Annotated in this window: 36 protein-coding genes, 21 tRNA genes and 6 pseudogenes; 26 read left to right on the plus strand and 37 right to left on the minus strand. The window is 71.1% G+C overall.

The features are described 5' to 3' along the window. The 5 genes and pseudogenes from R6Y94_RS43865 to R6Y94_RS43885 form a co-directional block, all read left to right on the plus strand. Nucleotides 1-244: pseudogene (locus R6Y94_RS43865) on the plus strand (leucine-rich repeat domain-containing protein); the annotation flags it as partial. 16 nt (nt 245-260) lie between these two features. Beyond that, nucleotides 261-1,823: an STM4014 family protein gene (locus tag R6Y94_RS43870; RefSeq protein ID WP_318403224.1), complete on the plus strand. Its 1,563-nt coding sequence runs from the start codon at nt 261-263 to the stop codon at nt 1,821-1,823. Next, entirely contained in the window at nt 1,820-2,656 is an 837-nt protein-coding gene (locus R6Y94_RS43875) for an STM4013/SEN3800 family hydrolase (protein WP_318394573.1), read from the plus strand. The genes R6Y94_RS43870 and R6Y94_RS43875 overlap by 4 nt, the downstream gene beginning before the upstream one ends. Next, complete coding sequence (locus R6Y94_RS43880) at nt 2,653-4,179, plus strand: STM4012 family radical SAM protein (RefSeq protein ID WP_318394574.1); 1,527 nt, start codon at nt 2,653-2,655, stop codon at nt 4,177-4,179. Before R6Y94_RS43875 ends, R6Y94_RS43880 begins: the two co-directional genes overlap by 4 nt. Continuing rightward, on the plus strand, nt 4,176-5,048 hold the full coding sequence (locus R6Y94_RS43885; RefSeq protein ID WP_318394575.1) for an STM4011 family radical SAM protein: 873 nt from the start codon (nt 4,176-4,178) through the stop codon (nt 5,046-5,048). Before R6Y94_RS43880 ends, R6Y94_RS43885 begins: the two co-directional genes overlap by 4 nt. Nucleotides 5,049-5,070: 22 nt before the next feature. Here R6Y94_RS43885 and R6Y94_RS43890 read toward each other — a convergent pair whose 3' ends face one another. The 3 genes from R6Y94_RS43890 to R6Y94_RS43900 form a co-directional block, all read right to left on the minus strand. After that, nucleotides 5,071-6,435, minus strand: coding sequence for a DUF6745 domain-containing protein (locus R6Y94_RS43890; RefSeq protein ID WP_318394576.1), 1,365 nt, complete (start codon nt 6,433-6,435; stop codon nt 5,071-5,073). Continuing rightward, nucleotides 6,435-6,755 carry a hypothetical protein gene (locus R6Y94_RS43895; RefSeq protein ID WP_318394577.1) on the minus strand — a complete coding sequence of 107 codons (321 nt, stop codon included), beginning with the start codon at nt 6,753-6,755 and terminating at the stop codon, nt 6,435-6,437. Before R6Y94_RS43895 ends, R6Y94_RS43890 begins: the two co-directional genes overlap by 1 nt. A 73-nt stretch (nt 6,756-6,828) precedes the next feature. Beyond that, a complete protein-coding gene (locus tag R6Y94_RS43900) occupies nt 6,829-7,128 on the minus strand; it encodes an antibiotic biosynthesis monooxygenase family protein (protein ID WP_318394578.1) in 300 nt (99 codons plus the stop codon). Nucleotides 7,129-7,235: 107 nt separating this feature from the next. Here R6Y94_RS43900 and pnuC point away from each other — a divergent pair, with 107 nt between their 5' ends. The 3 genes from pnuC (at nt 7,236) to R6Y94_RS43915 (ending at nt 10,421) form a co-directional block, all read left to right on the plus strand. After that, nucleotides 7,236-7,895, plus strand: coding sequence for a nicotinamide riboside transporter PnuC (gene pnuC / locus R6Y94_RS43905; RefSeq protein WP_318394579.1), 660 nt, complete (start codon nt 7,236-7,238; stop codon nt 7,893-7,895). Nucleotides 7,896-7,897: 2 nt separating this feature from the next. Then, the gene (locus R6Y94_RS43910; RefSeq protein ID WP_318394580.1) at nt 7,898-9,118 is read left to right on the plus strand and encodes an AAA family ATPase; all 1,221 of its coding nucleotides are present in this window, start codon (nt 7,898-7,900) and stop codon (nt 9,116-9,118) included. A gap of 304 nt (nt 9,119-9,422) precedes the next feature. Beyond that, nucleotides 9,423-10,421 (plus strand): TerC family protein, encoded by a 999-nt coding sequence (locus tag R6Y94_RS43915; RefSeq protein WP_318394581.1) that lies wholly within the window; start codon nt 9,423-9,425, stop codon nt 10,419-10,421. Nucleotides 10,422-10,514: 93 nt separating this feature from the next. Here R6Y94_RS43915 and R6Y94_RS43920 read toward each other — a convergent pair whose 3' ends face one another. The 4 genes from R6Y94_RS43920 to typA form a co-directional block, all read right to left on the minus strand. Beyond that, the gene (locus R6Y94_RS43920; RefSeq protein ID WP_318394582.1) at nt 10,515-11,453 is read right to left on the minus strand and encodes an NlpC/P60 family protein; all 939 of its coding nucleotides are present in this window, start codon (nt 11,451-11,453) and stop codon (nt 10,515-10,517) included. 123 nt (nt 11,454-11,576) lie between these two features. Beyond that, nucleotides 11,577-12,671, minus strand: coding sequence for a dipeptide epimerase (locus R6Y94_RS43925; RefSeq protein ID WP_318394583.1), 1,095 nt, complete (start codon nt 12,669-12,671; stop codon nt 11,577-11,579). A 24-nt stretch (nt 12,672-12,695) separates the two neighbouring features. Next, nucleotides 12,696-13,556 carry a serine hydrolase gene (locus R6Y94_RS43930; protein WP_318394584.1) on the minus strand — a complete coding sequence of 287 codons (861 nt, stop codon included), beginning with the start codon at nt 13,554-13,556 and terminating at the stop codon, nt 12,696-12,698. Nucleotides 13,557-13,577: 21 nt separating this feature from the next. Next, entirely contained in the window at nt 13,578-15,446 is a 1,869-nt protein-coding gene (typA, locus tag R6Y94_RS43935) for a translational GTPase TypA (protein ID WP_318394585.1), read from the minus strand. Between the two features lie 134 nt (nt 15,447-15,580). Here typA and R6Y94_RS43940 point away from each other — a divergent pair. The 3 genes and pseudogenes from R6Y94_RS43940 to R6Y94_RS43950 all read left to right on the plus strand — a co-directional run. Further along, nucleotides 15,581-16,990, plus strand: a pseudogene (locus tag R6Y94_RS43940) (DedA family protein); the annotation flags it as partial. Between the two features lie 184 nt (nt 16,991-17,174). Further along, nucleotides 17,175-18,041 (plus strand): lytic transglycosylase domain-containing protein, encoded by an 867-nt coding sequence (locus R6Y94_RS43945; RefSeq protein ID WP_318394586.1) that lies wholly within the window; start codon nt 17,175-17,177, stop codon nt 18,039-18,041. Between the two features lie 150 nt (nt 18,042-18,191). After that, nucleotides 18,192-19,064, plus strand: coding sequence for an N-acetylmuramoyl-L-alanine amidase (locus R6Y94_RS43950; RefSeq protein ID WP_318394587.1), 873 nt, complete (start codon nt 18,192-18,194; stop codon nt 19,062-19,064). A gap of 49 nt (nt 19,065-19,113) precedes the next feature. On the opposite strand, the gene R6Y94_RS43955 is transcribed toward R6Y94_RS43950, so the two are convergent. Continuing rightward, a complete protein-coding gene (locus tag R6Y94_RS43955; RefSeq protein WP_318394588.1) occupies nt 19,114-20,169 on the minus strand; it encodes an NAD(P)-dependent oxidoreductase in 1,056 nt (351 codons plus the stop codon). A gap of 178 nt (nt 20,170-20,347) precedes the next feature. Between R6Y94_RS43955 and R6Y94_RS43960 the strand changes: the two are divergent. From R6Y94_RS43960 to R6Y94_RS43970, 3 genes and pseudogenes are all read left to right on the plus strand, one after another. Then, nucleotides 20,348-20,737: pseudogene (locus R6Y94_RS43960) on the plus strand (MFS transporter); the annotation flags it as partial. A 50-nt stretch (nt 20,738-20,787) separates the two neighbouring features. Beyond that, nucleotides 20,788-21,123, plus strand: a pseudogene (locus tag R6Y94_RS43965) (MFS transporter); the annotation flags it as partial. Between the two features lie 139 nt (nt 21,124-21,262). Further along, nucleotides 21,263-21,616: a hypothetical protein gene (locus R6Y94_RS43970; RefSeq protein WP_318394625.1), complete on the plus strand. Its 354-nt coding sequence runs from the start codon at nt 21,263-21,265 to the stop codon at nt 21,614-21,616. Here the strand turns inward: R6Y94_RS43970 and R6Y94_RS43975 are convergent. Continuing rightward, complete coding sequence (locus R6Y94_RS43975) at nt 21,597-21,800, minus strand: cold-shock protein (protein WP_278063023.1); 204 nt, start codon at nt 21,798-21,800, stop codon at nt 21,597-21,599. The two genes, R6Y94_RS43970 and R6Y94_RS43975, sit on opposite strands and share 20 nt — an antisense overlap. A 219-nt stretch (nt 21,801-22,019) precedes the next feature. On the opposite strand from R6Y94_RS43975, the gene R6Y94_RS43980 reads away from it, so the two are divergent. Together R6Y94_RS43980 and R6Y94_RS43985 are read left to right on the plus strand one after the other, a co-directional pair. After that, nucleotides 22,020-22,628, plus strand: a complete 609-nt coding sequence (locus R6Y94_RS43980) for a DedA family protein (protein WP_318394589.1) — start codon at nt 22,020-22,022, stop codon at nt 22,626-22,628. A 293-nt stretch (nt 22,629-22,921) separates the two neighbouring features. After that, nucleotides 22,922-23,173 carry an SCO4848 family membrane protein gene (locus R6Y94_RS43985; protein ID WP_318403226.1) on the plus strand — a complete coding sequence of 84 codons (252 nt, stop codon included), beginning with the start codon at nt 22,922-22,924 and terminating at the stop codon, nt 23,171-23,173. Between the two features lie 275 nt (nt 23,174-23,448). Here the strand turns inward: R6Y94_RS43985 and R6Y94_RS43990 are convergent. From R6Y94_RS43990 to R6Y94_RS44110, 25 genes are all read right to left on the minus strand, one after another. Beyond that, nucleotides 23,449-23,521: transfer RNA gene (locus R6Y94_RS43990), tRNA-Cys, on the minus strand. A gap of 29 nt (nt 23,522-23,550) precedes the next feature. Next, nucleotides 23,551-23,633, minus strand: a tRNA-Tyr gene (locus tag R6Y94_RS43995). A 1-nt stretch (nt 23,634) separates the two neighbouring features. Continuing rightward, nucleotides 23,635-23,711 (minus strand) — tRNA-His (locus R6Y94_RS44000). A 20-nt stretch (nt 23,712-23,731) separates the two neighbouring features. After that, nucleotides 23,732-23,804 (minus strand) — tRNA-Val (locus R6Y94_RS44005). 28 nt (nt 23,805-23,832) lie between these two features. Further along, nucleotides 23,833-23,906, minus strand: a tRNA-Glu gene (locus R6Y94_RS44010). A gap of 7 nt (nt 23,907-23,913) precedes the next feature. Further along, nucleotides 23,914-23,986 (minus strand) — tRNA-Val (locus tag R6Y94_RS44015). A 2-nt stretch (nt 23,987-23,988) separates the two neighbouring features. After that, nucleotides 23,989-24,060 (minus strand) — tRNA-Met (locus R6Y94_RS44020). Between the two features lie 2 nt (nt 24,061-24,062). Then, nucleotides 24,063-24,135 (minus strand) — tRNA-Lys (locus R6Y94_RS44025). 14 nt (nt 24,136-24,149) lie between these two features. Beyond that, nucleotides 24,150-24,232 (minus strand) — tRNA-Ser (locus R6Y94_RS44030). 495 nt (nt 24,233-24,727) lie between these two features. Continuing rightward, nucleotides 24,728-25,471, minus strand: coding sequence for a hypothetical protein (locus tag R6Y94_RS44035; protein ID WP_318403228.1), 744 nt, complete (start codon nt 25,469-25,471; stop codon nt 24,728-24,730). 67 nt (nt 25,472-25,538) lie between these two features. Then, nucleotides 25,539-25,612: transfer RNA gene (locus tag R6Y94_RS44040), tRNA-Pro, on the minus strand. Nucleotides 25,613-25,618: 6 nt separating this feature from the next. Then, nucleotides 25,619-25,693 (minus strand) — tRNA-Arg (locus tag R6Y94_RS44045). Nucleotides 25,694-25,698: 5 nt separating this feature from the next. Continuing rightward, nucleotides 25,699-25,784: transfer RNA gene (locus R6Y94_RS44050), tRNA-Ser, on the minus strand. Nucleotides 25,785-25,806: 22 nt separating this feature from the next. Further along, nucleotides 25,807-25,879: transfer RNA gene (locus R6Y94_RS44055), tRNA-Leu, on the minus strand. 171 nt (nt 25,880-26,050) lie between these two features. Beyond that, nucleotides 26,051-26,126, minus strand: a tRNA-Leu gene (locus tag R6Y94_RS44060). A gap of 103 nt (nt 26,127-26,229) precedes the next feature. Next, on the minus strand, nt 26,230-26,697 hold the full coding sequence (locus R6Y94_RS44065) for a hypothetical protein (RefSeq protein ID WP_318403230.1): 468 nt from the start codon (nt 26,695-26,697) through the stop codon (nt 26,230-26,232). A gap of 84 nt (nt 26,698-26,781) precedes the next feature. Further along, a tRNA-Gln gene (locus tag R6Y94_RS44070) sits at nt 26,782-26,853 on the minus strand. A 35-nt stretch (nt 26,854-26,888) separates the two neighbouring features. Beyond that, complete coding sequence (locus R6Y94_RS44075; RefSeq protein ID WP_318403232.1) at nt 26,889-27,329, minus strand: HNH endonuclease; 441 nt, start codon at nt 27,327-27,329, stop codon at nt 26,889-26,891. Nucleotides 27,330-27,380: 51 nt separating this feature from the next. After that, nucleotides 27,381-27,454: transfer RNA gene (locus tag R6Y94_RS44080), tRNA-Gly, on the minus strand. A gap of 9 nt (nt 27,455-27,463) precedes the next feature. Further along, nucleotides 27,464-27,537, minus strand: a tRNA-Leu gene (locus R6Y94_RS44085). Between the two features lie 6 nt (nt 27,538-27,543). Then, nucleotides 27,544-27,627 (minus strand) — tRNA-Gln (locus R6Y94_RS44090). Nucleotides 27,628-27,640: 13 nt separating this feature from the next. Next, a tRNA-Ala gene (locus R6Y94_RS44095) sits at nt 27,641-27,711 on the minus strand. An 11-nt stretch (nt 27,712-27,722) separates the two neighbouring features. Beyond that, a tRNA-Glu gene (locus R6Y94_RS44100) sits at nt 27,723-27,795 on the minus strand. A 212-nt stretch (nt 27,796-28,007) separates the two neighbouring features. Then, nucleotides 28,008-28,080, minus strand: a tRNA-Trp gene (locus R6Y94_RS44105). Nucleotides 28,081-28,479: 399 nt separating this feature from the next. After that, entirely contained in the window at nt 28,480-29,283 is an 804-nt protein-coding gene (locus R6Y94_RS44110; RefSeq protein ID WP_318403234.1) for an alpha/beta fold hydrolase, read from the minus strand. Nucleotides 29,284-29,812: 529 nt separating this feature from the next. Between R6Y94_RS44110 and R6Y94_RS44115 the strand changes: the two genes are divergently transcribed. Next, nucleotides 29,813-30,244, plus strand: coding sequence for a phage holin family protein (locus R6Y94_RS44115; protein WP_318403235.1), 432 nt, complete (start codon nt 29,813-29,815; stop codon nt 30,242-30,244). Continuing rightward, nucleotides 30,241-30,798 (plus strand): DUF3618 domain-containing protein, encoded by a 558-nt coding sequence (locus R6Y94_RS44120; protein WP_318403237.1) that lies wholly within the window; start codon nt 30,241-30,243, stop codon nt 30,796-30,798. Before R6Y94_RS44115 ends, R6Y94_RS44120 begins: the two co-directional genes overlap by 4 nt. A 115-nt stretch (nt 30,799-30,913) precedes the next feature. On the opposite strand, the gene R6Y94_RS44125 is transcribed toward R6Y94_RS44120, so the two are convergent. Beyond that, nucleotides 30,914-31,567 carry an MBL fold metallo-hydrolase gene (locus tag R6Y94_RS44125; protein WP_318403239.1) on the minus strand — a complete coding sequence of 218 codons (654 nt, stop codon included), beginning with the start codon at nt 31,565-31,567 and terminating at the stop codon, nt 30,914-30,916. A gap of 48 nt (nt 31,568-31,615) precedes the next feature. Next, complete coding sequence (locus R6Y94_RS44130) at nt 31,616-32,371, minus strand: maleylpyruvate isomerase family mycothiol-dependent enzyme (protein ID WP_318403241.1); 756 nt, start codon at nt 32,369-32,371, stop codon at nt 31,616-31,618. Between the two features lie 221 nt (nt 32,372-32,592). Between R6Y94_RS44130 and rsgA the strand changes: the two genes are divergently transcribed. From rsgA to R6Y94_RS44165, 7 genes and pseudogenes are all read left to right on the plus strand, one after another. After that, nucleotides 32,593-33,663, plus strand: coding sequence for a ribosome small subunit-dependent GTPase A (rsgA, locus tag R6Y94_RS44135; protein ID WP_318403243.1), 1,071 nt, complete (start codon nt 32,593-32,595; stop codon nt 33,661-33,663). A gap of 142 nt (nt 33,664-33,805) precedes the next feature. After that, nucleotides 33,806-36,751 (plus strand): annotated as a pseudogene (uvrA, locus tag R6Y94_RS44140) (excinuclease ABC subunit UvrA); the annotation flags it as partial. Nucleotides 36,752-37,049: 298 nt separating this feature from the next. Beyond that, on the plus strand, nt 37,050-37,538 hold the full coding sequence (locus tag R6Y94_RS44145; RefSeq protein ID WP_318403244.1) for a Rieske (2Fe-2S) protein: 489 nt from the start codon (nt 37,050-37,052) through the stop codon (nt 37,536-37,538). Between the two features lie 77 nt (nt 37,539-37,615). After that, nucleotides 37,616-39,553 carry an excinuclease ABC subunit UvrC gene (gene uvrC, locus R6Y94_RS44150; RefSeq protein ID WP_318403246.1) on the plus strand — a complete coding sequence of 646 codons (1,938 nt, stop codon included), beginning with the start codon at nt 37,616-37,618 and terminating at the stop codon, nt 39,551-39,553. Between the two features lie 202 nt (nt 39,554-39,755). Then, nucleotides 39,756-40,016, plus strand: coding sequence for an SAV_915 family protein (locus tag R6Y94_RS44155; RefSeq protein ID WP_318403248.1), 261 nt, complete (start codon nt 39,756-39,758; stop codon nt 40,014-40,016). 280 nt (nt 40,017-40,296) lie between these two features. Next, a complete protein-coding gene (locus R6Y94_RS44160; protein ID WP_318403250.1) occupies nt 40,297-41,256 on the plus strand; it encodes a hypothetical protein in 960 nt (319 codons plus the stop codon). Continuing rightward, nucleotides 41,219-41,923, plus strand: a complete 705-nt coding sequence (locus R6Y94_RS44165) for a hypothetical protein (RefSeq protein ID WP_318403251.1) — start codon at nt 41,219-41,221, stop codon at nt 41,921-41,923. The genes R6Y94_RS44160 and R6Y94_RS44165 overlap by 38 nt, the downstream gene beginning before the upstream one ends. Before the next feature lie 220 nt (nt 41,924-42,143). On the opposite strand, the gene R6Y94_RS44170 is transcribed toward R6Y94_RS44165, so the two are convergent. Next, nucleotides 42,144-42,419 carry an e9imm peptide gene (locus R6Y94_RS44170; RefSeq protein WP_318403253.1) on the minus strand — a complete coding sequence of 92 codons (276 nt, stop codon included), beginning with the start codon at nt 42,417-42,419 and terminating at the stop codon, nt 42,144-42,146. Between the two features lie 374 nt (nt 42,420-42,793). On the opposite strand from R6Y94_RS44170, the pseudogene R6Y94_RS44175 reads away from it, so the two are divergent. Further along, a pseudogene (locus R6Y94_RS44175) lies at nt 42,794-43,086 on the plus strand (hypothetical protein); the annotation flags it as partial.

Consider the following 43,086-nt stretch of genomic DNA (forward strand, 5'->3'; position numbering starts at 1 on the left):
GCCGGTGGTGGCGCGGTTGCGGGAGTTGGATCTGTCGTTGGGGATTCTTTCCGACGAGGGTGCGGCGGCGTTGCTGGCGGGGCAGCCGTTGACGCATCTGCGTCGGCTCGACCTGCACCACCACTACATCGGCGCCGAACTGGCCGATCGGCTGGTCGCGGCGCTGCCCGGGGTGGAGGTCGAGCTCACCGAGGCGGCGTTGCCCGACGGGTACGGCGACCGGTACGTGGCCGTCGGGGAGTGACTGGCATGATCGACGGATGACTGGCAGGGTGCCGCTGGTGGTCGTCGGCAACCCGGAGAACCGCCGGGTGACGCTGTTCCGGGCCGCCGCTACCGAGGCGGGCGTACCGGTGGTGGTGCTGCCCTGGCGGCGGCTGGCGACCGGTCCGGTCTGGCTGCCCCGGGCGGCCGTGGTGCGGATCGACTCGCCCGGCGAGGATGCCGAGGTCGACCGGTTGCTGCGCGGTGCCGACCGGCCCGCCGAGCACGGCGAGATCGTCGGCCTCGCCGCCTGGTACGCCGGATTCCGCGCTGCCCTGGGCCGGCTCGGCGAGGCGGCCCGGTCCGCCGGAGCGACCCTGCTCAACGACCCGGACGACGTGCTCGCGATGTTCGACAAGCGGACCTGTCACGCCCGGCTGACCGCCGCCCGGGTGCCGGTGCCGCCAGCGCTGCGCACGGCACCATCCGCGCCGCCCACGGCGTCACCTGGGCTCACGGGGTCACCCGGGCCCACGGTGCCGTCCGCGTCGCCGTCACCGTCCACTTCGGTCGGATCGGCCGGGCAGGCCGGTTCGACCGGGGGTTACCCGGAGCTGCGCGCGGCGATGCGGGCCGCCGGCTGGTCCCGGGTCTTCGTCAAGCCGGCGCACGGCTCGTCCGCGTCCGGGGTGCTCGCCCTTCAGGTGGCGCCGGGCCGGATCCGGGCCACCACCTCGGTCGAGCTGACCGCCGGCGGCAAGCTCTACAACTCGTTGCGGGTCCGCGACTACACCGACGAGCGGCAGATCGCGGCGATCGTCGACCGGCTGGCCCCGGACGGCCTGCACGTCGAGCGCTGGTTTCCCAAGGCCGGGCTGGGCGATCGGACGATCGACCTGCGGGTGCTGGTGGTCGCCGGTCGCCCGGAGCACGTCGTGGTCCGGGCCAGCCCCGGCCCGCTGACCAACCTGCACCTCGGCAACGCCCGGGCAGACCTGTCCGCACTGCGGGCGGCGATGGGCGAGTCGGCATACGCCGCCGCGCTGCAGAACTGCGTCCGTGCCGCCGCCTGTTTCCCGGGCAGCCTGCACGTCGGGGTGGACCTGCTGATAGGTACGGGCTGGCAGCGGCACGCGGTGGCCGAGGTGAACGCCTTCGGCGACCTGCTGCCGGGGCTCTCCGACCCCGCCGGCCGGGACAGTTACGCGGCAGAACTGCACGCGCTGCGGACCGGCCGGTTCGACCGGTGGCGGGCCACCGCGCCGACCCTGCTGGAGTCGACCCTGCTGGAGTCGACCCTGCTGGAGTCGACCCTGCTGGAGTCGACCCTGCTGGAGTCGACCCTGCTGGAGTCGACCCTGCTGGAGTCGACCCTGCTGGAGTCGACCCTGCTGGAGTCGACCCTGCTGGAGTCGACCCTGCTGGGGCCGACCATGCTGGAGTCGACCGCCGAGCCGGAGCCGACCACAGGGACTGGAACGACGGCCGAGCCGGCATCGACGGCGCGGCTGGAGTCGGCGGCCGGGGCGGACGGGTGGGGGCCCCGGCGCGCGGGCGACGGCGGCATTGGGCAGCATGAGAACCCGGGACGTGACAGAAAGGTGGGGAGGGCGGCATGAAGGAGCTGATCGGCAGCCACGACCTGTTGTTCGTCACCCTGGACACACTCCGCCACGACGTGGCCGAGGAGCTGGCCGCGGCCGGGCGTACGCCGAACCTGGTCCGCGCGCTGCCCGGCGGGGTCTGGGAGCGGCGGCACAGTCCGGCCAGCTTCACCTACGCGGCGCACCAGGCGTTCTTTGCCGGCTTCCTGCCCACGCCGACCACACCCGGCCCGCACAGCCGGCTCTTCGCGGCGGCCTTTCCAGGCAGCGAGACCACCGGTGAGCAGACCTGGACCTTCGACGCCCCGGACGTGGTCCGGGGCCTCGCCGGGGCCGGCTACCACACCGTCTGCGTCGGCGGGGTCGGCTTCTTCAACGGCAAGTCGCCGCTGGGCGGCGTGCTGCCGGCCCTCTTCGCGGAGGCGCACTGGGAGCCCGAGTTCGGCGTCTCCGCACCGCGTTGTTTCGAGGCGCAGCTCGACCGGATCGCCACCGTGCTGCCCACGGTGCCGGAGGACCGGCCGCTCTTCCTCTTCGTCAACGTCGCCGCGATCCACCAGCCGAACCGGCACTACCTGCCCGGCGCCGATCGGGACAGCCGGGAGAGTCACGCCGCCGCGCTGGAGTACGTCGACCGGCACATCGGGCGGCTCTTCGCCCTCGCCACCTCCCGGGACCGGCCCTGCCTGGTGCTGCTCTGCTCCGATCACGGCACGGCGTACGGCGAGGAGGGGCACAGCGGTCACCGGCTCGGTCACGAGGTGGTGTGGACGGTCCCGTACGGGCAGTTCGTCCTCGAACCGGGTGACTGGGGCAAGCCCGGCGACTGGCCCGGGCCGGAACAGTGAACCCTTCTCGACCCGCACCGCGCGGCGGTCGCGCTCCGACGTCCACCTGCGGCCAGGACGGACCGCAGGGGGAGGTTGAAAAAGGTTCAGTCGGGGTCGCCAACTCGCTGGACGGGTCGCCGTACCAGGGTTACCTGTACGCGTACCCGCACAAGACGGCGTACCGGCCGCTGCGACCGCGCCCGGCGCTGCGTGAGGTCTGGGCGGGTGAGCGGCGGGACGCACTCTTCCTCTACCTGCATGTGCCGTTCTGCGAGATGCGCTGCGGCTTCTGCAACCTGTTCACCCGCTCGAACCCGCCCGCCGAGCAGGTGCGCGGCTATCTCGACCAGTTGGCCCGGCAGGCCGACCGGGTCCGGGAGGCGCTCGGCGACGGCGTCGGGTACGCCCGGGTGGCGGTCGGCGGCGGCACTCCGACCTATCTGGACGCGGCCGAGTTGACCGCGATGTTCGACCTGCTCGCCGGCTTCGGCGCCCGGCTCGGGTCGGTGCCGATGGCGGTGGAGACCTCCCCGGCCACCGCCACCGCCGACCGGATCGCAGTGCTGGCCGAGCGCGGCACCACCCGGGTCAGCATCGGGGTGCAGAGCTTCCTGGACAGCGAGGCGCGGGCGGCCGGGCGACCACAGCGCCGCGCCGAGGTCGAACGGGCCCTGGACACCATCCGGGCATACGACATCCCGGAGCTGAACCTCGACCTGATCTATGGGATCCCCGGTCAGACCTCGGCGACCTGGGCCGAGTCGATCTCGTCCGCACTGCGCTGGCGGCCGGAGGAGGTGTTCCTCTATCCGCTCTACGTCCGCCCGCTCACCGGCCTCGGCCGGATTCCCGCCACAGCGGACGGCGCCGACCCGGCCTGGGACGCGCAGCGGCTGGCGCTGTACCGGCAGGGCCGGGACGCGCTGCGGGCCGCCGGTTACCGGCAGCTCTCGCTGCGGCACTTCCGCCACGCCGACCTGACCGCCGACGACCCAGGCCGGGCCTCCGACGACCCAGTGCGGACCTTCGGCGGGTCCGAGTGGACCTCCGAGGGGCCCAGGCTGACCGCCGACGATCCGGGGCGGGCCGGGCCGGACTACTGCTGCCAGGACGACGGAATGGTGGGGCTGGGGTGCGGGGCCCGGTCATACACCACCGACCTGCACTACTCGTTCGACTACGCGGTCGGGGTCCGGCACGTCCGGGGCATCATCGAGGACTACCTGCGCCGGCCTGCCGTCGACTTCGACGTCGCCGAGGTCGGCTTCCGGCTCGACCCGGTCGAACAGCGGCGCCGCTGGCTGGTCAAGTCACTGCTCCGGGCGGAGGGGTTCGATCCGGCCGGCTATCTCGACCGGTTCGGCAGCCGGGTTGACGACGATTTTCCGCAGCTCGACCGGCTCGCCGAGCGTGGCTGGCTGACCTCGGTGCACGGCCGGACCGCGCTGACCGAGGCCGGGCTGGAACGCTCCGACGCGATCGGGCCGTGGCTGGTCTCCGGCCCGGTCCGCCGGGCGATGGCCGAGTACCCGCTCCGATGAACCTCTCGGTGCTCTACCGCGGCCCGCTGGCGAGCTGCAACTACGACTGCCCCTACTGTCCGTTCGCGAAGCGCCGCGACAGCCGGGCCGAACTCGCCGCCGACCGGGCCGCGCTGGGCCGGTTCGTCGACTGGGCGACCCGCAACCCTGACGACGACCGCCTGTCGGTGCTCTTCACGCCGTGGGGCGAGGGACTGTCCCGGTCCTGGTACCGGGAGGCGCTGGTGACGCTCTCCCGGCTGCCGCACCTGGACCGGGTGGCGATCCAGACCAACCTGGCCTGCCGGCTGGACTGGCTGGCCGCCGCCGACCGGCGTACGCTCGCGCTCTGGGCCACCTACCATCCCGGACAGGTACGCCGGGAGACCTTCCTCGACCGCTGCGCCCGGCTCAGCGAGCTGGGGGTGCGGTACTCGGTCGGCGTGGTCGGGCTGCCGGAGCAGCTCGCCGAGGCGGAGGCGGTCCGGGCGGCGCTCCCCGCCGACGTCTACCTCTGGGTGAACGCGGCCGAGGGCTACTCCTACACCGCCGCCGAGGAGGCGGCCTGGACCGGGCTCGACCCGCTCTTCGGCTACAGCGTGCGGCCGCATCCGTCGGCCGGTGTGCCCTGCCGGGCCGGCGAGACCGTGATCTCGGTGCGTGGCGACGGCTCGGTGCGGCGCTGCCACTTCGTGGAGACACCGTTGGGCAACCTCTACGACGGGTCGTACCGTGTCGCGTTGCGGCCCCGGCCGTGCCCGAACACCGCCTGCGACTGCCACATCGGCTATGTCCACCTGCGAACCCTGCCGCTGTACGAGGTCTTCGCTTCAGGAGTGCTGGAACGGATCCCGGCCCGCTGGGGCGTACCGTCCGTGGCGCTGGGCTGAACCCGGGGCGGCCGGGCCGCGGTCAGGTCTGCACCAGCGGCGCATACCGCTCCGGCTCCACCCCGAACGTCCAGGCGACACCCGCCCGCGCGGTACGCGTGTCCGGCGGCACCCGCAGCCAGTACGTGCGCCGGGTGCCGTCCGGCTCCGGGGTGGCATTGACCACCTCCACCATCACCAGTGGCTCGTCCTGCGGCAGGTTGAGCCGCCAGAGCACGCCGTACTCGTCGCGGTGCACCGCCGTCGTCCGGCTCTCCCGCAGGTAGCGGTCGTAGCCGAAGTGCTCCAGCATCACCCGGCGGACCTCGGCGTTGCGCTCCGCCCGGATCCGTTCCACGGTCAGCGTCGGCAGCTCGGCGGCGACGCCGGCCGGGATCGGCATCCCTCGCCAGGCGTGCAGCCCGAACCCGTCCGGATAGGCCAGTGCCGGACCGTCGTCGTGATGCAGCCGACCGAGGTTGTCCCGGTGCAGCCGGGTCGGCCGCTCGGTGAGGATGACCAGCCGCTCGTACGGCCACCACCAGCCGGCGGCGGCGGTGACCCCGGCGAGACCGGCCAGCCCCGGCTCGCCGTCGAAGGCGGCCAGCCAGGCCGCGTCGTGCTGGCCCGGCACCGCGTCGAGCAGCCCGGCCCGGGCCCGCCGGGTGAACGCGTCGTCGACCTGTGCCGTCAGGTCGGCGCCGAGCTGGTTGCGCAGCGGGGTGAAGATGCGATCGGTGAGCAGGTGCCAGGTGCGGCGCCCGCCGGCCGCCCAATGCGCGGCCCAGCCGGCCGGGCCGAGCCGCTCGACGGCGGCGGCCCGCGCCGTTGCCCACGGCGCGGTGCGCAGGGCGGGCCGGAGCGGCTGGCCGGGATCGGTCACCCCGGGCTCGCCGCCCTGGGTCCGCAGCGCCGCCAACACCTCGGCGACCGCCTCGGCCAGCCCACCGCCGCCCTGGTCGTAGCCGGCCGGGTCGCCGCCGGGCACCGGAGAGGTTGCCGACGCCGACCCGCCGGCCCCGAACCCCCCGGACCCGCCGGACCCAGACCCGCCGGACCCGCCGGACCCGGCGGCCCCGAACCCGCCGGGGCCGGCGGTGCCGGTATTCGGATCGGTCGACGGGGCCGCCCCGGTCAACAGGGCGGCGGCCAGCGCGCCGGCGCGCGGCGACGGGAGCCAGAACACCTGCCGGGGCGGTGCCAGTCCGGCCGCCGCATAGGCCCGTCGGACGGCGGCCTCGGCCACCGGGCGATCGGCCGGCCCGGTGGCCAGCCCGTGGGCGAGCCAGGTGTCGGCGACCCGCGCGAGCCGGGCCGCCTCCCCATCGGCCCGCTCGTCGGCGCCGGCCGCGATCGGCGTGGAGACGGTGGCAGCAGGTCGGTCCCGGCGCAGGGCGTCGGTGTCCATCAGTCCGCCACCGGTCGCCAGCTGCCGGGCAGGTATTCCCGCTGCCGCACCACCCGGTAGGTGCCGGCCGGCAGGGCGATCGGACCGTGCTCCTCGTGGCCGAGCCGGCCGTAGCCCTCGATCACCAGGAACGCCGGCTCGACCTGGTCGGGCAGGGCCCAGGCGGTGAGCCTGGATCCGGTCACCACGTGGGCGTGCCCGGTCGCCTCGCCGCGGGCCAGGACCAGCCGGCCCCGGCCGTCACGCCCGGCCGGGACGAGCCCGCCGGGCATCGTCGCCGGGTCGATCGCCTCGACCAGCACGTCGCCCTGTCGATACATCCGCCGCCTCCGAGGAACCGTTGTCTCCCCGGCACACTAGCGACGGCGTACGACAGTTTCGCCGAGTCGGCGGTCAGGCCGGCGGCGGTACGTCGGTGAAGTGCTCGACGACCGGCGGGGCGGCGAAATAGGGGCCGATCAGCGAGCGCCAGGTGCTGAACCGGTCGGTAGCCCGGAAGTTCTCCAGGTGTGCCTCGACCGAGTCCCACTCGACCAGCAGCACGAACCGGGACGGCGACTCGATCCCCCGGGTCATCCGGATGGACCGACATCCGGGGGTGCCGGCGAGTGTCGCGTGACCCTTGGCGTACGCCTCGGCGAACGCCTCCTCCTGACCGGCCAGCACGTCGATCAGCGCAACCTCCAGCACCATGATCGCAGCATGGCACGGACGGGCCCGGGCTGGTCGATCGGGGTATACCCGTTCCGCCCGACGGTACCTACGGTAGGAACTCCGGAGGATCTTGCGGGAGGTGCGCCATGCTCGACTGGCTGACCGGTACGGCGTTCACCGTGGCGGGTACCCCGACCAGCCGGGCCGAACTGCTCGGCTTCGCGACCGGGGTGCTCAACGTCTGGCTGCTGGCCCGGCAGAAGACGTGGAACTGGCCCGTCGGCATCGCCAACGTGCTGCTGCTGATGGTGCTCTTCTGGACCGCCGGCCTGTACGCCGACGCCGGGCTCCAGATCGTCTACGTCGGACTCGGCCTGTACGGCTGGTGGGCGTGGCTGTTCGGCGGTGCCGAGCGGAGCCGGCTGGTGGTCGGTCGGACCGATCGTCGGGAGTGGACAGTGCTGGTCGGTGCCGGCGCGGTTCTGACGCTGCTGCTCTGGCTGCTGCTGGACCGGGCGACCGACTCGACCGTGCCGCTGCCGGACGCGTTGACCACCGCGCTCTCCCTGATGGCGACGTACGGCCAGTGCCGCAAGCGGGTGGAGAGCTGGTGGATCTGGATCACCGCCGATCTCGTCTACATCCCGCTCTACGCCTACAAGGGGCTCTACCTCACCGCCGGGCTGTACGTGGTCTTCCTCGGGCTCTGCGTACTCGGGTTGCGGAACTGGCGGGCCGACCTGCGCCGGCTCTCGGCCGCGGCGGCCCGGCCGGTGGCGCCCGGCCCGGCCCCCGCCACCCCGTGACCGTGCGGGACACCGACAACCCCTCCGCCGCACCGTGGCCCGGCCGGACGGCCCGGGCGACCGCGCGGAACACCGGCAGCTTTCCGGCAGCCGCCCGGCCCGGGCGAGCGGCCCAGGCGGCGGATCCGGTGGAGGCCGCGGACCCGGTGCCGGAGGCGGCGGGCCGACCGGAGTTCGGGCACGGGCTGGTGGTGGGGAAGTTCTATCCGCCGCACGCCGGGCACCACGCGCTGATCGCCGAGGCGGCCCGCCGCTGCGCCGCCGTCACCGTGGTGGTGGCGCCGTCCCGGCGGGAGTCGATCCCGCTGGAGCTGCGGCTGGACTGGTTGCGTGAGGTGCACGCCGCCGACCGGCACGTCCGGTTCGTCGGCCGGTACGACGACCATCCGGTCGACTACGCCGACCCGGCCGCCTGGGACGCGCACTGCGCGGTGTTCCGGGCGGCGGTCGGACCGGCCCGGGTCGACGCGGTCTTCTCCTCGGAGGCGTACGGCGCGGAGCTGGCCCGCCGGTTCGACGCGGTGGACGTACCCGTCGATCCGGCCCGGGCCGCCGTACCGGTCTCCGGCACGGCGGTCCGGGCGGATCCGGTGGCGCACTGGGCGATGCTCAGCGCGCCGGTCCGGGCCTGGTTCGTCCGCCGGATCGTGGTGGTGGGCGCCGAGTCCACCGGGACCACCACGGTCGCCGAGGCGCTGGCCGAGCACTACGGCACCTGCTGGGTACCGGAGTACGGCCGGGAACTCACCGCCGCCAAGTTGGCCCGGTTGCGGGGCACCGAACCCGACGCGACGATCTTCGACGTGGTCTGGGACCGGGCCGACTTCGAGACGGTGGTCCGGGAGCAGCAGGCCGCCGAGGACGCCGCCGCCCGGCGCAGCGGGCCGCTGCTGTTCTGCGACACCGACGCCCGGGCCACCGCGGTCTGGGAGGAGCGGTACCTCGGCTCGACCTCACCCCGGGTCCGGGCCGCCGCCCGTCGACCCGATCTCTATCTGCTGACCGACCACCACGGGGTGCCGTTCACCGACGACGGCCTGCGGGACGGTGCGCACCTGCGCGGCTGGATGACCGAGCGGTTTCGGGTGGTGTTGGCCGAATCCGGGGTACCCGTGATCGAACTCACCGGTCCGCTTCCGGACCGGTTGGGCGCGGCGATCCTGGCCTGCGACGCGATGCTGGCGGCGGGTTGGTCCCTCGCCGACCCGTTGTTACCTCGGTAGTGCACCTAGGTTCCTAGGATGATTTACCGGTGGTGAGTCAGGCGCCCCCACAGGGGGAGATGCGCGACGGGCGGGGAATGGTGAACAATGGCGCTGTAGGAGGGGAGTATTCCTTCGCGACGGTGTCGTCAACACGGTCGTCGGCCGGTAGACCGGTACGAGGACCCGGCACCGTAGGTTGTCGCCGCGGCGTCTCCGCGTGGCGATGGCGGAAGAGACCTCCGACAGTCACCACCGTCTACACCGCCTGACGCGCGTCATCCGCGTGCTGACGGCGGTGCCGCGTGCCTGCCGGAGGAGTGCCTTGAACGTGTCCACCTGGGTGTGGGTCGTCTCGCTAGTTGTGCTGACGGCGATCCTGCTACTTGATCTCGTGATCATCGGTCGACGACCGCACGAGCCGAGTCTGAGGGAGTCTGGCCTCTGGGTCAGCTTCTACGTCGGCCTCGCGATCGTCTTCGGGGTCGGCCTGTTCCTGACCACCGACGCCACCGTGGCCGGGGAGTTCTTCACCGGCTGGCTCACCGAGTACAGCCTCTCGGTGGACAACCTCTTCGTGTTCGTGATCATTATGTCCAGATTCGGCGTGCCCCGGCAGTACCAGCAGAAGGTACTGCTGATCGGCATCGTGCTGGCGCTGGTGATGCGCGGCGGCTTCATCGCGGCCGGCGCGGCGCTGATCAACCAGTTCTCCTGGGTCTTCTACATCTTCGGCGCCTTCCTCATCTACACGGCGATCAACTTCTTCCGCCAGGGTGAGCCGACCGAGGACGACTTCAAGGAGAACATCCTGATCCGATGGAGCCGGCGGGCCCTGCCGGTATCCCGGGACTTCTCCGGCGCCCGGATCACCATCCAGGAGAACGGCCGCCGGCTCTTCACCCCGATGCTGATCGTGCTGATCGCGATCGGCACCACCGACCTGGTCTTCGCGCTCGACTCCATCCCGGCGATCTTCGGGATCACCCAGGAGCCCTACCTCGTCTTCACCGCCAACGTCTTCGCGCTGATGGGGCTGCGGCAGCTCTACTTCCTGCTCGGCGGGCTGCTCGACCGGCTGGTCTACCTCAACATCGGGCTCGCCGTGGTGCTCGGCTTCATCGGCGTCAAGCTGGTGCTGGAGGCGCTGGCCGGCAACAACCTGCCGTTCCTCAACGGTGGCGCGCCGGTCGCTTGGGCGCCGCACATCCCGATCTGGCTCTCCCTCACCATCATCCTGGGCACGCTGGCGATCGCCACCGTGGCCAGCCTGATCAAGTCCAGCCGGGACCGCCGGTCAGCCGAGAAGGTGCCGGTCGCCTGAAATAAGCGCCGGAGCGGCGGGTCAGGGAGCGAATCTTCTCCACCTCCCCTTACCGTCCGGGGTGGCCCGGACGAAGGGCGGGGCTGAGGTGTCTCAGCCAGGAAAGGGTTCGGTGACCCGGTGCGCGCCGACCAGGGTCGCGGCCCGGTCGGCGGGCATCGGTTCCTCCAGGACCCGCCGCTTGGTGTAGCAGGCGTGCAGCATCCGCCGGTCGCCGTCCGGCCCGGGGGGCGCGGTGACGATACCGATGTGGTGGACCGGCCGGCCCGGCCGGGCGAAGAAGTAGAGGTCGCCGGGTCGTTCCGCGCCGAGCGGCACCGGGACCGTCGCCGCCGCCTGGTCGTCGGCGTCCCTGGGCAGGCGTATGCCGAAGCGCCGCCAGGCCAGGTGCACCAGGCCGGAGCAGTCGATGCCGTACGCCGAGACGCCGCCCCAGAGATAGACCACGTCCCGCAGCCGGCTGGCCACCGCGAGTACCTCGGTCGGGCTGGGCGGCCGGGTCGGTGCCGGGGCGAGATGGCTGTCGGGTGCCCAGAGCGGCAGCCTGTGGTCGGGGACCCGGACCGGGCGCCAGCCGGCGTGGGTCGGACCCGCGCCGGTCAGCCGGGTGCCCAGGATGACGCCGGGCAGCACCACCGCGCCGGACGGGGCGTCGTGCAACCGGGTGACCGTCGCCGCGACGACCAGATCCGGCGGGGCCGGTACCGGATCGGCGGGCTCGACGAGCTGTTCGCGCGGGAGCCAGCCCGGATAGCCCCGGGGGTCGAGTCTGGCCGCCGGCTGTTCCACCGCGACGACCCGGACCCAGCCGTCCGGGCGGACCTCCTCGACCAGCACCCGCTCGCCGAGCAGGAGCTGACTGAGCACGCAGTCGCCGTCCCGCTGGTCGACGGTCATCCCGGAGATCCAGCCGGCGATGTCGGTCCGGCGGGACAGGGCCGGTGCGTCCACCGGGCGGACGGCCTCGGGACCGGCCCACAGGGTGGCGACGCCGACCCGGACAACGGCTTCGCGCCCCGAGCGCAGCACCATGTCAGTACCACCCGTCCTCGCCCGCTCTCGCCCGAAACCCTATGAAAATTAGCGCCGCACTGCAACATGCGACTGAATGTTGCCTTCATGGGCTGCAGCGCGGCCGGGACCGGCGGGGCGGCGTCAGGGCGTCGGCGGCGGCGTCCGGTGCAGGCCGGCGATGCCGAGACCGGGAGCGTCGGGCAACACGACGGTGGCGTTCTCGTACCGGATGCCGCCCTGCACCGGCGACCAGGCCAGCCACCAGGCGGCGTCCAGGTCCGACACGGCGCTGGTGCCGTACGCGGCCACCAGGCTGGCAGCCGCGCCGAGCCCGATCTGACTCTCCATCATCGAGCCGACCAGGGTGCCGAGGCCGTGCTCGGCGGCCAGCTCCAGCAGCGTCCGGGCCGGGCCCAGCCCACCGCACTTGGCCAGTTTCACGTTCACCATGTCCGCGGCCCGCCGCTGGATCACCTCGACCAGGTCGCGCAGTCCGTAGACCGACTCGTCGGCCAGGATCGGCACGTCCACCCGCTCGGCCACCCAGGCCAGCCCGGCGATGTCCCGGGCGTGCACCGGCTGCTCCACCAGTTCCACGTCGAGGCCGGCGTCCTCGACACCGCGGATCACCCGGACCGCCTCCCGGGGCGTCCAGCCCTGGTTGGCGTCGAGCCGGATCCGGGCCTGCGGGCCGGCGGCGGCGCGTACCGCCCGGATCCGGGCCAGGTCACCGGCCGCGTCCGTGCCGACCTTCACCTTGAGTACGTCGAAACCGTCGGCGACCCGCTGCTTCGCCGCCCCGGCCAACTCGACCGCGTCCCCGGCCGACAGTGTGACGTCGGTGGCGACCCGCCGGGACGTCCCGCCGAGCAGCCGCACCAGCGGTACGCCGAGCCGCCGGGCCGCCAGGTCGTGCAGTGCCACGTCCACCGCAGCCTTCGCCGCCTCGTTGCCGACCACCGCGCGCCGTACCTCCGCGCACCGGGCCACCAGGTCGTCCGGGTCACGTCGGACCAGCAGCGGGGCGAACACCTCCTCGACACAGGCCTGTGCGCCGCCGATCGACGCCCCGGTCACCCGCCACACCTGGGGTGCCTCGCCGAATCCGGACCGCCCGTCGGCGTCGACCACCTCCACCACCAGGGTCTCTACTGTGGAGGTACGGCGCAGTGCGGTCACGAACGGGGTGTGCAGCGGAGCGGAGAGCCGGTGGGTGCGAACCGAGGCGATCGACATGCAGGCACCATATCGACCGTCGGGTCAGCCGACGGTCCCCAGACGGTGCCGGGCGGCCCAGAGCAGCGCCGAGACCCGGGCGATGAGCCGACGGGCCCACTCGTCCCGGTCGTCGCCGGAGTGGTCGGCGTCGCCGTCCGGCGGCACGCTGGTGCAGACCACCACGGCGTACGGGGGCGCGTCGTCCGGGAAGACCACGCCGGCACCGTGCCGGACGCCGCGTACCCAGCCGTTCTTGTGTGCGATCCGGGTGCCCGGCGGCAGCCCGGCGGCCAGGTCCTCGCCGCGCTCCTGCGCGAACAGCACGTCCAACATCGCGGCACAGGTGCCGGGGGAGGCCAGTCGGGATCGGGCGATCGCGCCGAGCAGCCCGGCCAGGTCGGCGGCGGTGACCTGGTTGTCGAGTCCGGCGTCCCGGGCGGCGAAGTCCTCGATGCCCCGCTGGGTACGGCTGTGCCGGGCACCACTGTCGGCCCACACCTGGGCGACGGCGGGCAGCCCGACGTGCCCGAGCACCAGGTTGGTGGCGAGGTTGCTGGACCGGACGATCATCCGTTCGGCGAGCCAGCCCAGCGGTGCGGTGCCGCCGAGCCGGGCCCAGACCGCCTCGTCGTTGTCGTAGTCGGCCGCGCAGCAGAACCGGCCCGCGCCCGGCCGGGCCGAGTCGAACTCGTTGAGCACCGGCACCGGCGCGGCCAGCTCCAGCTCACCGGCCTCGGCGGCCCGGTGCAGGGCGGCCAGCACCGCCACCTTCATGGTGCTGGCCGCGTAGTGCGGGGTGTCCGGCAGCCGGGTGTACGCGGGCCGGCGGCCGAGCCGACCCACGTAGACCGAGACTGTTCCGGGTACCGCCGCCAGTTCGACCTCGAGTGCGTCCCAGGGCATCTGCGCAGCGTACGACCGGACTCAGCCGGCGTGCTTGCGCCGGGCGGTGGCCCGGGCCCGGGACGGTGCGTCCAGCATGACCTTGCGCAGCCGGATCGCCACCGGGGTGACCTCGACGCACTCGTCCTCGCGGCAGAACTCCAGGGCCTGTTCCAGGGAGAGCTTGCGCGGCGGGATCAGCTTCTCGGTCTCCTCGCTGGTCGAGGAGCGCATGTTGGTGAGCTTCTTCTCCTTGGTGATGTTGACGTCCATGTCGTCGGAGCGGGAGTTCTCGCCGACCAGCATGCCCTCGTAGACCTCGGTGGACGGCTCGACGAAGAGGGTGCCGCGCTCCTGGAGGTTGAGCATCGCGAACGCGGTCGCCACCCCGGACCGGTCGGCGACCAGCGATCCGGTGTTCCTGGTCCGCAGCTCGCCGAACCACGGCTCGTACGACTCGAAGACGTGGTGCAGGATGCCGGTACCCCGGGTGTCGGTGAGGAACTCGGTCCGGAAGCCGATCAGTCCCCGGGCCGGCACCAGCCACTCCATCCGGATCCAGCCGGTGCCGTGGTTGACGAGCTGCTCCATCCGGCCCTTGCGGGTGGCCAGCAACTGGGTGATGGCGCCGAGGTATTCCTCCGGGGCGTCGATGGTGAGCCGCTCGACCGGCTCACACGTCTTGCCGTCGATCTCCCGGGTCACCACCTGCGGCTTGCCGACGGTCAGCTCGTACGACTCGCGGCGCATCTGCTCGACCAGGATGGCCAGCGCCAGCTCGCCCCGGCCCTGCACCTCCCAGGCGTCCGGCCGGTCGGTGGGGAGCACCCGGAGCGAGACGTTGCCGATCAGCTCCCGGTCCAGCCGGTCCTTGACCATCCGGGCGGTGACCTTGGCGCCCTTGACCCGGCCGACCAGCGGCGAGGTGTTGGTGCCGATGGTCATCGAGATCGCCGGCTCGTCGACGGTGATCAGCGGCAGCGGCCGGGGGTCCTCCAGGTCGGCCAGGGTCTCGCCGATCATGATCTCCGGGATGCCGGCGACCGCGATGATGTCGCCCGGCCCGGCCGAGGTGGCCGACTTGCGCTCCAGGCCCTCGGTGATCAGCAGTTCGGAGACCCGGACCCGCTCCACGGTGCCGTCGGTGCGGCACCAGGCCACCGTCTCGCCCTTGGTGACGGTGCCCTGGCGGACCCGGCACAGCGCCAGCCGGCCGAGGAACGGCGAGGCGTCCAGGTTGGTCACGTGCGCCTGCAACGGCGCGGCCTCGTCGTAGGCCGGCGGCGGGATGGTGTCGAGCAGGCTGCGGAAGAGCGGCTCCAGCGAGCTGCTGTCGGCCGGCACGGTGCCGCCGGGGGGTTGGGTCAGCGAGGCGATGCCGTCCCGGGCGCAGGCGTAGATGATCGGGAAGTCGATCTGCTCGGCGTCCGCGTCCAGGTCCAGGAAGAGTTCGTACGTGTCGTCGACCACCTCCTTGATCCGGGCGTCCGGCCGGTCCACCTTGTTGATCACGAGGATGATCGGCAGCCGGGCCTGCAGCGCCTTGCGGAGCACGAACCGGGTCTGCGGCAGCGGGCCCTCGCTGGCGTCCACCAGCAGCAGTACCCCGTCGACCATGGTCAGCCCGCGTTCCACCTCGCCGCCGAAGTCCGCGTGCCCAGGGGTGTCGATGATGTTGATGGTGACCGGGTCGGAACCGTCCGCCGGCAGGTAGCGCACGGCGGTGTTCTTGGCCAGGATGGTGATGCCCTTCTCCCGCTCCAGGTCCATGGAGTCCATCACCCGGTCAGCCGGCTCGGCCCGGGCGGAGAACGCTCCGGACTGCCGCAGCATGGCGTCGACCAGGGTGGTCTTGCCGTGGTCGACGTGGGCGATGATTGCGACGTTACGAAGGTCCCCGCGGGTCTGCATGCCCTCCATCCTCTCGCCTGCGCGATCCGGGCCGGCGTCCGGGTTCCCCCTGAGGTAACCCCGCTCTCGGCGGGAATCGCTGTGCCATCACACCACACGGCTGGCATGCTGGCCGGGGTGTTCGGGGGGTCGCCGTGCAGGATGTGTTGACGGTGGTGCGGGAGTTGCCACCGGTGCTGGTCTACCTGGTCGCCGCGCTGCTGGTGGCCACCGAGACGGCGGTGATCGTCGGCCTGGTGATGCCGGCGGAGGCGACCCTGCTGCTGGTCGGCTTCCTCGCCTACACCGGGATGCTGCGGCTCGGGCCGGCGCTGGTGGTGATGATTGTCGCAGCGGTGCTCGGCGACGCGCTGGCCTTCCGCAGCGGCCGGCGGCACGGCACCCGGCTGCGGGCCGGCCGCTGGGGGAGCCGCGTCGGGGCGCAGCGCTGGGCGAAGGCCGACGCGATGCTGGCCCGGCTGGGCGGGCGCGGGGTCTTCGCGGCCCGCTGGGTGGCCTTCGCCCGGACCCTGGTGCCCCGGCTGGCCGGCAGCGCCGGGATGCCGTACCGGCGGTTCGCGCCGTGGAACCTGGCCGGGGTGGTGACCTGGGTCGGCGGTTCGGTGCTGGCCGGCTATCTGGCCGGGGAGTCGTACGAGACGGTCTCCCACTACCTCGGCAAGGCGACCGGTGCCGTACTGCTGCTGATCGTCTTCATCGTGGCCATCGTGCTGGTCGGCCGCTGGCTCGGCCGGAACCCCGACCCGGTGCGGTCGCTGCTGACCCGGGCCGTCGCCCGGCCGCCGTTGCGCTGGCTCGCCCGGCGGTACGGGGTGCTGTTCTTCGTGCTGTCGATGCACATCGGGCCGGGCTGGACGCTGCTGGCCAATCTGGTCGCCGGGTTGGCGCTGCTCTTCGTGACCGGGCTCACCCTGGCCTGGCTGCTCGACCTGGTGGTCACGCACAGCGGGCTGTCGGTGGTCGACAGCGCGATAGCGGAGTGGTTCGCCTCCCGGCGTACCGAGGGGGTGGCCGAGTTGGCGCACGGCGCGATCGGTGCGCTGCGCGGTCCGGTGCTGATCCTGGTGGTGGCGCTGGTCGCCGCGGTGGTCGGCTGGCGTACCCGACCGTGGCGGGTCGACCTGCTCAGCGTGCTCGGCACGGTCGGCGCCTTCGTACCGCTGCTGGTGCTGGTCCTGGTGACCGACGTCACCGGGCCGACCAGCGGCACACCGGTACGGCTGCTGCCGGCCCAGAACGCCGTGGTCGCGGCCAGCCTCTGCACGCTGGCCTGGCTGCTGGCCCGGCAGAGCCGCTGGCCGATGGCGGTGGCGGCCTGGACGGTGGCGGCGGTCGGGGTGGTGATGATCGGCGCGGCCCGGCTCTACGTCGGCTGGAGTTCGGCCAGCGAGACGGTCACCTCCATGCTGCTCGGGGTGCTCTGGACCGCGGTCTTCATGGTCGCCTGGGCGACCCGGGACCGCGCGGTACGCGCGGCCGGGGCTTCGGCCGCGCCGTCCACGGCGAACCCGCCACGGCCTTCGGCAGCCGAGGCCCGGCAGCCGTCGGAAAGCGAGGCCGTGCCGCCCGCAGGTGAGGCCCGACCGCCCGCAGGTGAGGAGCGGCCGTCGGCGGAGCGGGCCGGCACCCCGGCCGTCGAGGAGACGGCCCCGGCCAGCCGGAGGGTCGAGGCACCCTGAGCTGTCGGCGTGCCTGTTATGGTGCGCCGGGAGATCTGGGGGGACTCGAATGACTGAGTGGCTACGCAGGACCGGGCTGGTGTCGGGGGCGGTGGTCCTGGCGCTCGCCAGCGTGGTCGCCTGCGCCAACGGCGAGCCGGGGGGCGAGGGTGGCACGACCACGGTCGCGGCGGAGACCGACCCCTCCGCCCCCTCCGTCGCCGCCGACCCGGTCGCGGCCGGCGAGCCGACGACCGAGCCGCCGGCCGTGGCGGGGCTCGGCGCCCGGCCGACCCCGTCGGCGACCCCGAGCCGCACCGCCAGCAAGAAGCCGGGTCCGCGCAAGGTCCCCAAGCCGCCGACCGAGACGAAGCTGCCCCCGCCGCCGCCCAAGCCCGAGACCGGCTGCACCAAGCCGCGCTACGAGGGCACCCAGGCCAGCCGGGCCCAGGTCAAGCAGGCGCTGACCGAGGCGGCCGGCCGGACCTACTGGCCGAGTTCGGCGCCGAGCATCCGGGTGCCGGTCGACCTGGTCAAGGCCACCGCCTGGCAGGAGAGCGGCTGGCAGTCGAACATCATCGCCTGCGACGGCGGGGTCGGGCTGATGCAGGTCATGCCGGACACTGCGGCCTTCGTCAACCAGCGCTTCGACCAGTCGTACGACATCGACGCCTACCGGGACAACGCCACGCTCGGGGCGAACTACCTGGCCTGGCTGATCAAGTACATCGGTGACGCCTTCTTCGAGAGCGACTACGGGGTGTCCGCCGAGGACTGCGGCACCGAACTCAACTCCTGTCTGCTGAACGCGGTGATCTCGGCGTACAACTTCGGGCCGGGGGCGGTGGTGACCGACGACGGGCTGAAGATCCCCAACCCGCAGTACGTGCGTAACGTCCGCGCGCTGATGACGGAGTGTGAGTGCCTGGCCTTCTGAGGCCGGTGGCCGGCTAGTCGTCCTATCCCGACCTCGGGTCGGTTGACCATTGCTTTTGCTCATATTGGCAGCTTGGACGACTGGACTCGGGCCATCGTCGCAGATACGGTCAGTAGTGAACCCCTACCTCCGAGTAAGGAGGGCTGATCGATGCGACTGCTCTGGCTCGCCGACGTGCTCCGGTCCGCCGGTCTCACCGTGCACGAGGTCGGCGGTTGGCGGAGTCGCGGGTCCACATCCTTCGATCCACACGGGATCATGTGCCACGAGACCCGCGGTTCGCTGCGCTCCACCGACGCCGGCGAGATCTACGTCCTGCTCAACGGTTCCGCGACGGCGCCACCGCCGATAGCCCAGCTCTACCTTTCGCGCACCGGGCACTGGCACGTGATCGCCTCCGGCCGGTGCAACCACGTCCGGGTCGGCTGGGCCGGGCCGTTCAAGGGGGTCGGCAACTCCGGCCTGATCGGCATCGAGGCGCAGCACGCCCTCGGCGAGCCGTGGACCGACCGGCAGTACGACTCCTACGTGCGCGGCGTACGGGCGCTGCGCGACCGTACCGGCTGGGGGATCGCCGGCCACAAGGAGCACCAACCGGCCGGCTACGGACACCCGAGTGTCAAGACGGACCCGAGTTTCAACATGAACCAGTTCCGGCGCGACGTCGCCGCATCGTCCGGAGGGGAGAACATCATGCCGGCACTGTCCGATCAGGAGCAGGAACAACTGCTCAAGTTCGCCAAGGACAACAACTACCTTCTGTGGCAGGGCGCGCAGAAGCCTGACGGAAGCGGCCGTACCGATATCCGGCAGCACTTCTACACCATCGAGGGGATGCTGACCGAGGTCAAGGCCAACCAGATGAACATGCTCGGCAAGGACTGGGTCAACGAGCAGCAGATCATCGACGGCGTGCTCAACGGGCTGGGCTCGAAGGACCTCGACGACGCGGCGGCCGCGCTGCGGGCGGCGTTCGGCGACCGGATCGGGGAGCTGGCCGCCAAACTCACTGCTGCGACCTGAGCACCCGGCGGCTCGGCGGCCGGGTCAGCCGGTCGTGTGGCCTGGTCAGTCAGCCGGTCGTGCGGCGGCGCAGCCAGGCGTCCTCGGCGAGGTAGTCGAAGTAGTCGGTGCGGTAGTTCTGCGCGAGATCGGGGAAGACGGTCCGCCAGTCCCGGCCGTGCGCGGCGTCCACCAGCCACCGTACGGTCTCCGGCAGCGAGTCGAGATAGTTGGTCACCGGGCGGTAGCCGAGCTGGCGTTCCGCCAGGCTCATGTCCAGCACCACCGGGCACGGCGTGGACCACGGTGTCTCGCCGACCGGTGGTGCCGGCGAGGGGCCGTCGATCAGCACGTCCTCCGCACCGTGGTCCAGCACCGCGTGCACGGCGGCGCCGATCTCGCGTACGGTCGGTGGCTCCGGGTCGCCGGCGTTGAGCACCCGGGCCCCGGGCTCGGCGGCGGAGAGCCGGATCAGCTCGGCGAGGTTGGCCGTGGAGACCGGATGGAACCGGCTCTGTCCGGCGTACGCCAGCACCCGTACCGGCCGGTGGTCCAGGGCGCGTTTGACGAAGTGCCACTCGCGCGGGTGCACGGTGTGCGGCCCGTGGATCGCACCGGCCCGCAATAGCGTGGTCGGCAGGACCGCCCCGGCGGCGAGCAGTTCGCGTTCCAGGGCCGCCTTGCCGGCCGCGTACGTCTCCGCGTCCGGCGCCGCGTCCGGGTCGAGCGGTACGACGGTCTGCTGGGTCTCGGCGATCGGCACCGGGAACCGGACCCCTTCGGCGCCGAACCCCCGGCCGGCGTCGTCCAGGTAGACCCCGGCGGTGGAGACGATCACGGCCGAACCGATCCGGTCGGCGAGCCGGAGCAGTTGGCGGGCGTGCCGGGCGTCGTACGCGACGGTGTCGACCAGTACGTCGCAGCCGTCGCCGACCGCGACCGCCAGCCCGGCGTCGTCCTCGCGGTCCAGCGGCACCAGCTCGACGTTCCAGTGCGGCGGCCAGGGTGCCCCGGCCCGCAGGCCCCGGGCGGCGGCCCGGACGTGCCAGCCGTCGGCGACCAGGGCGCGGACCGCGGCCCGGCCGACCTGGCCGGTGGCGCCGACGACCAGAGCGAGCTTCTCCATAGCGTCACGCTAGATCTCCGCGCGGAGGCTGGCGAGCCCTTCGGCTCTCAGCCGAACCCGCCGCCCGTCGATGCCGACCGAACAACGTCGCCACTGGTGGGACGTGCCCGCGCCGAGGCGTCGGCGTCGGACGGCGCGGGTCTCCCCGCCGCGAGGCCGGCGAGCGGGAGGAGACGAAATGAGCCTGCTCCGGCAACGGGACTTCCGGCTGCTCTGGATCGGCCAGGCCAGCAGCACCTTCGGCACCAGCGTGGCGCTGCCGCTGGTGGCGGTTGCCACCCTCGACGCCAGCACCTTCCAGGTGGCGCTGCTGACCGCCGCCGCATGGCTGCCCTGGCTGCTGGTCGGTCTGCCGGCCGGCGCCCTGGTGGATCGGCTGCGCTGCCGGCCGGTGATGGTGACCTGCGACCTGGTCGCCGCGCTGCTCTTCGCCAGCGTGCCGGTCGCCGGCTGGCTCGGCGTACTCACCATCGGGCACCTGCTGGCCGTTGCGCTGGGCGGCGGCACCGTGAGCGTCTTCTTCAAGACCGCGTACCAGGTCTACCTGCCCACCCTGCTGGACCGGGCCGACCTGGCCGAGGGAAACGCGAAGCTCCAGGGCACCGAGGCGGTGGCCAGGTGGCCGGCCCGGGCGCGGCCGGCCTGCTGGCCAGCCTGGTCGGCGCCGCGACAGCGCTGTTGGCGGACGTGCTCGGCTTCCTCGGCTCGGCCGCCTGCCTGCTGTCGATCCGTCGCCAGGAGCCACGCCGCACCGCCGATCCGGCGGCGGGTCTCGGCCGGCAGATCGCCGAGGGGGTACGGTTCACCGCCCGCGATCCCTGCCTGCGGGTGCTCACCGTCTGGGGCGCGGTCAGCAACCTCGGCCTGGTCGGCTACCAGGCGATCCTGGTCGTCTTCCTGGTCCGCGAGGTCGGGGTCGGTCCGGGTACGGTCGGCGGCCTGGTCGCCGTGATGAGCCTCGGCGCTGCCATCGCCACCAGGCTGTCCCGGCACCTCGGCAGCGCCCGCGCGCTGCTGCTCTGCGCCCTCGGCGCCGAACCGTTCGGGTTGCTGATCCCCGCTGACCGCTCCCGGCGCCCGGCTCGGCCTGCTGGTGCTGGCCGGCACGGTGATCGGCGCCGGAGTGGTCGCCGGCAACGTGATCAAGGCAGGCTTCCGCCAGGCGTACGTGCCGCACCGGCTGCTCGGCCGGGTCCGCGTGACCATGCAGGTGGTCAACCTCGGCACCATGCCGCTGGGTGCCGTGCTCGGCGGCGCGCTCGGTATGGCGCTCGGCCTCCGCCCGGCGATGTGGGTGATCACCGCCGGGCTGGCGCTGAGCGGGCTGATCCTGCTGATCGGCCCGCTGCGGAAGCGCCGCGACCTACCCGAACCGCGGCACGACACGGAGCCGGCGGCACCGGCCCGCCCGGCGGGTAGCGAACTGGTCAGCGCGGCTGCACGTTAGCCGCCTGCGGGCCCTTCTCGCCCTGGGTGACGTCGAACTCGACCTTCTGCCCCTCGTTGAGCTCGCGGTAGCCGGACGAGGCGATCGCGGAGTAGTGGACGAACACGTCCGGCCCTCCGCCGTCCTGCTCGATGAAGCCGAAGCCCTTTTCCGAGTTGAACCACTTGACGGTTCCGGTTGCCATGGGTGTCTCCTTAGCGGCGCGCCCGGTGCGTGGCGTGCCCTGTACGTCACCGACAGTAGCCTCCCTGCGTACTTGGTGCGGGCGGAAGTCGGGAGTCGTACAAACCTCGGCGTAGGCCGGACGGCGGAGTCACCCCTAGATCGAGTCAGGGTTGCCCGCCTCGGTTACCAGGGCTCGACCCGGATGTCCGGATGCCGTTCCGTCCGTAACGTTCCTGACGTGGCGGACTGGCTGGTTCAGGTGGGGGAACTGCCGTCGGGAGTCTTTCTGGCGGTGCTCGGCGGTGTCATGATGCTGGACGCGATTCCACTGCTCGGCGTACTCGTGCCCGGCGACGTCGCGGTACTGGCCGCGGTGGGGGTCGGTCGGCCGGCCAGTGTGGGGGCGTTCCTGGCGGTGATCGGCGGCTGCCTCGGCGGCTGGTCGCTCACCTTCTTCGCCGGTCGGCGGTTCGGCGCCCGGCTACGGCGCAGCCGTACCGGGGCGTGGATCGGGGAGGCGCGCTGGTCGGCGGCCGAGCGGATTCTCAGCAGTGGCGGGGGCCGGATGGTGATGGTGGCACCCTTCCTGCCGGTACTGAACGCGCTGCTGCCGCTCGCCGCGGGCGGGCTGCGGATGTCGTACCGGCGGTTCCTGAGCTTCGCGGCGGTCGGCGCGGTGCTCTGGGCCGGGCTCTACATGGTGCTCGGCATCCTGGCCCGGTCGGTTGGCGGGCTGCTGCCGGGCGAGTCGTTCGCACTGGTGGGCACGGTGGGCTTCGGGATGATCTTCGGCGGCCTCGTCCTGCTGGGCGTACGCCGCCGACTCGCCTCGACGGTCCAGGGCTGACAGTGCGGTGGCGGGGGGGTCGGGGGGTGACCGGGTGGCGCCGGCGGGCTGGGGCGGCCGGCCGGCACCACCCGGTGGACGCGGATCGCGGTCACGGGGTGCCGGGACGGGCCGGGGCAACGGCCGGTCGGGGGCGTGGTCGCGCAGCCGGGTCGGACCGGCGGTCGGCCGGGGGTGAGCGGCCGCCGGGGCCGGCTGTCGACTCCGGGTGACACCCTCGGCCGGCGGTGACAGCGGCCCGGCGATGTCGCCGGCCAGGGCCGGCCGGGTACCGGCTGGCATACTGGGCTGCCATGGTGTTGTCGCGGCGCTGGGCCGGTTTCCTGATCCTGGTCGGCGTGTGGACCTGGGTGATCTGGCCCCGGTTCGCCGTCGCGATCTGGAACGACGCCCGGGCCTGGTCGAGCGGGGAGATCGGGCAGGGCGGCCCGACGAGCTTCCTCTGGGTGCACGCGCTGCTGATCGGGGCGTCCCTGGCGATCGGTACCGCGGTCGGCGTGCTCGGCGTCCGCGCCTGGTGGGCCGGGCGGACTCCTCGATCCTGAGCCGGTCTCGGCCCTGATCTGGTCCTGCCGTTGGGCGTGCTGGGGCGCCGGCCGGCGTTCCCCCGTCATCACCACCGCCGGCCGGCGAGTCATGGGCCCCGGTGTCGAACCGGGCACACCACCATCCTGAGTGAACTTTTCAACCTGAACCGGGCGGGTCTGCGCCCCGACTTCCACTTGGTCGCCCTGACGGACCGCAAGGAGAGGTTGAAAAGGTTCACCGGCGGCCGAGCAGCCAACGTCCGCGCCCATGGTGTCCACAGTGGATGGCATTGAGGCCTCGCCGGGAGTCGAACCCGCATCACCCGCTTTGCAGGCGGGGTGCCCCACCGGGGACGAAACGAGGCCGGGCCGTGCCCCCATCGACGGGCACGGTGTGCGGGTGGGAGGACTCGAACCTCCTCAGCGCGAAGCACCTGTTCTACAGACAGGCCCGACTCTCCAGCGTCGGCGCACCCGCGTGGGGTGACTGGCGGGACTCGAACCCAGCGACCTCCGGATCCACAGTCCGGCGCTCTTCCGGCTGAGCTACAGTCACCATCGCGGCCTCACGGCCAGTACCCGGACCTGGGATCGAACCAGGGACCTCCTCGGTGTGAACGAGGCGCTGCCACCACTGAGCTATCCGGGCATCGCTCCAGCAGAGCGGGGGAGTGAGGTAGCGCCGACGGGATTCGAACCCGCGAAATCCAGGGTGAAAGCCTGGCGACTCTCGCCGCTCGTCCACGGCGCCGTGTGCGTGTTCCGAACTGGACTCGAACCAGCGACCCTCGCGATGTCGACGCGACGCTCTTCCGACTGAGCTACCGGAACGGGGGCGGGACCGGGAGTCGAACCCGGGGCCTGCGGCTTATGAGACCGCCGCGCTACCACTGCGCCATCCCGCGAGTACGCCGCCAGGGACTTGAACCCTGAACCCACGCATTAAGAGTGCGTTGCTCTGACCATTCAGCTAGCGGCGCGTGACATGTGTTCGAGGAAGGCGGAGGAGTCGAACCCCTGCCGTTGCCGACACCCCGGTTTTCAAGACCGGTCGCCCGCCGCCGGGCGGCGCCTTCCGAGTGAACCTTTTTCAACCTCCCCTTGCGGTCCGTCGTGGCCGCAGGTGGAAGTCGGGGCGCACGCGTCGTGCGGTTCAGGTTGAAAAAAGTTCAGAGTTTGGCGGACCCCCGGGGTATGCCCGACCCCGGGGGCCCTGAAGTTCCACCCGTTCGCACGCCAGCGGCGTTTAAGCTCCACGATCAGTCTGCAGTCGACGTGCTTTGCCATTAAGCGACCGCCGCAGGGAGAGCGGCAGACTGGACTCGAACCAGCATCCCGTCGAGGTTGTCGTGGTCGGTAGATCTGGCGATCGGTGGGGGTGCTGAGCCTGGAGCGATAGTCTCAGCCTGCTCGGTGCCGGTCTGCCTCTACCGGTTGGGCTACCTCGGCCCGAAGTGCCGAGGGGAGGACTCGAACCTCCACTGGAACCGTCACCGTTGATGAGTCTGACAGGTCAGCCTCAGTCTCGGCGCATCTCGCGCCACCCCCCGCTCCACGGGGGTGTCTGGGAGACTACCCGAACAGGTAGCCGAACACCTCGTCGCCGACGGTGCGGTCCTCGACGGTGGTGCTGTTGGCCTCCTCGCGGGCCACCTTCACCGCCTCCAGCAGCTTGTCGACCCGGCCGCGCAGCACCTTGACCCGCTCGGCCGGCAGGGCGCCGGAGAGCTTCACGGTGGTCCAGGTGCCCACCGGTACGTCCTCGGTGTAGACCTCGACCTGCGCCGGGTGCTTCTCGGTCGCCTCGGCCTTGACGTGGTTGCGGTGCACCTTGCGCATCTTCTGGGTCTGGCTCGGCGTACTCGCGTAGCAGCCGCGGTCGGGGTCGAACTCCCACCGCTCCGCCGCGTCCAGGGTGGCCAGCCCGTCGACGAAGGTGCGCAGGTCGACGAGCTGCTTCTCCAGGAAGAGCAGATAGGTGACCGGTGCCTGGCGGACCAGCGTCCGCCCGTCGACCACCACGTCGGCCTTGGCGGTGGCGTTGCCGGTGTCCTGGAGGAACTGGAGGTCGAAGAGGCGACCCATGGTGGTGGCGACCTCGTCGAGGACCTCCTGGACGGTGTACTGCACCCGGGTCGACTCCGGCGGCAACTGCTCGCGGATGTCGTCGGCGAACGGCTGGTAGGTCCGGGAGATGCCGGAGAGCGGCGGCGCCTTCTGGGTACGCCGGTGCGCGTCGGTGAGCTCCCGCTTGGCCTGCGGCTTGAAGCCCTGCACCAGCGCGTTGACCTTGTGCAGTTCGGTGGGATTGGGCACCATGATCCTTTCGGTCTCGTCGGGCAGACGATAGTCCTCGTCGCCACGTACGGCGACCCGGTCGAAGTCGGGACGGCCGGACTTGAACCGGCGACCTCCGCACCCCCAGTGCGGTGCGCTACCAAGCTGCGCCACGTCCCGATGCCGTACCCCTGGGAGGATTCGAACCTCCGCTCGACACGGCTTCGTAGGCCGCCGCTCTATCCACTGAGCTACAAGGGCAGGAGCGGAAGGAGAGGGATTCGAACCCTCGCCGGGTGTGAGCCGGTCCGCCTTAGCAGGGCGGCGCCATGGACCTCTCGGCCATCCTTCCGAACCGCGCCTACGGCGCGTAGTACCCGGAGCAGGAGTCGAACCTGCAACACACCGGTTCTGAGCCGGCGGCCTCTTCCGTTGGGCTACCCGGGCATGGGTGAACCTTTTTCGACCCCCCTTTGCGGTCCGTCGAACCGCAAGGTCGGACGTGGTGTGTGAGCGCCACGCGGTTCAGGTCGAGAAAGGTTCGGTGGAGTGACGCGGGATCGAACCGCGCACGCGAAGCTTGCAAGGCAACGCTGTGCACCAGCACCCACCCCGAAGTGCCCTCGGCGCGACTCGAACGCGCACGATGACCAGGCTCTCGACCTGGCGCCTCTACCAATTGGGCCACGAGGGCATCGCGCTCCCGGAGGAGTATCTACTGGAAATCCGGTATCGCGACGGAAACATCAGGTGTTGTCTGCCGGTAGCGATAGCTTATCGTCCACTTCGCACCGTACTCATCCCATCCCATCCCATCCCGCCCGCAGGGCTGTGCGAAAGCGGTGACAGATAACACATACCAGATCGCATTTCTTCATCTCCGCAACCAGTCTCCCGGTGCCAACCAGAGACCGCACGCCATCAGCGATATCGAATTCCTTCACCTCGTCGTCGCGGTGATCGAATTCCAGGGCGAAATACGGATATCTGCCGCCGCAGTCGGTGCAAGGCTCGTCTTTGAGCGACCTCAATAGAGCGACTAGCTTGCGTCGTCGTCGATCATTGCGGTCAAGATACACCTGCTTGTTCTTCTCGTACCATCTCCTCTGTGCCGCGCGTTGTAGTTCAAGGTTCCGCCCTTTTCCCAGACCCTTGTTCCAGCCTTGCCCCCGAAAGTGACCGGCGTCCAACTCCAACCTGGCTGCGGCACGCTTGATTGAGCGGTAGCTGCCGCCCCCACCGGCTAGGCCCAGGATCTTCGTCACCTGCTCCCAGGATGTGGCGGCAGCGACTGCGGCCCGTAGATCCTCATCGCTCCACTTGCGAGGCTTACCAGCCATTTCAATTCGCTCCCAGGTTAGGACTCGAACCTAAATAATGCGCTCCAGAGACGCATGTCCTACCTATTAGACGACCTGGGACTGACAGCCGGCGGGGGAGAGTCCGCCGGCCGCCGTCAGCGCCGGGTCAGCGCGGCCCAACTCGGGACCGTCGCCGCCGACCGCAGCACCATGCCCGCCTCGGCGGGGGTGCGGTCTGCCTTGCGCTGATTGCAGCCGTCGCAGGACGCGACGGTGTTGGTCCAGGTGTTCCGGCCACCGCGGGAGCGGGGCAGGATGTGGTCGACGGTGCTCGCGGGACCGCCGCAGTAGCCGCACCGGCGCCCGTCCCGGGTGAGTACACCCGACCGGGACCAGGCCGGTCCCGAGCTGAAGCGCCATCTGGTGACGACGTACTTCACCAGGCGGACCACCGTCGGCACCGGGTAGACCCCGATCAGCCGGTCCGGTACCGCCTCGTGCACCTCGGCGACGCGCCGGACCAGCATCCGTACGGCGTGCCTGAGACTGACCCGGTGGAGCGGGCCGAGGTCGGCGTTGATGACCAGGACGTCCACCGGATACCTCCTTCTCTTGTCGATGTCACGGAATTCTCGTCGGATATTCGGAGCGGCTACCGGGATTTGAACCCGGGACCTCCACCATGGCAAGGTGGCGCGCTGCCAATCTGCGCTACAGCCGCGTGGGAAAATGCTCCGGGTGCGATTCGAACGCACACTGTGCGCGTTTTGGGCGCGCTGCCTCCTGCCGTTGGGCTACCGGAGCGGACGGCCGGGGAAGCTGGACTCGAACCAGCACGAGCGTTACCGTCTCCCGGTTCAAAGCCGGGCATGTTGCCAGTTACACCATTCCCCGTCGGGTGCTGTCGAGCGGCCACGGAGCATCGAACTCCGGTCCTCTGGGTGCAAGCCGGGTGCTCTGCCGTTGAGCTATGGCCGCGACGTCGTACGTAGACCGTGCCGGAATCGAACCGGCCTTCTCCAGAGTGAGAGTCTGGCGAGATAACCACTACTCCAACGGTCCGGGCGGGGCGGTGCCGCCCCGGATCCAGCGTCCGGGACCCGAGAATCGAACTCGGTGTCTCCTGTACCCAAAACAGGCGGGTCAGCCGTCTCCCTCGCCCCGGATCGGCCCGGCCGGCGCGGTGGTACGGCGCCGGCCGGGCATCATCTATGCCATCCACTGTGGAGTTTTCAACGTGGTACCGGTCCCGCCGGCCGAGGTCGGGGGAAAAGCAGGGGTGACAGGACTCGAACCTGCAACCTTCGGATTTGGAGGCCGCTGCGCTGCCAGTTGCGCCACACCCCTGTGTGGTGAAAGCCCGGGTGGGCAAAAGAAACGCCGCCCGGTCCCGGGTCTGGGAGGGCGGCGTAGACGCGAGTGGAGTCGCGTTACGTCCGCCAGCCGCCCAGTTCGGCACATTCGCCGGCGCTTAGGTGGACGGGGCGCCCGAGCATGGCGAAACCCGCCGGAACGTACGGCTTCTGCCGCCACGCTCGCGATGAGGCCTGCCACAACATCGGATGCTCCTGTCGTTTCGGTGTCGCTTTGTTGATCGCTGTGGTAACTACGGTAGGGGTCGCTCCCGCGCGGAGCAACATCTTTTTCGGCTTTCCGCGCACCGTCCCGGTCGTCGGGCGGGAATGGCTGCTCAGTGGCGTTGCCGGCACCGGTGGACAGCGGTGCCGGCAACGGTACCCACCGGACTCAGCGGACCCGTTCGACCAGGCGGCTCACCGCGGCCGCCACCGCGTCGGGTGCCTGGGCCTGCGGGTAGTGACCCACTCCGGGTACCACCACCACCTCGGCTTCGAGCTGTTCGCCGATCCAGTGCGCCTCGGCCGCCGGGTCCTTCCAGTCCACGTCGGCGGCGCCCATCACCACGACGGCGGGGGCCGACACTTCGGGCAGCCGTTGCCGGGCCGGCTCGTGCGAGCTGCGGCTGGTCTGCACGAAGGCCCGCCAGTGCCCGGGCCGGCGCAGGTTGTCGCGTACCCGGGCGAGGTGCTGCTGGTAGCCGTCGGGCTTGGTGCCGGGCAGCCACTTCGGGTAGTAGCCGAGGAAGGCCGCCGGGCCCCAGGGCCGGAGGAGCATGATCCGGAACAGCAGGTTCATCACGGCCGCCCCGGCGGGGTTCCGGACGAACGGGCTGAGCAGGGCGAGGCCGCGTACCTTCGCCGGGGCGTCGGCGGCGGCGATCACGGCGGCTCCGCCGCCCATGGAGTTGCCGACCAGGTATCCGGATCCGCCGAGTTCGTCGAGGAGGCCGAGCAGGTCGCTGGCGAGCGCGACGTCGTCGTACCGGGAGAAGCTGGTGTCGCTGTCGCCGTGCCCCCGGATGTCCATGACGGCCACCCGGTAGCCCGCCTCGACCAGCTTCGGCGCGAGCAGCCGGTACGACTGGCGCAGCTCGCCCATCCCCGGTGTGCAGATCACCAGCGGGCCGTCGCCGTCCCAGAGGTCGTACGCGATACGCCCCTCCGGGCGGCGAAGGTAGTGGGTGTTAGCCATAGCCTTAAAGCTACACCAGTTAGCCAGCCTCACCAAGGACGACCTTCCGTGGCGTGCGGGACTCGCCAGCCCCGCGCGCTGTGGTGGGCGCTGCCGCCTCTTCGCCGCGAGACCCGCCGGTGCGCCTGCGGCGTCGGCTCGACCACCATCCCCCTTCGGCACGCCCACGATCGAACTGTTCGCACGCCGTATCTGGAGATCGGCACGGAGCGGATGCTCGACCCGATCCGGGACCGGTGAGGCGTACAGCCAGGTCAGGGCGGGCGGAAGCGTCAGTTTCGTTCCTGTCCGGCAATGGCCGGTGGCACGATGAGAGCAGTTGGTCTCTGGCGAGTCGACTGAACCTTCGGGACGAACTTCAGCCGGGGCTTCGGCCTGTGCGGACGGAGGTCCGACGGCCCTCAACACGCCCGTGCCGTCATCCCGGCAGCGGGGAGGGTGACGCTGCCGCAAGGCCCAACTCCGGCGGCTTGCAAGGGTCGCCTCGGCCGCGCGGGTCCGGTCCGACAGCCGTACGGGAGGAGAAGCCATGGGGGATGCCTCGGCCAGCACAAGTACGAGCGGCGACGGAGCCACCACACCGGAGTTGGTGCAGCGGGCCGCCGAGCAGATATCCGGACTGCTCCGCGAGGAACTCGCACTAGCTCAGCTGGAGATGTCAGAGAAGGGGAAGCGTGCGGGGATCGGCGCCGGGCTGTTCGGTGGCGGCGGTGCTGTGGCCCTCTACGCCGGTGGTGCCCTGATCGCCGCAGCGGTGGTGGCGTTGAGCTACATCATCCCGGCAGCACTGGCCGCACTCGTCGTCGGTGTCATTCTGGCGGGTCTCGCGGGATTGCTCGCGCGATCGGGCCAGAAGCAGGTCCGCCGGGCGGCGCCTCCGATGCCGAAATCGACGGCGGGAAGCCTGCGCGCCGATGCCGAAACGGTGCGGAACGCGGCCAAGGATCGGGGACGGTCATGACGATGGGGGACGGCACCGGGGACGTGGACCGGACCCGTGAGGAGATCGACAGGCGGCGTGCCGAACTCGGCGAAACGGTTCAGGCGTTGGCGGCCAAGACGGACATACGGGCCCGTGGCCGCCAACAGGCCGGACAGGCCACGGACCGGCTCCGGGAACGATCGACACAGGCCACCGGGACAGTACGCGAGAAGGCGGCGCACCTGCCGGGAGTGGTGAGCCAGAAGGTGGGACAGGCGCAGCGGAGGGTGGGCCAGATGGCTGCGGATGCCGGCCAGCAGGGCGCACGCGGTGCTCAGGTGGTGGGCGCCTCGGTCAACCGGGCGGGCGGAATCGTCCGGCACAACCCGGTGCCGTTCGCCCTCGGTGCCGTCGCGATGATCGCTGGCGTGGTGATCGGGCGGAAGCGCATGGAGGTGGCCCGAGCCAGGCGTCGGAGCGGCCAGTGGAACGCCGACCGGCTGCTGCGGATGGCTCAGCCGATGGCTCCGTGGCGGTCGGCGGCGATCAGGTCCGTGAAACGCTTCTCCGGGTCCCGGCGCATCTCCCGCTGAGCACGCCAGCAGCACGGTAACCGTCGGCGTGGCTTCCGACGACCAACGAGTAGGGCCAGGCCAGTGGTCGACACGCGCGCAGACGAGACGGGCGATGCCTGGAAGGCGATCCTGGCTACCAGCCCCGGGCGCGCCACTCCGGTAGCGAAGGCCGTTCGGCGCCGAGCGTGCTGTCCCGGCCGTGACCCGGATAGAACCAGGTCTCGTCCGGCAGCCGGTCGAAGATCTTCTGCTCCACGTCGTTGATCAGCGAGCCGAACCGCACCGGGTCCCGGTCGGTGTTGCCGACCCCGCCCGGAAACAGCGAGTCCCCGGTGAACAGGTGCGTCCCGTCGACCTCGTCCCGATAGAGCAGCGCGACGGAGCCGGGGGTGTGCCCGACGATGTGGATCACCGCTAGCTCGCGGTCTCCGACCCGGATCCGGTCGCCGTCCGCGAGCGTTTCAGAGGGGATCGGCAGCCCGTCCGCGTCGTCGGCATGCACCAGCGACCGGGCCTCGGTGCTGGCCACCACCTCTTCCAGCGCGACCCAGTGGTCCATGTGCCGGTGCGTGGTGATCACGGCGGCCAGCCCGCCGTCGCCGATCAGCTCCAGCAGCCGGGGCGCTTCGTTGGCCGCGTCGATCAGCACCTGCTCGCCGGTCGAGGCGCAGCGCAGCAGGTACGCGTTGTTGTCCATCGGGCCGACCGAGAGCTTGCTGACGGTCAGGCCGGTCAGCTCGCGTACGTCGGGTGGGCCGTCGGCGACGACGTCTCCGGTGTAGCTCATGTTCGGGTGCCTCCGAGTTGGTCGGCGGAGCAGAGTCGGGTCGGCGGATCAGATCCAGGACGGGGGTGCCGGCAGCGGTCCGGCGGGGGTGACGACGAGGCCGGTACCGGCGCTCCGGCCGGTCAGCCAACCCGCCAGTTCGTGCGCCGGGCCGGCGACGGTGCGCAGTTCCGGGCCGCTGTCCGGGGCCGGGATGCCGACCGGCCGGCCCCGGCCGGTGTCGACGGTCAGCCGTTGCCTGGTCTCCGCCGGCAGCAGCACCAGGGCGAGCGGGTCGTCCCGCTCGGCCAGGTCGTGCACCACCTCGTGCAGCAGCCGCTGGCCGAACGCGTCCGGCCAGTCGGCGGTCCGGTAGCCGGCGGCGAGGTCGACGTGGTGCACCTCCACCTCGCGCAGCCGCCCCCAGGTCAGGGTGGCGGCGGGCCGCAGCCCTCGGGCGGAGCGGACCTGTGTGGCCCAGGAATCCGCGGGCAACGCCCGGGCGGCCTCGGCGAACCGCTCCGCGCTGGCCCGCAGGTCGGCGAGTTGGACGGCGGCCGGCCGGGCCGCGCCGGCCGCGATGTCCGCGTTCCGGGCCGCCGGGTTCGGGTACTGCGGAATGTCCGCGCCGGTACGCGCCGAGGTCAGCAGGTTGACGAAGCTGTCGGCGTTCCGGGCGAGGTGGCTGAGCACGTGCCCCCGGGTCCAGCCCGGGAGCAGGGACGGCTCGGCGATCGCCGCGTCGTCGAGCCCGTCGACGGTCCGCAACAGCCGGTCCGTCGCCCGGTCCACCTCGGGCAGCAGCGCGAGTGGGTCGAGTGTCACGAGTCACGACGATAGCGCCCGACGACCGGAGGGGCCCGGACGCCTCCGCCGGGAGCGGCGGGCCGGAATTGGCTTTCGGTCCGGTCGGACCAGCACCTACCGTCGACACCACACCCGCAAGGCGTGAGGAGGTGGGATGCATGCCGGTCGCTGTGCGCGGGGCCACCGTTTCCACTTCTGGATTCGACTGCTGAATTCCACTCCTGACGACAAGGGTTGACATGACCTTCGATCTCGCGTCCCTCGGCTGGGACGCGTCGCTGGCCGCGGCCTATCCGGAACGCGGCGACGAACTACGGCCCGGGCGGGTGGTCCGGGTCGACCGGGGAGTCTGCACCGTGCTCGGCACGAACGGTCCGGTCCGGGCCAGTCTCGGCGGCGGGCTGCTGATAGCGGCCGCCCGGGACGCGGTCAACCTGCCGTGTGCGGGTGACTGGGTGCTGGTCCGGGACTGGCCGGATCGGCGACTGACCGTGCAGGCGGTGCTGCCCCGGCGTACCGCGATCGTGCGGCGGACCGCCGACAAGGACTCGACCGGCCAGGTGTTGGCGGCCAACGCCGACGCGGCGGCGGTGATCGAGCCGCTGCACCCGTCGCCGGACGTGGCCCGGATCGAGCGGCTGCTCGCGCTGGCCTGGGAGTCCGGCGCCACCCCGCTGCTGGTGCTCACCAAATGTGACCTGGTCGCCGATCCGGTGGCGGTGGCCGAGCAACTCGGCGAGGCGGCGCCGGGCGTCGAGGTGCTGCCGGTGAGCGCTCAGCGCGGTACCGGGCTGGCCCGGCTGCGCCCGTGGGTCGCCGCCGGCCGGACCCTGGCGCTGCTCGGGCCGTCCGGTGTTGGCAAGTCGACGCTGGTGAACGCCCTGGCCGGCGCGACGGTGATGACCACCCAGGGGGTACGCGGAGTGGACGGCAAGGGCCGGCACACCACCACGCACCGGCAACTGATCCCGATTCCGGGCGGGGGAGCGGTGCTGGACACCCCGGGGGTGCGGGCGGTGGGTCTGCTCGACGCGGCGGTCGGGCTGGACCAGGCCTTCGCCGACGTGGCCGCACTCGTCGCCGCCTGCCGGTTCGCCGACTGCGGGCACCGGGGCGAGCCGGGCTGCGCGATCCAGGGCGCGCTGGAGACCGGCGAACTGAGCCCGCGGCGCTGGGCGAGCTGGCAGAAGCTCCAGCGCGAGGTGGCGTACGAGACACGCCGTCGGGACGCGCGGTTGGCGGCCGAGGAGCGGTACAAATGGAAGCGGATTCGCAAGGAGCAGCGGAGTCGGGGCGGCCCGGGGCGGTGAGCTGCCGGGATCGGGGGCGTTGAGCTGCGGGAATCTGCCGGCGGGGAAAACTGTCATACGCCGGGGCTAGAGTTGCCGAGGCGCTTCTCTGCGCCGCCAAATCGGACAGAACATATCTTTTCTCCCCGGGAGTGCGCGGACAGTGGCCGACCGACTGATCATCCGTGGCGCGCGTGAACACAACCTGCGCGACGTCAACCTCGACCTGCCACGCGACGCCCTGATCGTCTTCACCGGGCTCTCCGGTTCCGGCAAGTCCAGCCTGGCCTTCGACACGATCTTCGCCGAGGGCCAGCGACGGTACGTGGAGTCGCTGTCGTCGTACGCCCGGCAGTTCCTCGGCCAGATGGACAAGCCGGACGTCGACTTCATCGAGGGCCTCAGCCCGGCCGTCTCGATCGACCAGAAGTCCACCTCGCGCAACCCGCGCTCCACCGTCGGCACCATCACCGAGGTCTACGACTACCTCCGGCTGCTCTTCGCCCGGGTCGGCGAGCCGCACTGCCCGATCTGCGGCGAGAAGATCTCCAAGCAGAGCCCGCAGCAGATCGTCGACCGGGTGCTGGCGATGGACGAGGGCATCCGGTTCATGGTGCTGGCCCCGGTGGTGCGCGGCCGCAAGGGCGAATACGTCGACCTCTTCGCCGAACTCCAGGCCAAGGGTTACGCCCGGGCCCGGGTCGACGGGGTGGTCTATCCGCTGACCGAGCCGCCGAAGCTGAAGAAGCAGGAGAAGCACACCATCGAGGTGGTGGTGGACCGGCTCACCGTCAAGGCGAGCGCCAAGCAGCGGCTCACCGACTCGGTCGAGGCCACGCTCGGGCTCTCCGGCGGGCTGGTGCTGCTCGACTTCGTCGACCTGCCGGAGGACGACCCGGCCCGCGAGCGGCGCTACTCCGAGCATCTGGCCTGCCCCAACGACCACCCGCTGGCGATCGAGGACCTCGAACCCCGGGTCTTCTCCTTCAACGCCCCGTACGGCGCCTGCCCCGAGTGCACCGGGCTGGGCACCAAGAAGGAGGTCGACGCCGAGCTGATCATCCCGGACGGGGAGCGGACCCTGCGGGAGGGCGCCGTCCAGCCGTGGTCCGGCGGGCACACCCAGGAATACTTCCTCCGCCTGTTGGAGGCGTTGGGCGAGGCCGAGCACTTCGACCTGGACACCCCGTGGCGGGCGCTGCCGTCCCGGGCGCAGAAGACCATCCTGCACGGCTCCGGCGACCAGGTGCACGTCCGCTACCGCAACAAGTACGGCCGCGAGCGCTCCTACTACACCGGCTTCGAGGGCGTGGTGCAGTGGATCGAGCGGCGGCACAACGACACCGAGTCGGACTGGTCCCGCGACAAGTACGAGGGGTACATGCGGGACGTGCCCTGCCCGGTCTGCCGGGGCAGCCGGCTCAAGCCGGAGGTACTGGCGGTCACCCTGGGCGGGCGGAACATCGCCGAGGTCTGCGCGCTGTCGGTGGGCGAGTGCGCGGAACTGCTCGCCGGGATGACTCTCACCGACCGGCAGAAGATGATCGCCGAGCGGGTGCTCAAGGAGATCAACGCCCGGCTCCGCTTCCTGGTCGACGTCGGCCTGGACTACCTGTCGCTGGACCGCCCGGCCGGCACCCTCTCCGGCGGCGAGGCGCAGCGGATCCGACTCGCCACCCAGATCGGCTCCGGTCTGGTCGGGGTGCTCTACGTGCTGGACGAGCCGTCGATCGGGCTGCACCAGCGGGACAACCACCGGCTGATCGAGACGCTGGTCCGGCTCAAGGGGCTGGGCAACACGCTGATCGTGGTGGAGCACGACGAGGACACCATCCGGACGGCGGACTGGATCGTCGACATCGGGCCGGGGGCCGGCGAGCACGGCGGCAAGATCGTGCACAGCGGTTCGGTGCCGGAGCTGCTGGCCAACGCCGAGTCGGTGACCGGGGCCTACCTGTCCGGCCGCAGGTCGATCCCGACTCCGCAGGGGCGCCGGCCGCAGATGCCGGGCCGGGAGCTGGTGGTGCAGGGAGCCCGCGAGCACAACCTGCGGAACCTGACCGTCTCGTTCCCGCTCGGCCAGTTCATCGCGGTCACCGGGGTCAGCGGTTCGGGCAAGTCGACGCTGGTCAACGACATCCTCTACGCCGTACTCGCCAACCAGATCAACGGGGCCCGGCTGGTGCCTGGCCGGCACACCCGGATCACCGGCCTGGAGCACGTCGACAAGGTGGTCGGGGTGGACCAGTCGCCGATCGGGCGTACCCCGAGGTCCAACCCGGCGACCTACACCGGGGTCTGGGACCACGTCCGCAAGCTCTTCGCCGAGACCACCGAGGCGAAGGTCCGGGGCTACGGGCCGGGCCGGTTCTCCTTCAACGTCAAGGGCGGCCGGTGCGAGGCGTGCAGCGGCGATGGCACGATCAAGATCGAGATGAACTTCCTGCCCGACGTCTACGTGCCGTGCGAGGTCTGCAAGGGTGCCCGCTACAACCGGGAGACCCTGGAGGTGCACTACAAGGGGCGGACGGTCTCCGACATCCTGGAGATGCCGATCGAGGAGGCGGCCGAGTTCTTCTCGGCGATCCCGGCCATCCACCGGCACCTGAAGACCCTGGTCGACGTCGGCCTCGGGTACGTCCGGCTCGGCCAGCCGGCACCAACCCTCTCCGGCGGTGAGGCACAGCGGGTCAAGCTCGCCTCCGAGTTGCAGAAGCGCTCCACCGGCCGGACGGTGTACGTGCTCGACGAGCCGACCACCGGGCTGCACTTCGAGGACATCCGCAAGCTGCTCGGGGTGCTGGAGAGCCTGGTCGACAAGGGCAACACGGTGATCGTCATCGAGCACAACCTCGACGTGATCAAGACCGCCGACTGGCTGGTCGACATGGGCCCGGAGGGCGGGCACCGGGGCGGCACGGTGCTGGCTGCCGGTACCCCGGAGGAGCTGGCGGAGGTGCCGGAGAGCCACACCGGGCAGTTCCTCCGGCCGGTGCTCGGGCTGACCGGACCGGCACGGGGATCGAGCGCGGCCACCACCCGGGCGACCCGGGCGAACGGCACCGCGAAGGCCACCGGCACCGCGAAGGCCAACGGCGGCGGTGCGAAGGCCGGCGGCGCTGCACCGGCAGACGGCGGCGTGACCAGGGCAAACGGCGGCGCGACCAAGACCGGTGACGGTACCGCGAAGGCCGGCAACGGCCGGGCCGGCGGCGGTACGGTGAAGGGCGGCGCCACCCGGGCGGGTACGACGGCGAAGACCACGACCGCGAAGACCGGGCCGGCGAAGAGCCGGCGTACCGGAAAGTCCTGACGCCGGTCCGGTTGAACCGGTTGGTGGATATATCCGTGTCTTCGGGCGTGGCCGCGGACGACCAGGAGCGCGGCGCCGAAGAGGAAGGCTAGGTATGAGTGACGAACTGACCGGGCCGGGCACGCAGACCCGACGGGCGCTGTTGGCCGGTGCGGGTGTGGTTGGCGCGTCCGTGGTGCTGGCCGCGTGCGGCACCGGCGACGACGACGCGCTCGACGGCACCGGAAGCAGCCCGTCGGCCGGCGGCGCTCCGGCCCCCAGCGGTTCGGCGAGCGCTCCGGCCGAGGGTGGCAGCACCGCCGCGCTGGCCAAGAAGAGCGAGATCCCGGTCGGCGGCGGCAAGATCATTGCGGACCAGCAGGTTGTGGTCACCCAGCCGACCGAGGGCGACTTCAAGGCCTTCAGCTCGATCTGCACCCACCAGCAGTGCCCGGTGACCGGCGTCGACGGCGGCACCATCAACTGCAGTTGCCACTTCAGCAAGTTCTCCGTGGCGGACGGCTCGGTCAAGGGTGGCCCGGCCACCAAGCCACTGGCCGAGAAGAAGGTCACGGTCGACGGGGACAACATCGTCCTGGCCTGAGCCGGGGACGCCTGGCGCGGCCGACCGTGCGGTCGCCGCGCCAGGTGGTGTCCCAGGTGGGGACTACGCTTGTCGGCGTGCCCGACCCCGCTACCTATCGCCCGGCACCGGGCACGATTCCCGACCTGCCCGGGGTATACCGATTCCGTGATCCCAGCGGCCGGGTGATCTATGTCGGCAAGGCCAAGAGCCTGCGCAGCCGCCTCAATTCCTACTTCGGCGACCTGTGGAACCTGCACCAGCGCACCCAGCAGATGGTCACCACCGCCGGCAGCGTGGACTGGGTCACCGTCGGCACCGAGGTCGAGGCGCTGCAGCTCGAGTACAACTGGATCAAGCAGTACGACCCCCGGTTCAACGTGCGCTACCGGGACGACAAGTCGTACCCCTATCTCGCGGTCACCCTCGACGAGGAGTTCCCGCGGCTCCAGGTGATGCGGGGCGCCAAGCGCAAGGGGGTGCGCTACTTCGGGCCGTACTCGCACGCCTGGGCGATCCGCGAGACGCTGGACCTGCTGCTCCGGGTCTTCCCGGCCCGGACCTGCTCCGCCGGGGTGTTCCGGCGGCAGGCCCAGATCGGCCGGCCGTGCCTGCTCGGTGACATCGGCAAGTGCTCGGCCCCGTGCGTCGGCCGGGCCTCGCCCGACGAGCACCGCCGGATCGTCGACGAGTTCTGCGACTTCATGGCCGGCCGCACCGACCAGATGGTCCGCCGGCTCGAACGCGAGATGGGCGAGGCCAGCGAGGCGCTGGAGTTCGAGCGGGCCGCCCGGCTGCGCGACGACATCGTGGCGCTGCGTCGGGCGATGGAGAAGCAGACCGTGGTGTTCGGCGACGGCACCGACGCCGACGTGGTGGCGTTCGCCGAGGATCCGCTGGAGGCGGCGGTCCAGGTCTTCCACGTCCGGGACGGCCGGGTACGCGGCCAGCGCGGCTGGGTGGTGGAGAAGGTCGAGGACCTGACCACCGGAGACCTGGTGCACCACTTCTGCTCCCAGGTCTACGGCGAGGCCGAAGGGGAGAGTGACGTGCCCCGCGAGCTGCTGGTGCCCGCGCTGCCGGCCGACGTCGACGCGCTGGCCGAGTGGCTGTCGGCGCGCCGGGGCGGCAAGGTGGCCCTGCGGGTGCCGCAGCGCGGCGACAAGAAGGCGCTGCTGGAGACGGTGGCCCGGAATGCGGCCGAGGCGCTGACCCGGCACAAGCTGCGCCGGGCCGGTGACCTGACCACCCGCAGCGAGGCGCTGGACGAGATCACCGAGGCGCTCGGGCTGCGTACCGCGCCGCTGCGCATCGAGTGCTACGACGTCTCGCAGATCCAGGGCACCGACGTGGTGGCCAGCATGGTCGTCTTCGAGGACGGCCTGCCGCGCAAGAGCGAATACCGGCGGTTCGTGGTGCGCGGCGCCACCGACGACCTGTCGGCGCTCTCCGAGGTACTGCGCCGGCGGTTCGCCCGTTACCTACAGGCCCGGGGTGAGACCGGGGAGATCGGCGACGAGATGGCCTCCGACCCGGACCGGCCGGGCATCGACCCGACCACCGGGCGGCCACGCAAGTTCGCGTACCCGCCGCAGCTCGTGGTGGTGGACGGCGGGCAGCCCCAGGTCGCCGCCGCCGCGGAGGTCTTCGCCGAACTGGGCCTCGACGACATCGCACTCTGCGGGCTGGCCAAGCGGCTGGAGGAGGTGTGGCTGCCCGGCGACGAGTTCCCGATCATCCTGCCGCGCACCTCCGAAGGGCTCTATCTGCTGCAGCGGGTCCGGGACGAGGCGCACCGGTTCGCCATCACGTTCCACCGGCAGCGCCGCTCCAAGCGGATGACCGTCTCCGGCCTCGATCAGGTCCCCGGCCTCGGCGAGGTACGCCGCAAGGCACTGCTGCGACACTTCGGGTCGGTGAAGCGGCTGGCGGCGGCCACGGTGGACGAGATCGCCGAGGTGCCGGGGGTGGGCCGGCGTACCGCCGAGGCGATCGTCGCGGCACTGAACCCGGCGCCGGCCCCGGAGACCCGCTGACTTCCCAGACCAGCCGAGCCGTCCACCAAAGAAAGATCACCTATGGTCAAGTCCGTTTGACGCTGGGTCAGCTTGTGCGGCTTTCCGGGAACAGACTGCTACCCATGGTGAGGACGCCTTCTTCAGCCATCGAGAATGGTTGGCCGCCGCAGCACGGGGAGGGGCAGCGGCCTCCGGGACCCGTTCGATGATCATTCCGCCAGTGGTCTACGTGCTGTGTGCGCCGGTACGGCGTGGTGACAACCAGTTGACTGTGGATTTGCGCCAGACCCGCGAAGGAAAATTGGCGCTGCTCGCCTACTCCACTCTCGATCGGCTCGTGGACTGCTGTGGACCGGAGCAGCCGTGGACGCTTATACCGACCGCTGACCTGGAGAAGATCCGATTGGACACGGGGTTCGAGATCGTACTGCTGGATCTAGAGATCCCGGAAGAGCACCGACGTCGGGCGGAGGTGTCCTGATGACGCAGGAGGCTCGGGTCGATTTGGCCGGTCTCCAGACGCCAGCCGGACGTCTGCGACAGGCCGGAGAGACTCTGGACGCGGTGGGAGGTGGCGTGCCGTCCACACCGGATGCCGGCGATCTGACACCGGATGTCGCAGCCCTGGTTCGGGCATTTGACCGAGGGCTCGGGAAATCTCGTCGTGGGCCTGAAGGAAGCAGGTGACCGGCTGGACCTGGCGAGGGAAACTACGGCCGCAGCGACTCGGCGGCAGCACATGGTCTGAGCGGGCTCTTCTGATGGCGATCGACACCCGCATCGAGGGCGACCCGGAAGGGATCCGCGCGTCCTCGCGATGGCTGCGGAGTACGTTGGCAGCAGAGGTGGATCACGCAGTCACCGAACTGCGTGCTGTTCGTGACGATGCGGCGAGAGGCTGGCGGGGCGGTGCCGGTCCGGCGTTCCGCGACCGAATGGACAGCGGCAGCCGGAAGGCAGACATGCTGCGAATGGACATCGAGACGGCGGCCGGTTCGCTCGCCGGGTACCCCGACGACCTGGAGACCGCACAGCAGGGAATGGCCCGCGCCCGGCGTATCGCCGAGGACGCCGGGCTGACGGTTACCGACGCCGGTCAGCAGGCAGGCGATCTGGTCAACGGCGCGGTGATCGGGGGCCTGGTCGCAAAGCATCAGAGCGTTCTGAAGGCGCAATCCATGGCATTGATGGCTGACTCGAAACGCTACGCCGAGCACTACCTCAAGTCACCTGGTGGTTCCGCGCAGGCACGCGCACTGAACAACGCCGCGTGGAAGACGTTTCTCGAGGCCGACGAACTTGCCAGGAAGGCGCCGACCGCGGGACGACAGATTGCCAGCAAGATACCTATTGTCGGGCTCGGCATCACGGCGGCCGGCATCGGCTACGACATCCACCAGGGCAAGCCGGCTGGCAAGGCTGTCATCTCCGGCGTTGGCGGCGCGCTCGTCGCCATGGGCGCGGGCGCGGCGATCGGTTCGATGACCCCAGTTCCGGTGGTCGGCACCGTCGTCGGTGCTGTTGGCGGCCTGGCCTTCGGGTCGGCCGCCAGTGGTGCTCTGGACTGTGGGGGTATGACCAATTGCCGCAGGGGGTCAAGGACAGCATCGAGGGCGGCATCTCGGCAGTTGGCGACGCTGTTGGGGACGCGGGCAGCGCCATCGGCGACGGCGCGAAGAAGGCATGGGACTCGATTTTCTGATGGTTACGCAACAGCATGATTCTGCCTGGCCAGCGGAGTGGACCGGCAAGCCGCGATCGGCCCTGGTCATCTTCGGCACCGTTCTGCTCAGCGCATTCGCCTTGGCAGCTACCGCGGCGGCGCTCTGGCAAGCCGTCATCGGTGCTGCCGTCAGCGCTGTTGTGCTCGGCGTCTTGGCGATCTATTTCGGGCACATCGCCGGGCTCGGCCTACACGGCATCTTTGACGGCCGGCGGAGGACGGACACCGCTGGGGTGCGGCAGGAACCCGAAGGGCTCGTCTTTCGGTACGCCGCCGCTCCGACGTACTGGCTGAGCGCCACCGTCGCGTTGACGATCGTGGCGCTCGTCGGGATCTGCGTCGTCGCTGTCGGACAGGGCGGGGCGCAGGGGTACGTCATCGCTACTGTGCTGGCGGTGGCGGCCATCCTGCTCGGCGTCTTCCTAGCCGTCTTCCTGCGACTCGCGCCGGGTCAGGTTGTTGTCAGCGCCGACGGCATCCATCATCGATGGATTGACGTTCACGCACTACGTGCCCTGGCACGCGTTCGTCGACGTCGTGGCTGGCTGGGCCAACGGACCGATCATCATGATGCGTACGATTTCCTCTCCGGACACTGTCACCCGGAACTACCTCGGCCGTCCCGGTTCAGGAAACACAGGCGATGTCGCCGTTCACGACGGTGAGCGGGAACTGGCTCGCCGCAGACCCTGCCCTCCTGCTACGGACCCTGGCGCACTATCTCCTGCACGCAGAGGATCGCGAAGAACTCGGGACTCCAGCCGCCCTGCGTCGAATGGCAAGCTAGCCGGGGCACGCCCGCCAACGGGACCCGGGATGTCGGACCAGCCTTGGCTGACCGAGTCCGGAGGGTCTCCTTCGAGGCCCTGGCATGGCCGTCGGGGGCTACAGCGTGATCGGACGGTACGCCAGCAGCCGCTCGACGATCTCGGCCGGCCTGGGTGCCGGGCCGAGTCCGTGCTCCTCCGGGTAGTAGATCAGTCCGCTGACAAACCCGTCGGGTGTCGGACCTTGCCGGTCGAGCAGGGCCAGCAGGCTGTCGAGTTCCTCCTGGGTGCCTTCCGTCGACATGATCCGATCGACGATTGCCACCAGTTCGGCCCGGGCCAGCCGATCGGCCAAGTTGCCGTCCCGATTGTCGCCGATCGACCTCTCGGCCATGTCCCACACCCTCCGTCCGAAGCCTGAGAATACGGCATCCCGTACGGGTCCCGACTGTGATGGCCTGTCCGGTTCGGTTTCATGATCGAGTCGGGTGGGTGGAATGTTGGTGGCCTGCCGGTCGTTACATTCACCGTGCGGCTGAGTGTCACCGCCTGTGAGCTGGGCTGGTGGCGGGGCCCTCGGGGAATGATCCGGGGCCGCCGGTCGTTACATATGGTGTTCGCCCGAGTACCGGCATCCCCCCCGCAGGTGATCGGGCGTTCTTGTGTCCCTGGAGACCAGCGTCAGCGTGTGTCTCGGGACGAGGTTTCGTTTCCAATGGCACCCCGCGTCCCCGGCTGGGGTGTTTATCCCCGATTGGAAGGACCATCATGAACAAGACTCTGTTCAGCCGATGGCTCCCGGCCGTCGAGCAGACTTCTCTGGTTCGTAGGACCGCGCTGGGTGTGGCTGGTCTGGCGTTCGTCGGCGGCGCTGTCGCCGGCCCCGCCGTGGCCGCGCAGGCCGCTCCCGAGCATGCCGGCTCGCCGGTGTCGCAGTCGGTCATGCAGGCCGACAAGGACCACAAGGATAAGAGTGACAAGAGCAAGAGCGACAAGGACCGTAAGGGCGGTAAGCCGTCGCGGGACAAGCTCGTGCCGCATGGTGTCCGGGGTGAGCAGTC

This window comes from Plantactinospora sp. KLBMP9567 (genome assembly GCF_033446045.1).
Lineage (GTDB): Bacteria > Actinomycetota > Actinomycetes > Mycobacteriales > Micromonosporaceae > Plantactinospora.

What these genes read in the sequence shown, in the direction of transcription:
- R6Y94_RS43925 (WP_318394583.1), bottom strand. Translation starts at nt 12,671, where the DNA reads ATGTCGATCGCCTCGGTTCGCACCCACCGGCTCTCCGCTCCGCTGCAC.
- R6Y94_RS44160 (WP_318403250.1), top strand. Translation starts at nt 40,297, where the DNA reads ATGGCGATCGACACCCGCATCGAGGGCGACCCGGAAGGGATCCGCGCG.
- R6Y94_RS43920 (WP_318394582.1), bottom strand. Translation starts at nt 11,453, where the DNA reads ATGGTGCTGCGCTCGGGGCGCGAAGCCGTTGTCCGGGTCGGCGTCGCC.
- R6Y94_RS44120 (WP_318403237.1), top strand. Translation starts at nt 30,241, where the DNA reads ATGACGATGGGGGACGGCACCGGGGACGTGGACCGGACCCGTGAGGAG.
- R6Y94_RS44170 (WP_318403253.1), bottom strand. Translation starts at nt 42,419, where the DNA reads ATGGCCGAGAGGTCGATCGGCGACAATCGGGACGGCAACTTGGCCGAT.
- R6Y94_RS43875 (WP_318394573.1), top strand. Translation starts at nt 1,820, where the DNA reads ATGAAGGAGCTGATCGGCAGCCACGACCTGTTGTTCGTCACCCTGGAC.
- R6Y94_RS43985 (WP_318403226.1), top strand. Translation starts at nt 22,922, where the DNA reads ATGGTGTTGTCGCGGCGCTGGGCCGGTTTCCTGATCCTGGTCGGCGTG.
- R6Y94_RS43975 (WP_278063023.1), bottom strand. Translation starts at nt 21,800, where the DNA reads ATGGCAACCGGAACCGTCAAGTGGTTCAACTCGGAAAAGGGCTTCGGC.
- R6Y94_RS43950 (WP_318394587.1), top strand. Translation starts at nt 18,192, where the DNA reads ATGCGACTGCTCTGGCTCGCCGACGTGCTCCGGTCCGCCGGTCTCACC.
- typA (WP_318394585.1), bottom strand. Translation starts at nt 15,446, where the DNA reads ATGCAGACCCGCGGGGACCTTCGTAACGTCGCAATCATCGCCCACGTC.
- rsgA (WP_318403243.1), top strand. Translation starts at nt 32,593, where the DNA reads ATGACCTTCGATCTCGCGTCCCTCGGCTGGGACGCGTCGCTGGCCGCG.
- R6Y94_RS44110 (WP_318403234.1), bottom strand. Translation starts at nt 29,283, where the DNA reads ATGGCTAACACCCACTACCTTCGCCGCCCGGAGGGGCGTATCGCGTAC.
- R6Y94_RS43870 (WP_318403224.1), top strand. Translation starts at nt 261, where the DNA reads ATGACTGGCAGGGTGCCGCTGGTGGTCGTCGGCAACCCGGAGAACCGC.
- pnuC (WP_318394579.1), top strand. Translation starts at nt 7,236, where the DNA reads ATGCTCGACTGGCTGACCGGTACGGCGTTCACCGTGGCGGGTACCCCG.
- R6Y94_RS44125 (WP_318403239.1), bottom strand. Translation starts at nt 31,567, where the DNA reads ATGAGCTACACCGGAGACGTCGTCGCCGACGGCCCACCCGACGTACGC.
- R6Y94_RS43895 (WP_318394577.1), bottom strand. Translation starts at nt 6,755, where the DNA reads ATGTATCGACAGGGCGACGTGCTGGTCGAGGCGATCGACCCGGCGACG.
- R6Y94_RS44165 (WP_318403251.1), top strand. Translation starts at nt 41,219, where the DNA reads ATGGGACTCGATTTTCTGATGGTTACGCAACAGCATGATTCTGCCTGG.
- R6Y94_RS44115 (WP_318403235.1), top strand. Translation starts at nt 29,813, where the DNA reads ATGGGGGATGCCTCGGCCAGCACAAGTACGAGCGGCGACGGAGCCACC.
- R6Y94_RS43945 (WP_318394586.1), top strand. Translation starts at nt 17,175, where the DNA reads ATGACTGAGTGGCTACGCAGGACCGGGCTGGTGTCGGGGGCGGTGGTC.
- R6Y94_RS43900 (WP_318394578.1), bottom strand. Translation starts at nt 7,128, where the DNA reads ATGGTGCTGGAGGTTGCGCTGATCGACGTGCTGGCCGGTCAGGAGGAG.
- R6Y94_RS43885 (WP_318394575.1), top strand. Translation starts at nt 4,176, where the DNA reads ATGAACCTCTCGGTGCTCTACCGCGGCCCGCTGGCGAGCTGCAACTAC.
- R6Y94_RS43955 (WP_318394588.1), bottom strand. Translation starts at nt 20,169, where the DNA reads ATGGAGAAGCTCGCTCTGGTCGTCGGCGCCACCGGCCAGGTCGGCCGG.
- R6Y94_RS43890 (WP_318394576.1), bottom strand. Translation starts at nt 6,435, where the DNA reads ATGGACACCGACGCCCTGCGCCGGGACCGACCTGCTGCCACCGTCTCC.
- R6Y94_RS44145 (WP_318403244.1), top strand. Translation starts at nt 37,050, where the DNA reads ATGAGTGACGAACTGACCGGGCCGGGCACGCAGACCCGACGGGCGCTG.
- R6Y94_RS43930 (WP_318394584.1), bottom strand. Translation starts at nt 13,556, where the DNA reads ATGCCCTGGGACGCACTCGAGGTCGAACTGGCGGCGGTACCCGGAACA.